Below are 55,814 nucleotides of genomic sequence, written 5' to 3' on the forward strand. Positions count from 1 at the left end.
CCTCGTGACGAGATCGTCGATCACCTTCCGGCGCTACGCGCCTTCGCTTTTTCGCTGACCCGCAATTCTGCGCTGGCCGACGACATGGTGCAGGACACGCTGGTCAAGGCGTGGACCAAGATCAACACATTCGAGCAAGGCACCAACATGCGCGCCTGGCTCTTCACCATCCTTCGCAACACCTATTACTCGAACCGCCGCAAGGCCGGGCGCGAGGTGTCGGATGCCGAAGGGGTCTTTACCGAAAGCCTGTCGGAAAAGCCGGCGCATGACGGTCGTCTGCAGATGAACGACTTCCGCCGCGCCTTCGCCAAGCTGACCGACGAACAGCGCGAAGCGCTGATCCTCGTTGGCGCGCAGGGCTTTGCCTATGAAGAAGCCGCCGAGACCTGCGGCGTTGCGGTGGGCACGATCAAGAGCCGGGTGAACCGCGCACGGGCGCGTCTGGCAGAACTGCTGGAGCTTGACGAGCACGACCGGCTCGAACTGACCGACCAAGCCACGATGGCCGTGGTCTCGGGCGCGCGTCCCAGCGGAGCACTGGGCTAAAGCGCCCTTCAAGGAAAACCACCGGCGCCCGATGATGGCGCCGGTTCAACGACCCGGGATACGGCGTGGCATGGATCGCACCGGACCGGCAGGCGGGCAGAGCGGATAGAGGTGTCATGAAATCACTTGCAGGCGGCGTGTGGCAACGCAGGCCGACAGGTCTTGCCGCTCGGATCATTCTGTTCCTGTCGCTGGCCCTCGTACCCATCGGCGTCGTCGCTTATTTCCAAACCAGCAAGCTGGCCGAAGAGACGCGTCTGCGCTCTCAGCTCAGCCTCGTTGCGCTGACCGAAGCCGCCGCGCTTGGCGAGCGCGAGACGATCCTGCGCGCGCAGGGCGGGGCGCAGGCGCTCGGCGCCACCTTGGGCCAGCGGCTCGAAGATACAGAGCAGTGCTCGGACCGGCTGGCGGCCTATCTCGGTGCCTCGCCGGGTTATTCCTTTGCCGGGATCATGACGCTCGATGGCGACGTCTCGTGCAATTCGCGCGGCGTTCCCATGACCGCGGCGGAATATCCGCGCCTGCAGCGCATCGTCGACGAGCCGGGTGCCACCGCATGGCTCAACACCTACGGTCCGATCTCGCAGCGGTCGGTGATCGTTGTCGCGCAGCCCTATTTCGTCGGCGGAGAGCTGGCCGGTCACGTGCTTTTGTCGGTACCTTCAGTGCTGCTTCCACGCGGCCACGGCGAAGGCGGGCCGTCCGATTTCGACGATCTCATCACCATCAACGAGCATGGCGAAATCCTCACCTCCCGCGAAGAGGTGGAGGACGTCGAGGGGCTGCTTCCCGCGGATCTGGATTTGCAAAGCCTGATTGGCGCCAAATCCCAGAGCTTTGCCGCACGCAGCGCCGACGGCGAGACGCGCGTCTACGCCGCCGCGCCGCTGGTGCCGGGGATGATCCACGCCGTCGGCGTTTGGAGCCGCAAGAACGCCGAGGCGCAGGCGATCAGTGTCGATGGGCTGGCGGTTATGGCCGCCGCTCTGCCGTTCCTGATGTGGGCGGCCTCGGTGATCGTCGCCTTCCTTGCCGTCAACCGGTTGGTGATCCGCCATATCAAGCGCCTGTCGCGGCGGATGCGCGCCTTCGCGCTGTCGCGCCGGGTGCCTGCGATCCGTGACGAGGCGATGCCCGCCGAGCTTGCGGATATGGAAGACGATTTCCTCGACATGGCCGATGCGATCCTGCGCGACGAGGCGCAGCAGGAAAACGCGCTGCGCGAAAAGACCATTCTTCTCAAGGAAGTCCACCACCGGGTGAAGAACAACCTGCAGCTCATCTCCTCGATCATGAACATGCAGATCCGCCAGTCGCGCAGCGACGAGACCCGCGCCATCCTGCATCGCCTGCAGGACCGGGTGCGCAGCCTCGCCACCATTCACCGCAATCTCTATCAGACCGAAGACCTTGGTCATGTGAACGCCGGTGCGCTGCTCAAGGATCTGGTCCAGCAGATGGAGCAGATGTCCGAGGTCAGCGGGCGGCGGGTCAATCTGACGGTCTCTGCCGACGATATCGAGGCGGTGCCCGATCAGGCGGTGCCGCTGTCGCTGCTCACCGCCGAGGCGATGACCAATGCGATGAAATACGCCACCCCTGGGGCCGATGGCATCACCCGCGTATCGATCCGTCTGGCCCGCTTGGCCGCCGGCCGGGCCGAGCTTGAGGTACTGAACTCCTCGACCCAAAACAGCAGGGCCGAAGCCGAAGAGGCGGTCCCGCAGGGCATGCGCGGCGAGCCCGCCGGGCTGGGCTCGAAACTGATGATGGCCTTCGCGACGCAGCTGGGCGGCACGCTCGAGCAGCATCACACAGAGACCGGCGAATACCGTGTCTACATCAACTTCGCGCTGGTAGATTTCACCCCTGATCCAACCACTCCAACGGGGATGCCCAATGTCCCGGACTACTGATCTGACCGAGCCTTTGCCGCTGCCGCGGCCCAAAACCGCCGAAGGCAAACCGCGCCGCATCGGCGTCGAGATCGAGTTCTCTGGCCTCACCGAGGCGCAGGTGGCGCGCATCCTCGTCAAACAATTGGGCGGCAGCGCCCGCGAGGAAAAGCGCGGCCATTGGGTGGTCGAAGGCGGCGGCATGGGGGATTTCGAGGTCTATCTCGACAGCCAGCCGCTGGAACGGCTCGACCATGACGGTGTCGGCGGGCAGATCCGCGATCTGGCGCGCGCAGTTGTGCCGGTCGAGATCGTCTCGGACCCGCTGGAAGTTCCGCAGATCGCCGAGTTCGACCGCGCCATTCAGGCGCTGCGCGAGGCCGGGGCCGAGGGCACTGGCACCGGCGTGCTGTCGGCCTTCGGGGTGCATTTCAACCCCGAGGTCGTGTCGACCGACTATGCCGACGTGATGCCGGTGATCACCGCCCACGCGCTGCTCGAAGATTACATCAAGCGCGTCGCGGGCACCGATTTCTCGCGCCGCGTGATGACATGGGTCGCGCCCTATCCGCGCGCGCTCGTCGACCGTCTGGCCGCCGAAAAGCCGCCCGCGACGATGGACGCGCTTATCGACACCTACCTCGAGCTTGCGCCGTCGCGAAACCACTCGCTCGACATGCTGTGCCTCTTTGCCCATCTCGACGAGGAGAAAGTGGCCAAAGCGGTCGACATGGAACTGGTCTCGCCGCGCCCGACCTACCATTGGCGTCTGCCCGACTGCCGCATCGACGAGAAGGGCTGGACCCTCGCGACCGAATGGAACCGCTGGGTGCTGGTGGAAACCGTTGCGGGCGATGCCGATTTGCTGGAGCGGCTCTGCGCGGCATGGCGCGACCACCGCGACGCGCTGACCTCGATCCGCCTCGACTGGTCCTATCGGGTCGAGCGGATGCTGCAAGGGGCAGGGCTGTGCGACCTCTGATCGGGGTCACCGTCTCGCGCAGGTCGGGCTGGCGGGTCTTTCCCTTCATGGCCTTCGCCGTCTGGCTGGCGGGTGGCCGCGCGCTGCGCTGGCAGACCGGGCGGCGCGAGGTCGATCTCGACGGCGTGCATGGTGTGGTCATCGGCGGCGGCGACGACATCGAACCCACGCTTTATGGCGGCGAGCTGCAGCTTGACGTGCGGCTTGATCCGGAACGCGACGCGCTGGAACAGGGCGTCCTGCGCGGCGCGTTCGAGCGCAACATGCCGATCTTGGGAATTTGCCGCGGGGCGCAGATGCTCAACGTGGTGCTCGGCGGCACGCTGCACGCGGATGCCTATGCGGTGCACCCGTCGCGGCGCTATCGCACGGTGCTGCCGCGCAAGAAGGTGGATGTGCTTTCGGAAACGCTGCTGGCCCATACCGCGCGCACCGACTGTCTGCGGGTCAATGCGCTGCACTCGCAGGCGGTGGACCGGCTCGGCGACGGGCTGCGCGTCGCGGGGCGCGACGATGGCGGCATGGTGCAGGCGGTCGAGCGGCTGAGCGATCCTTTTGCGCTGGGGGTGCAATGGCACCCTGAATACCTCGTCTACCGCCGCGCGCACCGGCGCCTTTTCCGCGCGCTGGTGGCCGCCGCCCGTGCCCGCCGCGACGCCCAATGCCAGTTGGACGCCGCCGAGGCCGATGCGGCGCTGCCGCAGTTCTTCGACCGCTGAAGCGCGGCGCTCAGCCGCTGATCATATCGGCCACCGGTGGCGCCGTCTCGATCTGCGCCAGCGGCAGGTCCAGCACGATATGGCCGCCGTGATCGGCATCCGCATGGGTGACCATTTCGAAGATCGGCACGACCCGGCGCTCGTGACCAAAGAATTTGCCGTTGTCCACGACGATATGGCTAAGCCGCCCGGTCTGCGCCTCATACAGAAGGTCGCTGACGCTGCCCGCCTCGCCGTCGCGTCCGAACACCGGCTTGCCGATCCAATCCGCAAGGCTCTCATAGCGCTCCAGCGCCGCCTCCCAGCGCGGGTCGGTCTCAGCCTCGGGAAGGGCGCCGGCGGGCAGCGGCGCATGCGGCGAGCCGAAGGGCCCCACCACCAGCGGCGGCATGGTCGCCATCAGTGCCAGCATATCCTCGCGCCCGCCCGCCATGCGCGGCGCGCGCTGCAGCTCGCCATCGGTGACATGCAGTGGCAGGCTGCGGTCATGTGCCTCGGGCAGCCCCAGCGAAGACGCGGTCACCAGCAGCCGCTCGGCGGCACCGAAACCGGCGGGCGAGACGATGGCCCAGGCCAGCTTGCGCCCGTCGGGATCGAACAGCAGGTCCTGCAACACAAAATCGCGCTCGCCCCCCGTGAGGCGCCATGTGAGCAGGTCCGAGAGCGAGATGAGCATGTTTTCGCCTTTCCTTGGGTTCCGAAATCTTAACACGGATATGCGACATTCTGTTCCGGAACCGGCGCTGCGCTGCCGCGTTCTCATGACAAGCGCAAAAGGAGACAGCCATGACCATCGATATCTTTATCGTCGGGTTGGCCGCTCTTATCATAATCGCGGTCCTGATCTTTGCCCTGACGAGTGAAAGCGAACAGGAGCATGACAGGAAGTCGCGCTAGACCCGAGCGACCCGATCCGGCCACGGGCCCGGAAGGACGCAAGACTTCCGTGCGCAGAAGAAGCACGACGAGGAGGGCGGTTCCCGCAAAGGGGGCCGCCTTCCTGCGTCTGCGGCCCTTTGCGAAGCATAGTCAGGTCCCTTAGTCGCGGCCTGCACAGCGCCCGCGCACCCGACGTCAGCCCGCTGCCCCCACGGGCGAACAGCTTCCGCAGAGGCCGATTGCGGGTTGCCGCGCTTGACGTCCCTCCGTCCGATGCTGGTATACCATTTCCGAATCCAAGCGCGGCCCGGGAGGGGCTGCGCAAACACAGAGGATATTTCGATGCTCGACAAATCCGTGTTCACCCCCCATGGCAAACACCTGATCGCCGGCGCGTGGGTGGCAGGCGAGACCACCTTCGCCTCCGAACCCGCGCATGGCCCCAGCCATGAGTATTCGGTCGGCACGCCCGAGCTGGTCGATCAGGCCTGCAAGGCGGCCGAGGAAGCCTTCTGGACCTATGGCTACACCACCCGCGCGGCCCGCGCCGAGTTTCTGAACGCCATCGCCGATGAGATCGAAGCGCGCGGTGATGCGATCACCGAGATCGGCACGCAGGAAACCGGCCTGCCCGAAGGCCGCCTGCAGGGCGAGCGCGGTCGCACCACCGGCCAGCTGCGCCTGTTCGCAGAGCACATCCTGAAGGGCGATTATCTCGACATCCGCCACGACGAGGCTCTGCCCGATCGCCAGCCGCTGCCGCGCCCCGACATCAAACTGGTGCAGCGCCCGATCGGCCCGGTTGCCGTCTTTGGTGCCTCGAACTTCCCGCTGGCGTTCTCCACCGCGGGCGGTGACACCGCGGCTGCGCTGGCCGCGGGCTGCCCGGTGGTCGTCAAAGGCCACGGCGCGCACCCCGGCACCGGCGAGATCGTCGCCGAGGCGATCCTCGCCGCGATCGAAAAGACCGGCATGCCCAAGGGCGTCTTCTCGCTGGTGCAGGGTGGTAAGCGCGACGTCGGTCAGGCGCTGGTGCAGCACCCGCTGATCAACGCCGTGGGCTTCACCGGCTCGCTTGGCGGCGGCCGCGCGCTGTTTGATCTCTGCGCGCAGCGCGATGTGCCGATCCCCTTCTTCGGCGAGCTGGGCTCGGTGAACCCGATGTTCCTGCTGCCCGAGGCGATGAAAGCGCGCGGCGCTGACATCGGCACCGGCTGGGCGGGCTCGCTCACCATGGGCGCCGGCCAGTTCTGCACCAACCCCGGCATCGCGGTGGTCGAGACCGGCCCCGAGGGCGACGCTTTCGTGGCCGCGGCTGCCGAGGCGCTGAAGGGCGTGACCACCCAGTGCATGCTCACCGATGGCATCGCGCAGGCCTATAAGGACGGCAAGTCGCGCTTCGATGGCCGCAACGCCGTGAAGCCGGTGCTGGTCACCGACAGCGAAGGCCGCAACGCGCTGCCCAACCTCTTCGAGACCGACGCCGCCAACTACCTGCAGGACCACGCGCTTGGCGAAGAGGTCTTCGGCCCGCTCGGCCTGGTGGTGCGTGTTTCGGGTCCGGACGAAATGGACGAACTGGCGCGCGGCTTCGAAGGCCAACTCACCGCGACGCTCCATATGGACGAGGGGGACACCGCGCTGGCGCAGCGGCTGATGCCGGTGCTCGAGCGCAAGGCGGGCCGGGTGCTGGTCAACGGCTTCCCGACCGGCGTCGAGGTCTGCGATGCGATGGTCCACGGCGGGCCTTACCCGGCCTCGACCAACTTCGGCGCGACCTCGGTGGGCACCATGTCGATCCGCCGCTTCCTGCGCCCGGTCAGCTATCAAAACCTGCCCGATGCGCTGCTGCCGGTCGATCTGACGTAATCCCCGCGCTCATGCGGCCCGCGCCCGCGCTGCCCCCGATGGGTGGCGCGGGCGTCTGCTTTTGGGATTTGCGTATTTTTAAAGAGAAGAAGCAGGGGGGGGGCGCTCCTTCGTCTTCCTCTTGGCAGAAATATCCCGGGGGAGGCCGCGCAGCGGCCGGGGGCAGAGCCCCCCAACTACGGCGGCCGCGTTCGAGATCCCTTTCTCCCGCCCGCGCTTTGCGCTAAAGGCGGGGTTTGAATCCGCAAGAGGTGCGTGCCATGACATTCTCCCTCGCCATCGTCGGCCGCCCCAACGTTGGCAAATCCACCCTGTTCAACCGGCTTGTCGGCAAGCGGCTGGCGCTGGTCGACGACCAGCCCGGTGTCACCCGCGACCTGCGTGAGGGCGAGGGCAAGCTGGGCGATCTGCGCTTTACCGTGATCGACACCGCCGGTCTGGAAGAAGCCACCGACGAGAGCCTTCAGGGCCGCATGCGCCGCCTGACCGAGCGCGCCGTGGACATGGCCGATGTGTGCCTGTTCATGATCGACGCCCGCGTCGGCGTGACGCCCACCGATGAGGTGTTCGCCGAGATCCTGCGCAAGCGTTCGGCGCATGTGATCCTTGCCGCCAACAAGGGCGAGGGCTCTGCCGCCGATGCCGGTGTGCTCGAGGCCTATAGCCTCGGCCTTGGCGAGCCGATCCGGCTTTCCGCCGAGCACGGCGAGGGCCTGCCCGATCTCTACAGCGCGCTGCAGCCGCTCGCCGACGGCTTCGCCGAGCGCGCCGCCGAGGAGGCGCCGGAGGTCGAGCTTGATGTCGAGGATGACGAAATCGACGAGGAGACCGGCGAGGCCACGCTGCCGATGCCGAACGCGACCAAGCCGCTGCAGATCGCGGTGGTGGGCCGCCCCAACGCGGGCAAGTCGACGCTGATCAACAAGATCCTCGGCGAGGACCGGCTGCTCACCGGCCCCGAGGCCGGGATCACCCGCGACGCCATCTCGGTCCGCATGGACTGGGAAGGCGTGCCCATGCGCATCTTTGACACCGCCGGCATGCGCAAGCGCGCAAAGGTGCAGGAAAAGCTCGAGAAACTCTCGGTCTCCGACGGTCTGCGCGCGGTCAAATTCGCCGAGGTGGTGGTGGTTCTGCTCGATGCGGCCATCCCCTTCGAGCAGCAGGATCTGCGCATCGCCGATCTTGCCGAGCGCGAGGGCCGCGCCGTGGTCATCGCGGTCAACAAATGGGACGTCGAGGAGCACAAGCAGGAGAAGCTGCGCGACCTCAAGGAAGCCTTCAACCGGCTGCTGCCGCAGCTGCGCGGCGCGCCGCTGGTCACCGTTTCGGCCAAGACCGGGCGCGGCCTCGATCGTCTGAACGCGGCGATCATGAAGGCCTGGACCACCTGGAACCGCCGCGTCTCGACCGGCCAGCTCAACCGCTGGCTCGAAGGCATGGTCTCCAGCCACCCGCCGCCCGCGCCGCAGGGCCGCCGCATCAAGCTGCGCTATATGACGCAGGCCAAGACCCGCCCGCCGGGGTTCGTGGTGATGTGCTCGCGTCCGCAGGATATGCCCGACAGCTACACCCGCTATCTGGTGAACGGGCTGCGCGAGGCCTTTGACATGCCCGGCACGCCGATCCGCCTGACGCTGCGCGGGCAGGGCGACAAAAACCCCTGGAAGGGCAAGCGCGAAAAGAACGCCGGTGCGCTGAAAAAGCACCTCGGCAAGCTGCCCAAAAAGAAGGGCTAAGGGCCGCGCCCTTGGGACATGGAAAAGCGCCGGAGCGGAGGCTCCGGCGCTTTTTGTTTCGCGTTTTTGTTTTGCGGTGGCGAAGGGGTCAGCCCTTGGTGATGGCCAGCAGGCCGCCGCCGAGCAGCGATTGCACCAGCAGGGCCAGCGCCCAGAACGCCGGATATTCCCAGCCGCCGCCTTCATTGGTGAACCAAAAGCCGTTCGGACCGTGGGCGAGGATGGCGGCGCCAAGCAGTACCGGGATCAGCAGCAGCGCCACGAGGCTGGTCTGGAACCCGACAATGAGCGCAAAACCGCCCAAGACCTCGGCGGCGATCGTGACATAGGCCATGACGCCGGGCACGCCGAGCGAGGCGAAGTATTGTGCCGCGCCGGTGGGGGTGAAGACGAAGACCTTCAGCCAAGCGTGGGCGAGGAAGAGCGCGCCAAGCGCGACGCGCAGCAGCAGGGCGGCGGTGAGGATCGAGTTGGTGGAACCGAAACCAAGCGATTGCAGGATGTTAGTCATTGTATCTCTCCAAGATCGGGGCCGCGTTTGGCGGCGCATCATTTGATGAGGCAGAGATAGCGGCGCGCGACTGCCGCGATAATGTGGTAAGTTGTTGGAATATTATCCCCGTTTCATTCTCAATATAAGGCGATTTCTGGGGGTTTTATGCATGCCAGACCTTGATGCCGGGCGGGATCCGCCGCGCAGTCGCGGCCTGCGTGCGACAACCCATCCGGGCTTTGAACGTGTCGGAAAGGCCCTTTAGCGTGTGCAGTTAGGCGGTTTTGAGCGTCTTCGCACTCGCAGCATAGGTGTGCGCTTGGCGCCCTTACGCAACAGAAGGTTGCAAGATTAAAGGGCTCTGGTTAACCTTCGAGTCACATTGATCTGGAGTATTTGGAATGAAATTGACTCATCTTTCCGCAATCGCGGCTGTTCTTGTGATGGCGTCTGGCGCAGCCATGGCAAATACCAAGCAGGTGAAATGTGACGGTTTCGTCATCGCTATCGCTGATGAAATCGCTATGGCAGCAGAAGAAAACGCAGGGTCCATGACCGAGGCAGAAGCCAAGATCTGCGAAGCTGCCACCCAGATCTCGGTCTCGGGTGACGACCCGGAAGTGCATGAAATCGTAATCCTGCCTTACGAGATCAGAACCACCGTCGTCATTATCCCGGTCGACTGACAGGCCCAAAGTCGGCTCGAATGAGCCGAGCGCGGGCAAGGGAGGGGGCTATTCGGCGGGTCCGCCAGAGCGCAGGACACCCCGACAGCATCCAGATAAAAAACACCCTCACGGGATATCCTGTGAGGGTGATTTCATGTCGGCGAAGGGCAGGCGGCCGGCTTATTCGGTGTCGGTTCCGCGCAGCGCGAGGATGGCCACGATGCCTGCGGCGGCCAGTCCGGCAACGGCGATGTTGAACGGGCTGGTATTGGCGACGATCACCGCCACCAGCGCCCAGATCACCGTGATGCCGTAGAGCGGCGCGCGGTGCAGCCGGTATTGGATGGTCACCGAGAGCGCCAGCGCCAGTGCCAGTGCCAGCAGCGCCGCCGGGGTCTGCGGCAGCAGCCCGTAACCCGACAGCAGCAGCCCGACCGAGACACAGGAGGCCGCAGAGAGCCAGCCTGCATAGATCGCGATGGGCGCGATTTGCCACCAGCGATCCATGTCACCGGCGCGGAACAGGGCCAGCAACGCGGTGACCAGCATCACCCAGATCATCGCGGTGGCGGCGATCGGCGAGACCTGCGCCACCGGCAGCCAGAAGATGCCCACCGCGAGGCTGACCAGCAGCGGATCGCGGTGATCCATCCAGTCGAAATCATCCGAGCGGCGGAAGAGGCCAAAGCCGGTGCCCGCGATCAGCCACAGATAGATCAGCCCCCAGATCGCGAAGGCATAGCCCGCCGGTTGCACCGGCGGGTCGATCTGCGGCACGGGAAAGGCGTCCGGCGCGAACCCGTTGAACCCGGGAAACACCAGCGGCGAGGCCGCGAAGGCGACCGCCGCGAGGAACAGCAGAAGCGGCCGGACCCAGATCATCTTAGACCAACGTGCCGTCGGCGGCGATGCGGGTCTTGCCGCGCAGCCACGGGTGCAGCGCCTCGGGCAGGTCCACCGAGCCGTCCTCTTGCTGGCCGTTCTCCAGCACCGCGATCAGGCAGCGCCCGACGGCGAGGCCCGAGCCGTTCAGCGTGTGCAGGAACTCGGGCTTGCCGCCATCGGCGGGCTTGAAGCGCGCGTTCATCCGGCGGGCTTGGAAATCGCCGCAGGTCGAGACCGAGCTGATCTCACGGTATTGGTTCTGACCGGGCAGCCAGACCTCAATGTCATGCGTGCGGCGCGCGCCAAAGCCGATGTCGCCGGTGCACAGAACCACGGTGCGATAGGGCAGGCCGAGCTTTTCAAGGATGCCCTCGGCGCATTTGGTCATGCGATCGTGCTCTTCGCGGCTGTTGTCCGGGTGCGTCACCGAGACCATCTCGACCTTCTCGAACTGGTGCTGGCGCAGCATGCCCGCAGTGTCGCGGCCCGCCGAGCCCGCCTCGGAGCGGAAGCATTGGGTGTGCGCCACATAGCGGCGCGGCAGATAGCCTTCGTCCACCGTCAGCCCGTTGACGATATTGGTCAGCGTCACCTCGGCGGTGGGCACCAGCCACCAGCCCTCGCGGGTCTGATAGCTGTCCTCGCCGAACTTCGGCAGCTGGCCGGTGCCATACATCATCTCATCGCGCACCAGCACTGGGGTCCAGGTCTCAGAGAGCCCGTTCTCCTCGATGTGGGTGTCGAGCATAAACTGCGCCAGCGCCCGGTGCACACGCGCCACGGCGCCCGAAAGCACCACAAAGCGCGAGCCGCTGAGTTTGGCGGCGGTCTCGAAGTCCATGCCGGGGATCACGGCGGGCAGGTCGAAATGCTCCTTGGCTTCGAAGCCAAGCGCCCTCGGCTCACCCCAGCGGCGGATCTCGACGTTGTCGTCTTCGTCGGCACCATCGGGCGTGTCGTCATAGGGCAGGTTGGGGATGCCCATCAGCATGTCGGTCAACTGCGCGTCGAGATCCTTGGCCTTGGCCTGCATCTCGGCGACCTCGGCCTTCTTCTCGGCGACCAGCGCGCGCAGCCGCTCGAACTCGGCTTCATCGCCGCTGGCCTTGGCCTTGCCCACGTCCTTGGAGGCGGCCTTCTGCGCCGCCTGCGCGGTTTCGGCGGCGTGGATCGCGGCGCGGCGCTCTTCGTCCAGCGCCAGCACGGGGGCCGAGGCATTCTCCACACCCCGGCGCGAGAGCGCCGCATCAAAGGCGGCGGGGTTTTCGCGAATGGCGCGGATGTCATGCATCGGTCTAATCCTCTTTGTCTGCGACTCGCGCGGGTTATGCCCTGAATCGCTCAGGGAGTGTAGAGGGCGCCGTGCGGAAGGCGATCCCTCAGCCAGCGATCCACCGGCACCGCGAGGCTGGTTTGCGCATTGGTGGCGCTCACGACGCCGATGATGCGCCAGATGCCGTCGGTTTGCGTCAGTACCGGGCCGCCGGAATTGCCGTGCCGCACCGGGCACGACAGGCGCAGCAGCGCATGGTCCAGCGCGCCGCCGCAGTCAAAGCGCGCCGAAAGCCGGTTGGGCCGCAGATCGTGATAGCCGATCACCGCAAAGGGCGGCGCGGGCGCATCCCCCAGCGTCAGCGGCGTCACCTCCAGCGGATGCGCGAGGGTGAGGAGGGCAAGGTCATGCTCGATGTCGATGCGGTGGCCCGCATAGGCCTGCGGGTGCACCTCATAGGAGGCGACGGCGGCGTGATCGGCAAAGTCCCCGCCCAGCCAGCCTGCGACGAAATGCAGCCGCTCCGGCCGCAGCGGGTCGCCCTCGGCCCCGGCGACGCAATGGGCGGCGGTCAGCACCAGATCGGGCGCGACGAGCGTTCCCGAACACATGCCGCGCCGGTTATATCCCTTGGTATTGACCCGCCCGATCGCCTGCCACTGGGCATGGTCCTCGGGCGGCAAGGGCGGAAGGTCCGCCGCAGCGGCGGGCAGGGCGAGGAGCAGGAGGGCAAGGAGGAGGCGCATTGGGCTACTCGGGGTTCTCGGGGTCCTGGCCGATGGAGCGTTGCCAGTCGCGCCAGCGGGTCTCGAAGCCGTCGTAGTCGAGTCTTTCCGGATCGTCTGCGTTGCAGGGATGCCAGTGCTCGGGGCGCGACACGCCCTCGGGCAGTTGCACGGTGGAGTCTGCGAAGATGTCGTAACGGAAGGGGAGGAGTTGTGATATCGTGATATCATCGACAGAGCTCACCGATGCACCTCGAAGAGCAGCATCGGTGAGCTCTGACACTTCCGAGAGCTCCGCCCTAAAAAGGTTAGCGCCCTGCATCTTCGCCATGCTGAGGTCCGCGCCCTGCATCTTTGCAAAACGGAGGTCCGCGCCCTTTATCTTCGCCATGCTGAGGTCCGCTCCCTGCATCTTTGCAAGAATGAGTGCCGCGCCTTGCATGTCCGCCTCGCTAAGTTCCGTGCCTTGCATCTTCGCAATGCGGAGGTCCGCCCCCTGCATATTCGCCGAGCGGAGGTCCGCCCCCTGCATCTCCGCCCGCCGAGGTGCGCCCCCTGCAGGTCTTGCCCGGACAATCTGGCCCGCTGCAGATTGCTCTCTTGCAAGTCGAATGGCAGGTCCCTTGCTGGCAGTCCGACAATCGCCGCCAGCCTGCTCAGCGTCACAACCGCGGCTTCCATGTCGGAACGCAGCGGCGGCAGGCCCCTTGCCCACTGACGTAGCTCTTTGGGATCATCTGTTTTCGGGGGTGTCTCCGCGGGCCAGGTCTCGCGCGACAGTTCACGCACATACATGCTGAGGATGCGCGCGACACGTTCGGCGATCTCGCGTTCCGGACGTTCCCGCACCAGCCCCTCCAACCGGTCGATCGCGGCAGTGCGCCGGACCACATCGTCCTCCCAGCCGTTGAACCGCTTTCGCGCCGTATCCCCCTTCAGCTTCTTGTAGGTCTCGGGCAGTGTCACCTGCCGCTGCGCGTGCAGGTCGGCGGCGGCCTCGGTAATCTTCTGGTTGAAGAGCGCTTCCTTCGCCGTCTCAGTTTGCGCGCGCGTCAGCCGCAGGCGGTTGAGCGTGATCGGCAGGGTGACGACCGCACCCAGCACGGCGGTCAGGGCGGCCAGTTGCGCCAGCTTGAACCGCCAGTTCCAGACCGCTTCCTTGGCTTCGTCCGTGATCGGATTGAGAGGCGGGATGTCGGACCAGCCGGTGTCTAGGATCAGCCCGACCAGCCCGACGACAAGAAGCAGTAATAGAGCCAGCCAAACGACCGCAGCACCTACCGCCAAAAGCACAAGCACTAGGAAGAGGCCGCTGTCGAGGCGCTCGTAGCCCAGTCGCTTCTGAAACGCTTCAACAGGTGACAGCGCTTGTCGAACTTGCTTTGGCAAATACGCGGCCACTAAGAGTATTGCCACGGTGGCCATCAGAGCCGCGAAAACCTGCGGCGAAATCGGAATTGTCGTCACGTTGCGCGTCCTATCCCCTCATCGTCCCGCGGCGACCCTAACCACCCCATTCCCCACCGTCCATCACGCACACGTGTGCGCATGGCCCGTGCATCCTTTGTGCATGCGGTGTGACCGCTGCCATCGCGCCTTGCATCGGCGGAGGATCGCACATAGGTTCCGGCCAAATTTTGCGGGGGGTGTCCCCCAACATACACCAAGAGGAGCCCGCCCATGGATGGCAGCGCAATTGCCCAGTTCGTTCCCCTGATCCTGATCTTCGGTATCATGTACTTCCTGCTGATCCGTCCCCAGCAGAAGAAGGTCAAAGAGCACCAGAAGATGGTGAACGCGCTGCGCCGCGGCGACCAGATCGTCACTCAGGGTGGCCTGATCGGCAAGGTGTCCAAGGTCAAGGAAGGCGGCGAAGTCGAGGTCGAGATCGCCGAGGGTGTGAAGGTCCGCGTGGTGCAGAGCACCGTCGCTCAGGTCCTGTCGAAGACCGAGCCCGCAGAATCCTGATCCCAACGCGAAAGCGCCCACGACAATGCTTCAGATCGATCTTTGGAAACGCCTGACAATCTGGGCGCTTGTGATCGTAGGGCTGGCCTTGGCCAGCCCTAACCTGTTCTATAACAGGGTAGAATCCCACAACGACGCGGTTGCCGCGATCGAGAAATCCGGTGCAACGCCCGAGCGTGAAGAGGCCGCGGCCAGCTGGCCGAACTGGCTGCCCTCGGGGCTGGTGAACCTCGGTCTCGACCTGCGCGGCGGCGCTCACCTGCTGGCCGAGGTCAAGCTGGATGAGGTCTATGCCTCGCGGCTCGAAACCCTCTGGCCGGACGTGCGCGACATCCTGCGCCCCGAGCGCAGCACCGTCGGCACCATCCGCCTGCAGCCCTCTCAGCCCGGCGAGCTGCGCGTGCGCATCTCCAACCCCGACGGCATGGCCCGCGCGCTGGAGCTGGTGCGCGGCCTTGCACGCCCCGTGACCTCGCTCACCGGCGCGGGCGCCAACGACCTGCAGGTCGCCGGCGATGGCGATGAGATCGTGGTGACGCTTTCGGAGGCCGAGAAACAGGCCACCGACGAGCGCACCATGCAGCAGTCGCTGGAGATCATCCGCCGCCGTATCGACGAGGTTGGCACGCGTGAGCCGACAATCCAGCGTCAGGGCAACGACCGCATCTTGATCCAGGTGCCGGGCGTCGGCTCGGCTGCAGAGCTCAAGGACATCATCGGCACCACCGCGCAGCTGACCTTCCAGCCGGTCGTCAGCCGCACCACCAATGCCGACACCACCCCCGGCGTCGGCAACGAGCTGCTGCCGTCGATGGATGAAGAGGGCGTCTATTATGTGCTCGAGCAGGCCCCCGTCGTCACCGGCGAGGAACTGACCGACAGCCAGCCCAGCTTTGACCAGAACGGCCGTCCGGCGGTGACCTTCCGCTTTAACCCCGGCGGCGCGCGTAAGTTCGGCGATTACACCGCCGAGAACATCGGCTCGCCCTTCGCCATCGTGCTCGACGACGAGGTGATCTCGGCCCCGGTGATCCAGAGCCACATTCCCGGCGGCTCGGGCATCATCACCGGCAACTTCAGCGTCGAGGAATCCACCAATCTCGCCGTGCTGCTGCGCGCCGGTGCGCTGCCTGCGGGGCTCGACTTCCTCGAAGAGCGGACCATCGGGCCGGAACTGGGACAGGACAGCATCGACGCGGGCAAGCTCGCCACCGGTGTCGCCTTTGTCGCGGTGCTTGGCTTCATGTGGGCCAGCTACGGTCTGTTTGGTCTCTTCGCCAACGTCGCGCTGATCATCAACATCGGCCTGATCTTCGGCCTGCTGTCGACCATCGGCGCCACGCTGACGCTGCCCGGCATCGCCGGCATCGTGCTGACCGTGGGTATGGCGGTGGACGCCAACGTGCTGATCTTCGAGCGTATCCGCGAGGAACTGAAGACCGCGCGTGGCCCGGCCCGTGCCATCGAGCTTGGCTATGAAAAGGCGCTTTCGGCCATCGTCGACGCCAATATCACCACCATCATCACGGCGATCATCCTCTATGTCATGGGCTCGGGTCCGGTGCGCGGTTTCGCCATCACCCTTGGCCTCGGCATCGTCACCTCGGTCTTCACCGCGATCTATGTCACCCGGCTGCTGATCGCGATGTGGTTCGAACGTCGCCGTCCCAAAACCATCGAGGTCTGAGCCATGCGTCTTCGCGTCATTCCCGACAATACGAGCTTTGACTTCTTCAAGCACTGGAAGCTGTGGCTGGGCATTTCGGGCGTTCTGCTCGTGCTCGCGCTGGCCAGCTTCGGCATCCGCGGCCTGAACTACGGCATCGACTTCCGCGGCGGCACCACCATCCGGACCCAAAGCACGGAGGCCGTCGACGTCGGCGCTTACCGTGACGCGCTCGGCGCGCTGGGGCTGGGGGATGTGGTGATCTCCGAGGTGTTCGATCCCTCCTTCGGGCCGGATCAGAACGTCGCCATGGTGCGCATTCAGGCGCAGAACGATGTGGAGTCGGTGACCCCGGAAACCATCGCCACCGTCGAGGCGGCGCTGCAGGAGGTCGCGCCGGACATCAAGTTCGTCTCGGTGGAATCCGTTGGCCCGAAGGTTTCGGGCGAGCTGATCTGGACCGCGGTCGAGGCCGTGGCTCTGGCGATCGGCGCGGTGCTGATCTACATCTGGCTGCGGTTCGAATGGCAGTTCGCCGCCGGGGCCGTGCTGGCGCTGGTGCACGATGTGATCCTGACGATCGGCGTCTTCTCGGAACTGCAGATCAAGTTCGACCTCACCACCATCGCGGCGCTGTTGACCATCGTCGGCTACTCGCTCAACGATACGGTGGTGGTCTTTGACCGGGTCCGCGAGAACCTGATCAAATACAAGAAGACCGAGCTCAAGGACGTGCTGAACCTGTCGATCAACGAGACGCTCAGCCGGACCTTCATGACCTCCTTCACCACGCTGCTGGCGCTCTTCGCGCTGTTTGCTCTGGGCGGTGACGTGATCCGCGGATTCGTCTTCGCGATGATCTGGGGCGTCTTCGTCGGCACCTATTCGTCGGTGTTCATCGCTTCGGCGCTGCTGCTGTGGTTTGGCGTCAAGCGCGACTGGTCAAAGCCCGAGGCCGAGGTCGAAGCCAAGAAATCCGGGACCAGCGTCTGAGGCGCAAAGTTCCATTCTGGTATGGAAGGGGCCGCATCGTCGGCCCCTTTTTTCGTTTGGTCGCCGGGGGATGCCCCGGAGATGATCACTCATTGTGCAACGCTCAGGGAAACGCAGTGTTGCGGGCCTAGACTTTAGGTTAGCGCATTGGGTCCTTGGCATAGGCGCGCTAGTGTCAAACTCCATACACAAGGGCGCCCGCCTCTCCGGCGAGGGCGCCGATGCTGCTGTGCGGCAAAATTCATTTGATTCTTCACCGATGTGTCATAAAGTGCGGCCACGCGGCTAGGCCAGGCGTCGTATGTTGACGTGGGAGGGGTGTACCGCGTCTTGGCCTGCGCGTTCATGGAAGTGCGGTCCGCGTCGGATCGCCTGTGTGGGACTAGGGGAAGAACCATGCGGATGAACGAAATCAACTTTAGCGATGCCATGCCTGTCGAGGGTTATGGCCCGGGCTTCTTTCGTATCGGCGGTCGGCCGGTCGATGGGGGCGTCTGCATCTCGCCGCAGGGCATGAAATCCTGGGCGGGGCTGTCGGACGAAGAAACGTTGGTCGCGCTCGCGGGCGAGGTCGACGTGATCTTTGTCGGCACCGGCGGCGATATCGCCCTGCTGCCCAAGGCGCTTTCGGCCCGGCTCGAAGAGGCCGGTGTCGGCGTCGAAGTGATGAACTCTCCCTCTGCCTGCCGCACCTACAACGTGCTGCTGGGTGAGGGGCGCCGGGTTGCGCTGGCCGCGCTGCCCGTCTGACGACGACCCATCCCAGCCAGTCCGTGGCGTCATCCCCTAAGGATGATCAGACCGGACCAGCCATTTTCCTGCAACAGCTTGTCGCGGCGCGGCTTTCGCGCTTTCCCGAACCTCATCACTGAGGTAAGCGAAAGCATGGACCTATCTGTTCGCGATCTGGCCGTGGCCCGGGGAGGAGTGCCGGTGCTGGAGGGGCTGAGCTTCACGCTCGCCCCCGGACGTGCCTTGGTTTTGCGCGGGCCAAATGGTTCGGGCAAGACAACGCTTCTGCGCAGCATCGCGGGGCTGCAGCCCGCGTTCAGCGGCACGATCGAAGGCGCGGGCGAGCGCATCGCCTATGCCGCCCATTCCGACGGTCTCAAATCCATGCTGACGGCGGCTGAGAACCTGCGCTTCTGGGCGCAGGTCTTTGCGCAATCCGACATTGAAGCAGCGCTCGACGCCTTTGACCTGCGCGGGCTGGAAGACCGGCCCGCGGGCACGCTCTCGGCAGGGCAGAAGCGCCGCTTGGGCCTCGCGCGGCTGATGGTCACCGGCCGTCCGGTCTGGGTGCTGGACGAGCCCACCGTGTCGCTTGATGCCGTCTCGGTGGCGCGCTTCGCCGAGGCGGTGCGCGGCCATCTGGCGGGCGGCGGCTCGGCGCTGATGGCCACGCATATCGATCTGGGGCTGGACGAGGCAGAGATCCTCGACGTCACCCCGTTCAAGGCGGCGCCGCGCGTCTCCATAGAGGACGAGGCCTTCCTGTGATCGCGCTACTTCTACGGGACCTGCGGCTGGCGGTGCGGGCAGGGGGCGGCTTTGGCCTCGGCCTTGCGTTTTTCCTGATCGTCACCGTGCTCATTCCCTTCGGCGTCGGTCCGGAGACCGGGCTGTTGTCGCGCATCGCGCCCGGCGTGCTGTGGATCGGCGCGCTGCTGGCCTGCCTGCTGTCGCTCGACCGGATCTTCGCGCTCGACTGGGAGGATGGCTCGCTTGACCTGCTGGCCACCGCGCCGCTGCCGATGGAGGGGATCGTCACCATCAAGGCACTGGCGCATTGGATCACCACCGGCCTGCCGCTGGTGCTTGCCGCGCCCGCGCTTGGCGTGCTGCTGAGCCTGCCGCCCTCGGGCTACCTGTGGGTGCTGGTCTCGCTGGCGCTCGGCACACCGGCGCTGTCGGTCATCGGCACCTTCGGGGCGGCGCTGACCGTGGGGCTGAAGCGTGGCGGGCTGCTGCTGTCGATCCTCGTGTTGCCGCTCTATGTGCCGACGCTGATCTTTGGCGCCGAAGTGGCGCGGCGCGGGGCCGAGGGACTGGCGGTGCAGACGCCACTGCTGATGCTCGCGGGGATCAGCTTTGGCACGCTGGCCTTGCTGCCCTTCGCCAGCGCGGCGGTGCTGCGGATCAATCTGCGCTGACGCGCCACAGCCGGGGCGGGTGCCAGAGATTGCGCTTGCCGAATATTTGAAGTGTAACGGGGCGTGAGCTGCGCTAGGGGAGGCCCATGTCGATCTGGGAATACGCCAATCCGGTAAAATTCATCCGCACCACGGACCGCATCCTGCCATGGGTGTCGGCCGGGGCGGTGCTCTGCCTCGCGGGGGGGCTGGTCTGGGGCTATTTCTTCACGCCCGACGATTACCGGCAGGGCTCGACGGTGAAGATCATCTACCTGCATGTGCCCTCGGCGCTGATGGCGATCAACGCGTGGATCATGATGCTGGTCGCCTCGCTGATCTGGATCATCCGGCGCCACCACGTCTCGGCGCTAGCGGCCCGCGCCGCCGCCCCTGTGGGCGCGGTGTTCACGGTGATCGCGCTGGCCACCGGCGCGCTCTGGGGGCAGCCGATGTGGGGCACATGGTGGGCGTGGGATCCGCGTCTGACCTCCTTCCTGATCCTGTTCCTCTTCTACCTCGGCTATATGGCGCTGTGGTCGGCGATCGAGAATGACGACACCGCCGCCGATCTCACGTCGATCCTCTGCCTCGTGGGCTCGGTCTTCGCGCTGCTGTCGCGCTATGCGGTGCTGTTCTGGAACCAAGGGCTGCATCAGGGCGCCTCGCTGTCCATGGACAAGGAAGAGAACGTGGCCGATGTCTTCTGGTATCCGCTGCTGGTCTGCATCGCGGGCTTCGTGCTGCTCTTCGTGGCATTGGTCTTCCTGCGCACCCAGACGGAAATTCGCGCCCGCCGGTCGCGCGCGCTGCTGGCGCGGGAGGGGCGCACATGATGCCCGATCTGGGAAAATACGCCTTCGCGGTTCTGGCGTCCTATGGTGTCAGCCTCGGGCTGATCATCGTGGTCGTGGCGCTGAGCATCGCCCGCGCGCGCAAGGTGCGCGCCGAGCTGCAGAAAATCGAAGATCGGGTGAAACGGCATGGCTAAGATCTCGCCGCTGATGGTGATCCCGCCGGTGATCTTTGCCGCCTTCGCGGTGATGGCCTATTTCGGCATGCAGCGCGGCGATCCTAACACGCTGCCCTCGACCTTCATCGGCAAGAGCGCCCCGGCGCTGCCCACGCAGACGCTCGAAGGCTTCCCCGAAGTGGCCGATGCGGCGCTGCGCTCGGGCGAGGTGACGGTGGTGAACTTCTGGGCCAGCTGGTGCCCGCCGTGCCGCGCCGAACATCCGGTGCTGCTGCATCTGGCCGAGCAGGGCGTCCGCATCGTCGGGGTGAACTACAAAGACAAGACCGGCGCCGCCTCGGGCTATCTCACCGAGGACGGCTCGCCCTTCATCGGCGTGCCCTTCGACCCGCAGGGCCGCGCCGCCATCGAATGGGGCGTCACCGGCCCGCCCGAAACCTTCATCCTGGGCGGCGACGGCACGGTGCTGCACAAGCACGTCGGCCCGCTCGCCGGCACGCTCTACACCGAAGATTTCCTGCCCGCGCTGGAGCAGGCTTTGGGCCGCGATCTCGAGCCCTGAGCGCGCGCAGGCGGAAACGCCGGGCATTGAGTATTTGGGGAAAGATGAAAGCGCGCCTGCGGCGCTTAGCAGAGCTGGATTTGCAGCTTTGCAAGTCTCGGTCCAACGGGTGCTTTCATTGTTCCGCAAATACGCCCGCCGGAGGCGTCCGGCCCATGCCACGCGCAGGCTGATGCGGGCAGGGCGCGGATTTGCGTATTTGCAGAACGATGACACCCGGGGGCGGCGCCTAACAACCCGGGCGCCGACGGTTCGGATGAAGGCTTGCGAGGCGGCGGCGCATGGGGCACAACGCATGAAAGTCTTTTGACAGGAAGAGGGGACGCACCCGATGAATCTCGCAATGAACCGGTCCGTTCTGGTGGACACTTTCGGCGCCCGTGAAGGCCTTGCGCTGCGCGCCAAGCAGGCCGCGCTGGTCATCGCCGGTATCGCGCTTCTGGCGATCGCCGCGAAGATCAAAGTGCCGGTGCCGGGCTCGCCGGTGGCCATCAGCATGGGCACTTTCGCCGTGCTCACCGTGGGCGCGGCCTATGGCGCACGCCTTGGCCTGGTGACCATGATGGGCTGGATGATCATCGGCATGCTCGGCTTTGACGTGTTCCAGAGCTCCTCGGCCGATCTCAACGGCATCGAGTACATGATGGGCAGCACCGGCGGCTACCTCGTGGGCTACCTGATGGCCACCGTTCTGCTCGGCACGCTGGCGCGCCGCGGCTGGGACCGCACCGCCCCGAAGATGGCCGCGGCCATGCTGCTCGGCAACGTCGTGCTTTACGTGCCCGGCCTGATCTGGCTCGGCATGCTCTACGGCTGGGACAAGCCGATCCTCGAGTGGGGCCTGACGCCCTTCCTCTTCGGCGATGCGGTGAAGCTGGCGCTGGCCGCGCTGCTGCTGCCGGCGCTGTGGAAGCTGGTGGGCCGCGCCCGCGGCTGAGCCTTGCTCCGAGCCAAGTGACAGAACGCGGCGCAGATATCTGCGCCGCGTTTTCTTTTGCCCGATCGGTCGCACGAGGGGCCCGATGACTGACCTGCCTTGGACCATGCCGCTGCGCGACGCGCGGGATCGCGAGAACTTCGGCGCCGTGGCGGCGCTGCTGCGGCGCGTGCCGCAGCCCTATGGGCGCGATCCGGCGCAGGACCATATCACCGGCTCGGGTTTCGTGGTCTCGCCCTGCCGCGGCTTCACGCTGCTCCTCCATCACGCCAAGCTGAACCGCTGGCTGCAGCCGGGTGGCCATTGCGATGGCGACCCTGATGTCGCGGCGGTCGCGGCGCGCGAAATTTTCGAGGAGACCGGACTGACCGCGCGGCAGCTCTCCGGCGCGCTTTTCGACATCGATATTCATCAGATCCCGGCGCGGCGCTCGGAGCCTGCGCATTTCCATTACGATCTGCGCTTCCTGTTCGAGGCTGACCCAGCGATCCCCTTGCAGCGCAACGCGGAATCGCATGACCTTCGCTGGGTGGCGCTGGACGATCTTCCGCGCTACGCGCCGCAGCCTTCGGTCTGTGTGCTGCGTGAGAAACTGCCCCTCTGGAGGGCCGAGAGCGGAGACTGAGCGCGATGATCCTGCAGGCGCAGATTCCCTATGACCTGAGCCAGATGAAGCCGCTGCCGGGCATCGCCCCGCTCGATCCGGCGGACTGGCTGCAGGTCGATGACGCTTTCGCGCCGCAGATGGAAGAGCGCGCGCGCCTGCTGCGCGAAGTGCGCGAGACGGTGCTGGGCATCGAGCCTGAGGCGATGCCCGCGGCGCAGGAATTGCTGGAGGTGGTGCTGGCGCATTTGCCGGGCGGCTATACGCGCGACGGCGAGCAGGTGACGCGTCCCGACGGGGTGGTGGTGACGCTCGACCGGGGCGATCCCATGGGCACGCTCGGCGTTCTGGTGCAGGAGGATCTGTGCCTGCTGCAAAAGCGCGGCGACGAGCACGTGCTGACCGGGGCGGTGCTGTGCTTTCCAGCGGGCTGGCGGCTGGCGGATAAGATCTCGCGTCCGCTCAGCATCATCCATGTGCCGATCCCCGAATATGACGACAATATCGGGCGGCGCGTGCAGCGCTTGTTCGACGGGGTTCAGCAGGGGCGGCCGCTGATGCGGGTCAACCGGCTGTTCCATGACGATCCGCTGCTCCACCAGCCGGTGCCCCGGCGCAGCAACAACGACCGGGCCGCGCCGGAGACGGCGCCTTACCTGCGCTCAGAACGGCAATGCCTCTTGCGCCTGCCCGAAACCCGCGCCGTGGTGTTTTCGATCCACACCTATGTGGTGCGGCGCGGGCCAGAGACGCTCTAGGACGCGGGGCTGTTTACGGAGCGGTCCGCAGATCGCCGGCGCGGACGCCGCCCACCACGGAGAGCACCAGCGCGGCGGGAAAGCTCAGCAGGGCCATCGCGCCTGTGGTCACCCATCCGTTCACCGGCTTGGGCGCGGCGAGGGTCTCCGGCTGCGGAGCGCTGGCCGCCAAGCTGGAGCCTGCGCTGGCGTGGCGGTCCATGGCGGTGCGGATGCTTTCGGTCAATGCGCGCTCTTCGGCGCTATCGAGCGCGGTGAAGCGTTTGCGCAGTTCACGCTGCGATTGCGCGGGCAGCGCTTCGGGGGTGAGCTTTGTGCCGGGCGAGAGCCATTCGATCTCGGTGGCGCCGCTGAGCGCCGAAAGTGTGCGCACGGCTTCGAGCAGCAGGGCAATGGCGCGGGCGCCCTGAGCAATGCCGCCGTCGCGGCTGAGCACCCGTACGACCAGACGTCTGCCCCGACCGCCGCGCGGTTCAAACTGGCTCAGGCACAGGCCCAGACGGTCGCCCATCAGCGCGAGGCGCCGACGCGAGATTCGCAGCGGGCGGCCAGAGCCATTGTCATGCTGGAGAAGTGCTTTGCCTGCTGCCTTGAGCAGTTCGAACAGATCGGGTTTGCCAGCATCGAGCGGCAGGTGAAGAGCTGCGTAGGGGGCTTTGCCCGTCATTGTCGTTTTCCTTCTGGAACGCCTTTGACGGAAAATTTGCGCGGCAAATGGGGAGAAACTTGGGCGGGAAATTGCCCAGGGATGGGCAACTGCTCACAGCCTTGCCCATCCCGCATTTGCAGAAATGTAAATCAGCCGACTCTTTGCGCCACGAGCGAGATCGCCTGCTGGTAGACCGTCGCGGCATTCCACTCGTTCAGGACGCGGAAATTGGCGGTGCCTTCGCTGAACGGCTGACCCGGCTGCCAGCCTTTCTGGCGCAGGAAATTGGCGGTCGAGGCCAGCGCGTCGAATTGGTTGTAGAAATCGACGCGGCCATCGCCATTGCCATCGACGCCGTAGCGCAGCGCGTTGCCGGGCAGGAACTGGGTGTGGCCAAGCTCGCCATGGGCGGCGCCTTGCTGGCTCGGCGAAAGCATTCCGCGATCCACCATCTGCAGCGCCGCGATGGCATGCGGGGTGAAGAAGGACGAGCGGCGGCAGTCATAGGCGACCGTGGTGATCGAGGAAACCACCGGCACATTGCCCATGGTGCGGCCAAAGCCGGTTTCCATCCCGTGGATCGCCAGAAGGATCCCGGCGGGCACGCCGTAGCGCTGCTCGAGCGAGCGGAAGAACTGCGGGTTCTGGTCGCGCCGCTTGCGCACCTGCGCGGCGAAACCGTCAAGCGAGCCGAGGCGGATGCGGATGAACTCGTCGAGCGGGTATTTCACGCCCTTCTGGCTGCGGTCGACCTTGATGGTGTAGCTGGAATAGGGGGCGCTCATCAGCGCGTCGATGCCGCGCTGGCCGACACCGGCGCGTTGCGCCTCGGCGGCGAACTCGCGTTTCCACGCGTCAAACCCGGCGGCGGAATTGCCGCAAGTGGCCGCGATGGCGGATCCGGCGGACAGGGACAGCGTGGCGGCTGCGAGAAACTTCAGAAAGGTGCGGCGCATCTTGGGACTCCGAACAAACGTCTTTGGTTGAAATAGGTAGTTCGCCGTCGGGGGTTCGGAAAGGGAAGAGACGGCCGCAGGTGCTGCGCGGCGGGTCTCCGCTGCTTCACGGTACGGGAGACACGGCGCACGATCGGACCCATGCGGCCCAGTCCGGACCAGTGCGGCGGCGGCGCGGGGCTCAGATCGAGGCGATTTCCATGGCGCGGGTGATGATCATCACCACCAGAACGAGCAGGGCTGCGATAGCAAGGCCAAGCATTGTGTTGCGCTGCAGCCGTCGGCGGCGTTCCCGCGGCGTCTCGGCGTCAGCAAAGCTGCCGGACAGGGTCGAAAGCGGCTGCGCGTCGCCGTGGCTCGCGAAGCTGTCGAAGCGGTCGGTGAAATTTTCGTTCATTCTGAAATTCCTCTGAGGCGTGAGGTCGAAATTCCCTCACGGGCGAGCCTCAAGGAGCAATCTGGATTTTACAGGGCAGGATCACGGCATGAAAAAGGCGCCCCGAAGGGCGCCTTTTCCGAAGTCTCCGCGGTGCGGGATCAGCAGCTGTAGTACAGCGCGAATTCCACGGGGTGCGGGGTCATTTCGTAGGCTTCCAGCTCTTCCATCTTCAGAGCGATGTAGCCTTCGACCTGGCTCTTGGTGAACACGTCGCCTGCCAGCAGGAAGTCCATGTCGGCTTCCAGCTCGGTGAGCGCTTCACGCAGCGAGCCACAGACGGTCGGGATCTCTGCGAGCTCTTCCGGCGGAAGGTCGTAGAGGTTCTTGTCCATGGCTTCGCCCGGATCGATCTTGTTCTTGATGCCGTCGAGGCCGGCCATCAGGAGCGCCGAGAAGCACAGGTAGGGGTTTGCCGCGGGGTCGGGGAAGCGAGCTTCCACACGCTTTGCCTTCGGCGATTCGGTCCACGGAATACGGACGCAGCCCGAGCGGTTGCGGGCCGAGTAGGCGCGCAGAACGGGGGCTTCGAAGCCCGGAACCAGACGCTTGTAGGAGTTGGTCGCCGGGTTGGTGAAGGCGTTCAGGGCCTTCGCGTGCTTCAGGATGCCGCCGATGAAGTACAGCGCTTCCTGCGACAGGTCCGCGTATTTGTCGCCTGCGAAGAGCGGCTTGCCGTCCTTCCAGATCGACATGTTCACGTGCATGCCCGAGCCGTTGTCACCCTTGATCGGCTTCGGCATGAAGGTTGCCGAACGGCCATAGGCCTGTGCCACGTTGTGGATGACGTATTTGTACTTCTGCAGCTCGTCGGCCTGCTTGGTCAGCGTGCCGAAGATCAGGCCCAGCTCGTGCTGCGAGGTCGCAACTTCGTGGTGGTGCTTGTCGACCTTCATGCCGAGGCGCTTCATGGTCGACAGCATCTCGGAGCGGATGTCCTGGCCGTCGTCCGACGGGTTCACCGGGAAGTAGCCGCCTTTGTAGGTCGGACGGTGGCCCAGGTTGCCCATCTCGAAGTCAGCGTCGGTGTTCCATGCGGCGTGGTCCGCATCAACTTCTGCCGAAATCTTGTTCGGGGTGACCGAGTATTTCACGTCGTCGAACAGGAAGAATTCAGCTTCCGGGCCGAAGAACGCCGAGTCGCCGATGCCCGAGGAGATCAGGTAGGCTTCTGCTTTCGCCGCGGTGCCGCGCGGGTCGCGGTCGTAGGCTTCGCCGGTGTCGGGTTCGACGACCGAGCAGTGCAGGCAGAGCGTCTTCTCGGCGTAGAACGGGTCGATGTAGGCGCTTTCGGTGTCGGGCATGAGCTTCATGTCGGAAGCTTCGATCGACTTCCAGCCGGCGATGGACGAGCCGTCGAACATGAAACCTTCATCGAGGAAATCTTCGTCGACGAGATCGGCGACGACGGTCACGTGCTGGAGCTTGCCGCGCGGGTCGGTAAAGCGGATGTCGACGTATGCGACGTCCTCATCCTTAATAAGCTTGAGAACTGCGTCCTTGCTCATTCCCTTCTTCCCTTTCTGTACTTGGGTCCGAATTTTTCGGGTGATTGGCTGCTCCGGCGCCGCAAGGGCGCGCGGAGCGCGGTCGTTCGGGTCCGTGGCTCAGAGAGCGTCGGAGCCGGATTCGCCGGTGCGGATGCGGATTGCCTGTTCGACAGGGCTGACGAAAATCTTGCCGTCGCCGATCTTGTCGGTCTTGGCGGCCGTGATGATCGCCTCGACTGCGGCATCCACCTGATCGTCGTCGAGAACCACTTCGATTTTCACCTTAGGAAGAAAATCAACCACATACTCCGCGCCCCGGTAGAGCTCGGTGTGGCCTTTCTGACGACCGAAGCCTTTGACTTCGAGCACAGAGAGGCCCTGAATGCCCGCGTCTTGCAAGGCTTCCTTTACCTCGTCGAGCTTGAAGGGCTTGATGATCGCCTCGACCTTCTTCATGGCCTGTCTCCTCGTGATCCCGTGTCGGACCCTGCCAGAACACTTCTCATCGGCGTCGACAATCGGATAGGCTGCCGTGGCAGGGAAATATGAGGCGATTTTTGGCATGTGGTTACATTTTGCGCAAGTCGCCGTTTAAGTGAGCAGTTTGAAAACTTGAGGATCCGAGCAATGTCAGCACTCCTGACCAGTGCGCAGATGCGTGCCGCCGAGCAGGCTGCGATCCAAAGCGGGGCAGTGAGCGGCGCCGAATTGATGGAGCACGCGGGCGCCGGTGTGGTGGCTGCGATCGGGCGCCGCTGGCTCGAGATCGAGCTTGAGGCGCAGCGGGCGATTGTGCTCTGCGGCCCGGGCAACAACGGCGGCGACGGTTTGGTCATCGCGCGGATGCTGCATGGCGCGGGCTGGGAGGTAGAGGTTTTCCTGCTGGGCGATGCCGAGCGCCTGCCGCCCGATGCGGCGCTGAATCACCGGCGCTGGTGCGAGCTGGGGCCGGTGGGGCTGTTCACGGAGGCGCCGCAACTGAGCGGCGGGCAAGGCGTGCTGATCGACGCGCTTTTTGGCACCGGTCTGACTCGGGGGCTGGGCCCCGAGATCGCCGAGGCGCTGGCCCGCTTCGAGGCGCCGGAGTTTCAGGACTGGCAGCGCGTGGCGGTGGATGTGCCCTCGGGGCTCTGCGCGGATTCGGGGCGCGTTCTGACCAGCGGCGACGGGCCGGGTGCGATGCTCCGCGCCGATCTGACGGTGACCTTTCATAGCGCGAAACCGGGGCATTTCCTCGCCGAGGGGCCGGGCTATTGCGGGGCGCTCGACGTGGTGGATATTGGTCTGGAGGACACGCCCTGCGCGGGCGCGGCGCAGCTTGTGACCGGGCCGAGCGTGGCCTTGAGCAAGAGCGAGGGGCATAAGTTCGGCTACGGCCATGCGCTGGTGCTGAGCGGCGGTTTCGGCAGGACGGGCGCGGCCCGGCTCGCGGCGCGCGCGGCGCTGCGTGTCGGCGCGGGGCTGGTGACGCTGGGCGCGCCCGGCGGCGCGCAGATGGAGGTGGCCTCGCAGATCACCGCTCTCATGCTGCGCCGCATTGAAGAGGCCGAGGATCTGACGGCGATGCTCGAAGACGGGCGGCTCAATGCGCTTTGTCTCGGGCCGGGGCTCGGCATCGACAGGGCGCGCGCGCTTGTGCCCGCAGCGCTGATGGCCGGGCGGGCGACGGTGCTGGACGCCGATGCGCTCAGCGCCTTTGCCGAGGCGCCGGAGGTGCTCTTTTCCTGCCTACACCAAGGCTGCGTGCTGACGCCGCACGGCGGCGAGTTCGCGCGGCTCTTCCCCGACATCGCCGCGGGGCTGTCCGCGCCCGCGACCAAAGGACCGGCGCTCTCAAAGCTCGATGCGGTGCGTACTGCGGCGGCGCGCGCGGGCTGCACGGTGCTGCTGAAGGGCGCCGATACGGTGATCGCGGCGCCGGATGGGGCGGCGTCGGTCCACGCGGCGGTCTATGGCCGCGCGGCGCCATGGCTCGCCACGGCGGGCGCGGGGGATGTGCTGGCGGGGTTGATTTGCGGGCTGATGGCGCGCGGCGCGGAGCCGATGCAGGCCGCGGAGACAGCGGCCTTCCTACATGTGGAGGCGGCGCGCAGATTCGGCCCCGGCCTCATCGCCGAAGATCTGCCCGAGGTGCTGCCACAGGTGCTCGCCGAGTTTGCTGCATAGGCGCCAGGCGTCGGCGGCAGGCGCTCACGCGGGCAGGGGCACCGGATCGGCCGAGGCCAGTTCCAGCCCGTCACCATAGAGGATATGCGGCTGATCGAAGCTGAGCGCCACAAGGATGGCCGAGCGATGGCCCAAGGCGCGCACGAAATGGCCATCCTCGATCCGGCTCAGCGGCACCAGCGCCTGACTGGCCCCAAACAGCGCCGAGGCGCGCCAGCCGCGCATGAGAATCTCCTGATCGGCGGGCAGCACCGTGTCGCCTTCGGGGCGCGAATTGCCCAGCGACCCGGCCGTGATCGCCACCATGGCGACGGCGCGCCGAAAATGGCGGACCCGACGCAGAATGGCGACGCCGCTGTCGCGGGTGATGACCCGGTCGCCCGGAGAGAGATATTCCGCCGGCAAGGCGCCATCGAGGGTCAGCACCGTAGTGCCAGCCACAAGCGCGTTCAGCCTGCACGAAGAATCGATATGGCGCGCGGGAAGAGCCCCGTCGTCGCGCCGGACCGTTTTCGGTTCCATGGGCGCTGTCCTGCTTTATCACTGCCTCGTTTTGCCAGACCCTACGTCAATGGCAGATTAAAGTCGCGCGTTTTCTGGAAGGTGATTTTTCCTCTCGCCTCGCCTGTGGCTCTTTGCTAGAGATCCGCCCGATCCGGGCGCTTCGCGCGCCCGTGTGCGGGTGTGGCGAAATTGGTAGACGCACCAGATTTAGGTTCTGGCGCCGCAAGGCGTGGGGGTTCAAGTCCCTCCACCCGCACCATCTTGATCTTCTTCGGGAAATTCTGAGCTGGTCTGTGTTGCGCCCTAGGGGCTGTGGCGCTTTGGCCACGGTTGCGCGACGTCAGCTGCCCTGTGTTTCGCGCGCTGCGGCGTCCGCCACGGTTTGCGACGGGATCCCGTTCGGGCGGCGGGCGCGTCGGTGCTGCCAGCCCCAAAGGCCCAGCATGGCAAGGATCGAGACATAGCCGTCGATTGCGTAGTGATAGCCGCTCCAGACCGAGAGCAGCAGGATCGATGCAGCGAAGGCGAGGCCGGGGAGCACCAGCAGAGCCGAGCGCTCCAGACAGTACAGCGTGACGGTGAAGGCCACCGAGACATGCACCGAGGGAAAGGCCGAGATGCCGGTTCCCAGTGCGTGCTTGCCGCTGCGATACATCCGCCAGAGAAACTCCTGCACTTGTCCGAGGAAGATCTGATCGACGCCCTGCGTGTCCAGCATCTGCTGCAACTCGGTGAATCGTGAGGTGCCAAGAAGCCGGTCATAATAGATCGGCCCCACCGACAGCCCCGCCAGCGCCAGAAGGTTGCCGATCAGCACCCACGCTGCGCAATAGAGCGTGAGAAAGCGGCTCACGCGCGCGCTGTCATCATCCGTCGCCACCAGCAGCACCGGGAAGAGAAACGCCAGCAGCAGCCACGGCCCCTGATAGACCGGCAGGATCTGCCGCGCCACATCCGAGCCCAGCGTATCATCCACCAGCCGCCACGCGTCGGTGCCGCCATGCAGCCACGCGTCGAGATCGGCGAGCAGCGGATCGGCGAAATAGGGCAGCAGCGCGGGCATGCCGGTCTTGAACAGGGTGAAGCCGAAGTTGAGCGCCGCCACGCCAAGGTAGGCCAGCGTGATCTGCAGCGCGACCATGGCCACGGTCTCTTGCTTGCGGCGCTTGGCGCGCAGCAAGGCGAAGACCAGCACGATGCAGAACAGGGTGAACATTTGCACCGGCACGCGCGTCCCCACGGCCAGCGAGCTGAGCAGATGGTCGAACACGCCGTCGCGGGTGAGCAGGGCGAACGCCAGCGACGCCGCCGCATAGAAAATGCCGAACACGAAGAAACGGAACGCCGGTGTTGCCTGCATCATGCCTCGCTGCGGTGCTGCCTCAATCCGGCCTCTATCGCCAGATTGCGGCGTCAGGATGCGGATTTTGTGGAAAGTTTTCCTTCACAGACCCACCAGCGCAAGAGCGGCACGCAGCTAGGCCCGCCGCTGTGGCGCAGGCTCAACGGTGCTGTCATCTGGGCAGCTGGGCGAAACGGGCCACAGGCGGACAAACGATTGGAATATGACGCGGCCGCGCCGGAAATCAACGTGCGCGCAAGCACATAGCGTTTCGCTCGCGTTAACAGGTCAACTGTTTGCACCTCGGGGACTGGCTTGTTAGGCACCGCTTCGATGACCAAAAACGACAAAAAGAGGTCTGTTTGCGCCGCGTTCCTGCGCGGCCATCCGAACCCCCGGACGCCTCAGGCGGCTCGGCGTCGTTGTGAAATCCTCCCATTTAAGTTTGTAAGGAGTTTACCCATGCGTAAGCTGACGCTCGTTTCCACCGCTCTTGTCGGCTCTCTGGTGCTGCCCCTCGCGGCGCAGGCACAGGATGACGCGGGCCAGTGCGGCGACGTTTCCATCGCGCAGATGGGCTGGGCCGCCGCCGAGGTGACGACCAATGTCGCGAAATTCATGCTCGAGCAGGGCTATGGCTGCGACGTGAGCCTCGTGCAGTCCGACACCGTGCCCGCGATGACCTCGGTGGCCGAGAACGGCGAGCCGGACGTGATCACCAACCTCTGGATGAACTCGGCAGGCGATGCCTACAAGAAGCTCAAAGAGGGCGGCTCGCTGGTCGAACTGACTTCGGTGCTGGAGCCGGGCGGCGTCGAAGGCTGGTGGATTCCCACCGCGCTGGCCGAAGAGCACCCCGAGCTGACCACCATCGAGGGAGTGATGGAGAACCCCGAACTGGTCGGCGGCCGCTTCAACAACTGCCCCGACGGCTGGGGCTGCCGCGTGGTCTCGGACAACCTCGTACGCGCGCTTGATCTCGAAGGCGCGGGCATCGAAGTGTTCAACCACGGCTCGGGCGAGACGCTGGCCACCTCGATGGGCGCGGCGGTCACCGACGGTGAGCCGTGGTTCGGCTACTACTGGGGTCCGACCGTGCCGATGGGCAAATACGACATGACGCAGGTCAAGCTGGGCGACTACGACGAGTCCGCCTTCAACAACCTGCAGAACCCCGACACGCCCGACCCGCAGGTTTCGGAATTCCCCGCCGCGCCGATCCTCACCGCGGTGACCGCAGAGTTCGCCGAAGAGAACCCGGCAGTGACCGAGTTCTTCCGCAACATGAAGTTCGAAACCTCGACCATGAGCGGCCTGCTGGCATGGCAGGACGAGAACAACGCCTCGGCTGAAGAGACCGCCGTGCATTTCATCACCGCCAACTCGGGCGAGTGGCAGGGCTGGCTGAACGAGGACGCGCAGGAAAAGCTCTCGCAGCTGCTGCAGTAATCGCATGACCCAAGGGCGCATTGCGCCCGCTCGAACGGGGCCGCCGGGCGCGGTCCCGTTCTTTTAGTTTCACAATTCAGGGCGGGCCCGCAGAGGGTCCGGACATCGATACATGGCAACATATGACGGTCTGTTCGACACGTTGGGGCTGCGGGATTGGTGCGATGGCGGGGCCAGTGATGGCCCCATGTCCATGGCCGACCTGCTGGCCAAGACCAAGGGCGGCGATGCCGCCGAGGCAACCTCGCTTTGGGATCTTCCCTTTCCCTCGCTCGATGCGCTGCACGACGCATGCGGCGCGATTCCCGAAACCCGCGATCTGACCGACGGGCTCGAGCAGGGCTTTCTGGGCATCCGCGATGCGCTGCGCGTGGTGGTCGATCCGCTCACCCAGCCGCTCAGCTGGATGCTGCGCGAGTCGCTTTGGGTGATGTCCGACACACCATGGTGGATCATGGTGCCGATCCTGCTGCTGATCTGCTGGGCCGTGACGCGGTCGTGGAAGATCGTGGGCCTCGTGGCCGCTGTGATTGGTCTGCTGGCCTTTGTGGACCATTACACGGTGGCGATGCAGACCCTCGCGATCATCTTCGTCTGCGCCTTTATCTGCGTTCTCTTCGGGGTGCCCATAGGCATCGCCATGTCGCGCAGTGACAGGCTTCAGCGCGTGGCGATCCCGGTGCTCGACATGCTGCAGACGCTGCCGCCCTTCGTTTATCTGATCCCGCTGATCTTCCTCTTCTCGGTGACCGAGCCAAAGCTCTACGGCATCGCGGTGATCCTTTACGCCATCGTGCCGGTGGTGCGGTTGACCGACCTTGGCATCCGCCTCGTCGATCAGAACGTGATCGAGGCCGCCGATGCCTTCGGCATGACCAAGAGTCAGAAGCTTTTTGGCGTGCAGATTCCGCTGGCGCTGCCCAACATCATGGCCGGTGTGAACCAGACGATCATGATGAGCCTTGCCATGGTGGTCATCGCCTCGATGGTCTCGGCACCGGGGCTCGGCATCCTCGTGCTGCGCGGCATCCGCAACCTCGAACTGGGCACCGGCCTGGTGGCGGGTTTTGGCATCGTGGTGCTGGCCATCGCGCTGGACCGTGTGACCAAAGCCTCGCTCGCGCGCATTGACGCCAGCCAGTCCAGCCGCTGAAGGAGGATGACATGACAGACACTGTGAAAGTCTCGATCCGCAATCTCTACAAGATCTTCGGCGAGGACCCGCAAGGCGCGCTGGCCGAGGTGAAGGCGGGCAAGTCGAAGGCCGATCTGCTGGAGACCTCGAACCACGTGCTCGGGCTCGACGACATCAACGTCGACATGCGCGAGGGCGAGATCACCGTGATCATGGGCCTGTCGGGCTCGGGTAAATCGACGCTGATCCGCCACCTCAACCGGCTGATCGAACCCACCGCGGGCGAGGTTATCGTGAACGGCGAGGACATCCTGTCGTTCAATGAGACCCGCCTGCGCAAGTTCCGCCGCGAGAACATGTCGATGGTGTTCCAGAAGTTCGCGCTGCTGCCGCATCGCACCGTGCTGGAAAACGCCGGCATGGCGCTGGCGACGCGCGGCGTGAAGCGGGCCGACTATGAGGCCGAGGCGCAGAAGTGGCTCGACCGGGTCGGCCTTTCGGGCAACGGCGAGCAATATCCGCACCAGCTTTCGGGCGGGATGCAGCAGCGGGTGGGCATCGCCCGCGCGCTGGCGTCGAACTCGGACATCATGCTGATGGACGAGGCCTTCTCGGCGCTCGACCCGCTGATCCGCACCGACATGCAGGATCTGTTGCTGGAGCTGCAGGAAGAGCTGCACAAGACGATCATCTTCATCACCCACGACCTTGATGAGGCGTTGAAGCTGGCCGATCACCTTGTGATCCTGAAGGATGGCGCGGTGGTGCAGCAGGGCGAGCCGCAGCATATCCTGCTCAACCCGTCCGATCCCTATATCGAAGAGTTCGTCGCCGACATCAACCGCGCCCGCGTGCTGCGCGTGCGCTCGGTGATGCACAAGGGCGTGCCTGGCGGCGAGCTGTTCAGCGGCGATGTGCAGCACACCGACAACCTCGAAAGCGTCATCGCCGCCGCGGGCGGCGAGATGGACCGCCGCTTCCGCGTACTGCGCGGCGACAAGCCGGTGGGCGTGATCGAGATGGCGGATGTGATGCGCGCGCTGGTGCCGCGGGTGGCCGAAGAGGCCGCCTGAGCCGCAGCGCTCCGGTGAAAAGGAAAAGCCCCGCGTCCCTGAAAGGTCGCGGGGCTTTTTCATGCGGGCCGTCTGGCGCAACGCTCTGGCGCAACCCGCTGCGGGGGCGTGGCGCGTTCCTTCGGGAACAGCTGCGATCCGAGCGGGGGGAGGGCGTCTCCGGTCACTGGCGGAAAGCTGCGTGGCTGCCTGGCTGTCGTAAAGACGCTGGGGCGCGGCGTGGTTTCGGCTGGCGGGGAGATCGATAGCTGGCTGGCGTCTGGGCTGGCTTGCTGTCTTGAGCCTCAGATAACCGTCCGCCGCGGGGTGCGCAAGGGCTTGCGTGAAAAAAATGAGTAAATTCATATAGTTGAGTGAATTTATCGGATTTCCGAGCGAAGATTTTTCCCCGTCGATTCAGACAGCTACCGGGGCCTCGCGCGCGGCACGGACCGCGCTGGCGATCAGCCCCAAATGCCGGTCCCAGCTGCCGCAGCACCCGCCCCAGATATCGATGCCGGGATAGCGCCGTGCCAGATCGCCCATCATGCGTGCCAGCTCGACCGGGTCGCCTTCCTCGATATGCCCCAGCTTGCACAGCGACACCTTGTCCATCTTCGCCGCATTGGGCCGCAGCGAGCGCAGGCGCTCGGTACATACGCCGGGCTCCAGCGCCGGTTCGAACTCCACCGGGTGCGAGCAGTTGATGCCATAGCTGTCGGGAGCCGACTCGCCTGCCTCGGCATCGGTCGCCTCTATGGCCTCACGCAGGCTTGGACCCGACCGTAGGTGATGGCTGCTGTCGAGGGTGAACGACAGGTTCAGCGGCAGGCCCGCGTCTGCGGCGGCGCGCGAGAGGCCCACCGCTTCGGGCACATTGTTGATCGTCGCCGCCCACACCAGATCGACGCCGCACGCGCGGAGCGTCTGCATCTGCGCCGTGTGGTACTCCTCGGCCTCTGCGGCGGTGATCTCGCGGTTGAGCGCATAGGCATCGCCGCGCGGACCCACACAGCCCGCGATCGCGACGCGGGGCAACTGCCCCTCGTAGGGGCGGGCGACCTCGCGCAGGAAGTCGATGCATTTGTGCTGCATCTCGCGCAGGCCTTCAGCGGAATAGCCCAGCTTCTCTCCCCAGTCCGGACTGGCCCGATAGTCAAAGCCCGAAAGCAGCGCCGCAAACCCATGTTCGGCAGCGGCATCGAGATAGCGGTGGTACATGTCGCGCAGGTCCCTGACCGCCGCTGGCTTGTCCATCAACTCGAACATGGCAAACTCGCGCAGAGGATGGCCGTGCCGATACATGACCTCGGTCTCGGTGCCGCCCTCCGTCAGATAGAGCAGCCCTTGCACGCGCGGGAATGTGGTTGCCTTGGCCATGCGGTCCTCCTCGCCGACGTCGGTACTCTGGTGAGAATAGCACATCTCGGACGAGTTCGCGGTGGCAGGTCAGGCGGCAGGCCAATGCCGGGCTGAGGGTGCTTGCCCTTGCCCGAGGACGGCGGGGATGCCATATCGCCCGGAAAGATTTACGGCAAAACGAGAGGGGCACGGACCTTATGTTCGATCTGACGGGAAAATGCGCGCTGATCACCGGCGCATCGGGCGGCATCGGCGGCGCCATCGCCAAGGCGCTGCATGACGCTGGCGCAACGGTGGGGCTCTCGGGCACCCGCGAGGCACCGCTGCAGGAACTGGCGAACGAGTTGGGCGAGCGCGCCTTCGTGCTGCCCTGCAACCTCTCGGACCCCGAAGCCGTGGCGGCGCTGCCGAAACAGGCGGCCGAGGCGATGGGCGCGGTCGACATTCTGGTCAACAACGCCGGCATCACCCGCGACAACCTCTTCATGCGCATGTCGGACGAGGAATGGCAGTCGGTGCTCGACGTCAACCTCACCGCCAACTTCAAGCTCTGCAAGGGCGTGATGCGCGGCATGATGAAGGCGCGCTGGGGCCGGATCATCAATATCTCGTCGATCGTCGGCGCCACGGGCAACCCCGGTCAGGCGAACTATGCCGCGGCCAAGGCGGGCCTCGTCGGCATGACCAAATCGCTGGCCTATGAGGTTGCGAGTCGCGGCATCACCGCCAACGCGGTGGCCCCGGGCTTCATCGAGACCGCGATGACCGACAAGCTGAACGACGATCAGAAGTCGGGCATCATGAGCCAGATTCCCGCGGGCCGTATGGGCACCGCCGATGAAATTGCCGCAGCGGTGCTCTATCTTTCGAGCGCAGAAGCTGGTTATGTCACAGGCGCGACGCTGCATGTGAACGGCGGTATGGCAATGCTCTGACCGGGTGCCTTCGGGCATCTCGGAAAGCGTTTGCCATCCTGCGCGCGTATGCTATAGGCGCGCAGGAACTTTGACTGGAGAGGGCCTTGCGTGCTTTTCGGTCGCTCCCGGCCAGCCGGGGATACGCTGCCCGGTTCCGGGCGGATTGAGCAGCCACCCCGCTGGGGCGAGGGCAAGAGATGGGTCAAACGGCCCAAGGACATTGTGAGGACATAAGAATGAGCGATATTCCTGATCGCGTGCGCAAGATCGTGGTAGAGCACCTGGGCGTTGAAGAAGACAAGGTGACCGAGAGCGCCTCCTTCATCGACGATCTGGGCGCAGACAGCCTCGACACCGTGGAACTGGTGATGGCCTTCGAAGAAGAGTTCGGCATCGAGATCCCCGATGACGCAGCCGAGACCATCCAGACCTTCGGCGACGCGGTGAAGTTCATCAAGGAAGCCTCCTGAGCTTTTCCGACTCCGTCACCGGAGTTGCAAACGGCGCCCCTCGCGGGCGCCGTTTTGTGTTTCAGAGTATATGTTTGTAGCGACATTCAGTTAGACCTACACGCGCTCCGAAGACACATAGTGGAGGGTTTTCTGCAGAGGGAAGATCTGCAGATCGTCTTAGCCGCCTCTGAACCACATCGGATTAGATGTGCCATACTGGCGCTTCCGTGCTGCGTAGACTGGCGGCTGCTCATGGTCGGTCGTAGGACGCCAATGCGTGATGCCGACCAAGCAACTTGATCGCGGCCATCCTGCGGGTCGGCACGTGTTGCGAAGGCCCACAGATCTGCCAAATGCATAGACAGAATTGGCGGCTTCTTGGGTTCAGAGGTCTCTTCTTCACATGGAAGCTGTGCAAGCGGCGCTCTGTGGGGTATTTTGAACCCCATAAGTTCAGATTTCTGTATTTCCAAAAATTGCAAATTTGAAATGAAAACTATTTCCGTTGTTTCGCCCTGTTACAACGAAGAAGACAATGTCGAGGTCTGCGCCAATACCGTGCGGCAGATTTTTGACGAGCACCTGCCGGACTATCGGCTGGAGCATGTCTTCGCGGATAACGGGTCGACCGATCAGACACCAGAGATCCTGAGGCGGATGGCAGCGGCCAATCCGGCGATCAAGGTCGTGTTCAATGCGCGGAATTTCGGGGTGTTCCGCTCGTCCTTCAATGCGTTGCGCTACGCGACTGGCGATGCGGTGATCGTTCTTTTGCCGGTCGATCTGCAGGACCCGCCGGAACTGATCCCGGAGTTCGTCAAACTTTGGGAAAGCGGCTATGATATCGCCGCCGGGGCCCGCAACGAGCGGGACGAGAGCCGGACGATGCGCGCCGCGCGCGGGATCTTCTATCGCATCGTGAACGCTTTGTCCGACGTCGAACTGGTGCCCTCGGTGGGAGAGTTTCAACTCATCGACCGCAAAGTGCTCGAGGCAGTGCTGCGCCACGACGATCAATATCCCTATATCCGGGGCATCATCGCCTCTTGCGGCTTTCGCCGGGTGATCGTGCCCTACTTCTGGCGCGCCCGCCGCCGCGGCGTTTCAAAGCACAATATCGGCATGCTGACGGATCAGGCGCTGAACGCAATCTTCGCCTTCACCCGGGCGCCGCTCCGGCTTTGCACGCTGCTGGGGCTGGTGATTGCGCTGGCCTCCATCCTTTTCTCGATTGCCTCCGTCGTCATCTATTTCGCCGCCCCCGATGCCGCGCCGCGCGGCATAACGACGGTGATCGTGGCGCTGTTCTTTCTGTCGGGCATCCAGATGCTGATGTTCGGCATGCTTGGCGAGTACATCACGGCGATCCACAGCCAGGTGCGGGGCGGGCCTCTGGTCGTGGAACGGGAACGGCTGAACGTCGCGGATGAGCCGCCGCCAACCGGACGCTCGCGGGGGCGCGGATGAGGCTGGCGGGCCGATGCGCGGCGCTGGCGGTCTTGGGGCTTTGGGCGAGCGCGGCGCCTGCCTTCGCAGCCGAGCTAGGCGCGCGCGAGGCAAGGGTGCTGGGGTGGCTGGCGGCGGTCGCAGTGCTGGCCTTGGTGCTGGGCGGCGGCTTGGCCCTGCGCGGCTATCGCAGCTTTGGTCTGCTTGCGGGGCTGTTTCTGCTGGGCAGCGCGGGGCGGCTGATGCTGCTGCGCGGGGTGTGGTTTCCGTCGCTTGCGCTGAAGCCCCTGAGCATCCCCGTCCTGATCGCGCTGGTGGCCCTTGCCCTGCAAGTGGTGGTGACGCTGCATGTGCTCTGGCGCCAGCGCATCGAGCTCTGCGCCGTGCTTGGCCGTGCCGGGACGCTGGTGCGGCTTTTGGGGCTACTTTGCGGGCTGGCGCTGCTGTCGGTCTCGCCCACCAGTTACGCCGCCAATGGGCAGCCTGCGGAGTATGTCGCGCACATTCTGCGCGGCGGGGTGATGTCGGCGCTTCAGGTGGCGACGCTCGGCGCGCTTCTGCTGGTGCCCGGGCCGAAGCTGCTGCGGCTTCCGCGCGGCGCAGTGCCGCTGGCCGCAAGCGCGGTTGCGCTGATCGCCTCTGCGCTGTTGGCCCGCTATGCATTTCAGAACATCCCGCATGTGGGTGATGATCTGTGCTATCTGTTTCAGGCCAAGACACTCGCTAGCGGACATCTGACGGTGCCCGCGCCCCCCGAGGCGCTGCGCGAGGGGCTGAGCTACTATCTGCTCGATATCCAAGACGGGCGCTGGTTCTGCACCACCGCGCCGGGATACCCGCTACTGCTGGCGCTCGGCACGCTTGCAGGGGCGGCTTGGCTGGTCAATCCCATCCTCACGGCGCTTGCGGTGCTGATCGCCTATGACCTCGTGCGGCGGGCCAGCGGGCAGCGCGCGCTTGCGGCGCTCGTCGCGTGGCTCATGGCCTGCTCGCCATGGCTGTTGGCGACCGGCGCATCGCTGATGACCCAAAGCACCGCGCTTTGCATGGCCTTGCTGGGCTGGTGGTGTCTGGTGCGCGGCGGCGCGCTGCGTGAGGGGTCACGCGGGCAATTGTCACTGCCTTGGGCGGTGGCGGGCGGGCTGGCCATGGGCTGGGTGTTTACCACGCGCCAATACGACGGGCTGGTGGCGGGCGTCGTTACCGGCGCCGCGCTGCTGTCCCTGCGCCCCTTGCCGTGGCGCGCGGTGCTTGGCTATTGCGCGGGCTGCCTGATCACCGGGATGGTCTATTTCGCCTACAACTGGGCGATGACCGGCAATCCGCTGGTCGCGCCGTTGGCGCGGTACCTTCAGGCCGAATGGCCCACGACCCGCAACGCCTTTGGCTTTGGCCCGGACCTCGGGCCGCCCGCAGGCTCGTGGCAGCTGCTTGATTTTCGCGCGGGCCATTCGCTCTATGAAGGCACGATCAACACGCTGCAGAACATGGCGTCGCTCAACCTCGAGGCGCTGGGATGGGCGACGGGATCGGCGCTTGCGGTGCTGTTGCTGCTGTTCCGGCGCTGGTCGCGGCCCGGCGCTGCCGCGTGGTTTCTGTTCGCGCTTTTTGCGGTGACGGTGGGCGGGCTGGTGTTCTACTGGTTCGCGGGCAGTTTCTACATCGGTCCGCGCTACTGGACGATCGCCAGCTTGCCGGTGTTTTACGCCGCCGCCGCCGGGCTGTTGGCGCTGAAGGACCGGCTGCCTGCTGCCGCGCAGGCGCGGCTCTGGGCGGTTGTCGCCTTGCTCTGCATCAGCGGGCTTTGCGTGTTCACCGCGTGGCGCGGGGCGGTGAAATACTACCAGTTCCGCGGCAATTACGCGGGGCTAAGGCTCGAGGATTTCGGCACGGATCTGGTGTTTGTCTCCACCGAGGGCGATGTGCAATCGGCGCTGGTTCTCAACGATCCGTTCCTGCCGCCCGACAAGCCGATCTTTCTGCGCGCGTTGGGACCTGAGGCCGATGCCGCCGCAGCAGCCCTCTATCCAGAGCGTGGCACGTCGCATGTGCGTCTGGGCCCGAAAGGCTGGGTCAGCGAGGGGCAGGGCGGCGCCACGGAAAGCAGCCAGTGAGCACCCGGCCAATGGCGACATAAGACAGCACCGCGGCGACCGGCAGAAACAGCGCCTGCGCAAGCGCCGGGCCCAGCCCCAGATGCATCAGAGCGGCCAGCGCCCCGGCATTCATGCCGTAGATGGCCAGATAGGCGGCCAGATAGCCCGGCAGCCGCTGGAAACCGCGCACGGCAAAGACGAGCCGGGCATGGGTTTGATAGTTCCAAAGCACACCAAGCACGAAGGCCAGCGCCAAGGCCAGTTGCGGCGGGATGCCCAGCATGACCAGCAGGGCGAAGACCACATAGCCAAACAGCGTATTGAGCAGACCCACCGCAAGGAACTTTATGAAGCGAAGGGTATCTGGCGTGTTCAGCGCCGCCGACAAACGCCTCACAGAACCTCCTCGGCCCGCAGAACCGCGGTAACTGCCTCGGGCCAGCTGAGCCTTGGACGAAACCCAAGCGCGGCGCGCAGGCGTGTGACATCGGCGGCAAGAAGATCGGGGTCCCCCGCAGCGCGCGGGCGTGCGCCAAGGAGGACCCGGTTCTCGGCGTGCAATTGTCGCGCCAGCTCTCCGATCAGCTGCCGCACTTCCACCGGATCGCCATGGCCGACGTTGACGGCTCCGGTCAGGTCTTCGGCATCGCACAGCAGCGACAGCGCCCGCCCAAGATCGTCTACATGCAGAAAATCGCGCCTCTGGCGACCGTCGGTGCAGGCCACCGTCTCGCCAGCGGCAAGCCCCTGTATCAGGTCGCCGAACAGCCGCCCCCTTGGCTCGCCGGGTCCGAAGACAAAGAACATCCGCGCCCATGCGAGCGAAAGCCCGAGCGCAGGCGCGGCCCCGCAAAGCGCCAGACCGGTGGCTGCCTTGGCGGCCCCATAGGCGGTTGCCGGGCGCAGGGGGGTCGCCTCGCTGAATGTGCCCGCGCTCCAGTCATATTCAGCGCAGCTGCCCGCCGCGACCACCCGGCGGCCGCCAATGGCGGCGAAGTCCTGAACGAGGCCGAGCGAGTGACGCACCCAGTCCAGATTTTCCGCGCCGTGCCAGCGCGCCGGGCCGGTGAGCCAAGCCAGATGCAGGAGCGTGTCGGCCTCAGCATGCGCCACGGCGTGTTTGCGGGCGGTCGGGTCGGTCAGATCGCAGGCGACGGGGGTTGCGCCGGGCAGGGCGCTGCCGCGCCGCGACATCGCCCACAGCTGATGGCCCTGCGCGGCAAGCGCGGCCACTGCCGCCCGCCCGATGAGCCCGGTGGCGCCGGTGACGAGCACCCGCGCCATCAGCCGAAGGCGATCCGCGGCACTGCGGTGACAAAGCGCGTGCCCTTCTCGGCAAGCGCGGCCTCTTGCCGGGTCACCTCGTCGCGGATGTTCCACGGCAGGATCAGCAGATCGTCGGGACGGCAGCTTTGCAGCATCTCTGGCGGGTGCACCGGAATGCGGCTGCCGGGCAGAAGGGTGCTTTGCTTGGCCGGGTTGCGATCGACGCAATAGGCGATCAGGTCCGGCCCGATGCCAGCATAGTTCAGCAGCGTGTTGCCCTTGGCGGCGGCACCATAGGCGGCGACCCGGCGGCCTTCGGATTTGGCCGCCTGCAGATAGGCGAGGAGCCCGTCGCGCAGGTCTTCGCAGCGCGGCGCAAAGCCCTGATATCCGGCGGCCTCGTCCAGCTTTGCCGCGCTTTCCTGCGCGCGCACTTTTGCAAGACCCGGACCTTCGGGATGGTCCGCCTCGCTCCTGCAGGCAAAGACCCGAAGCGAGCCGCCATGCGTCGGGATCTGCTCGACATCGAAGACACGCAGGCCGTGCCGGGCGAAAAGGATCTCCACCGCGAGCAGCGACAGATAGGAATAATGCTCGTGATAGATCGTGTCGAACTGGACCTTCTCGATGAGGTTCAGCAGATGCGGAAATTCCACCGTGTAGATTGCGTTTGCCTCGAGCAGCACCGCCACGCCTGCCACGAAATCGTTGATGTCGGGCACATGCGCCAGCACATTCGCCGAGCAGATGAGATCCGGGCGCTGCCCTTCGGATTTGAGCCGTCTGGCCAAAGCTTCGCCGAAGAAATCCACCTCGGTCGGCACGCCGCGGGCAATGGCGGCCTCGGCCACCCCGGCAGAAGGCTCGACCCCAAGCACCGGGATGCCGCGCTCGACGAAATATTGCAGCAGATAGCCATCGTTCGAGGCGATCTCGATCACCAGACTGCGCGGCCCGAGGTCAAGCCGGTCGGTCATCGCCTCGGCGTAGCGGCGACAATGGGCCAGCCAGCTCTCCGAGAAAGACGAGAAATAGGCATAATCGGCAGAGAAAATCTGCTCGGCGGGCACGGCGTCTTCGACCTGCGCCAGCCAGCAGCTTTGACACACGCGCGCGTGCAGCGGGTAGCGCGCATCCTGAGTGGTGCTCTGGTCCAGCGGCACATAGGAATTGGCCAGCGGTGACAAGCCAAGGTCCACAAGGGTGAGGGTCAGGGGGGCGCCGCAGGCGCGGCAGGGGGGATGGTCGGTCAACACGGCGTCTCCGTCTGGGCACATCGGCGGGCCTCGTAGCTGGCGATCTGGGCGCGGCACAGCGCCGCGGCAGGGGTGCCGCGGTGCAGCCCGCCATACCAATCGGCGGTCATCGCGACGGTCTCGGTGAAGCCAAGCGCCGGGGTCCACCCCAGCGCGGTCCGCGCCTGTGTGGCATCGATCCGCAGCAGATGGGCCTCGTGCAGATCGGCGGCAGCGGGATCGATCTCGATCCGGCCCTGACCCAAGCCGGCAACCACCGCCCGCGCCACATCTATCACCGGGCGCTCGTCGTCGCGGCTTGGGCCGAAATTCCATCCCTGATCCACTGGCGCGCCGTCAAGCAGCGCCCCCGCGAGGCGCATGTATCCATCCAGCGCCTCGAGCACATGCTGCCATGGCCGGATGGCATTGGGCTGCCGCAGAACCACACACCCGGTGGCCCCAAGACAGCCGCGCACGATGTCGGGCACCAGCCGGTCCTCGGCCCAATCGCCGCCGCCGATCACATTGCCCGCGCGGGCGCAGGCGATGCGCGCAGGATGGGGGGCGCCGGGCCCGTAGAAATACGAGCGGCGCATGGCCGCTGCGGCGATCTCGGTCGCGCCTTTTGAGGCAGAGTAGGGATCATGCCCGCCCATCGGATCGGTTTCCCGATATCCCCAGATCTGACCGCTGTTCTCGTAGACCTTGTCGGAGGTCACCACCACTGCCGCGCGAAAGGAGGGCGCGGCGCGCAGCGCATCCAGCAATTGCACCGTTCCAAGCACGTTCGAGGCAAATGTCGCCACCGGCTCGCGGTAGGACCGCCGCACCAGCGCTTGCGCCGCAAGGTGAAACACCACTTCGGGATCGCAATCGGCGATGGCGGCGTCAAGCGCCGCCCGGTCGTTCAGATCGGCCTCTACCGAGCGGATGCGGCCATCGTCCAGCATTCGCCAGAGGCTTTCGCCCGGCTCGGCGGGCAGCGCATAGCCGGTGACCTTCGCACCGTGCTCGGCCAGCCAAGCGGCGAGCCATGCGCCCTTGAACCCGGTGTGCCCGGTCACCAGCACACGGCGTCCGGCCAGTCGCTGCGCCGCTACCATACTTTCCATGGGGCCCTGCCGCTCGACCAATGCTCCTCGAGTTCCTGACGCTCGCGCACCGTGTCCATTGGCTGCCAGAAGCCCCGATGTTCAAAGGCCTGCAACTGGCCGTCAGAGGCGAGGCTGATCAGGGGCTCGCGCTCCCAGACGGTTGCGTCATCTTCCAGATAACAGCCGACGTCCGGCGACAGCACAAAGAACCCGCCGTTGATCAGCCCGCCTTCGCCCAAGGGCTTTTCCGAAAAAGAGGTGACCTCGTCGCCATTGAGCTCCAGCCGACCAAAGCGGCGCGGGGGCGGCACTGCGGCGACGGTGGCAAGTCGTCCATGGCTGCGGTGGAATTCAAGCTCGGCGGTCAGGTCGATGTCCGCGACGCCATCGCCATAGGTCAGGCAGAAGGCTTCATCGTCCTCGACCAGATGCAGCACCCGCTTCAACCGCCCGCCGGTCATCGCCGTCTGGCCAGTGTCGATCATATGGATCACCCATGGCTCTGACTGGTTGCGGGTGATCCGCAGATTGCCGGTCGAGAGGTCAATGGTGGCATCCGAGGAATGCAGAAAGTAATTGGCGAAATATTCTTTGATCACATAGCCTCGATAGCCAAGGCATACGATAAATTCGTTGATCCCATGGGCGCTGTATATCTTCATGATGTGCCACAGGATCGGGTAGCCGCCGATGTCTACCATGGGCTTTGGGATCCGCACGGTCTCTTCCGCAAGACGGGTGCCAAGGCCGCCCGCAAGGATCACACATTTCACGTCGATCCCTCCGTGGCTTCGGTGGGATTGGCGGCGGCGTGGCAGCGGGCTTGAACTGGCGTCACGCGGTGTGCCGGGCCAGGGTCACGCGGTCCGCGATGTGCTGTCATTCAATGATCCTCCTGTCGGCAGGGCCGTATGGGGCCTTGCGCAACCTCGGTGACGTACAAATTGGGCTGGCACGGGGGCGCGAGTGAAATCAGCGATGACGTGCCGGTCGGAACCGCAGCTATTGGGCGCTGCGGGGGGAAATGTATTTGGCTTCGAAAAGGCAGTAGACGAAGGCGACACTGCTGTAGATGTAGTAAATCTGATGAAACGATACCGCAAAGATGGCAAAGGCAAAGCCACCATTTGCTTTCATGAAACGGTAGAGAGATGCGTTCGCGAGGATGCACAGAATGAAGATCGCGAAGACGGCGGGCCAGGCCGCCGGGTAAAACGGCAGCATCAGAAGGCCGAGGAGGAGCAGCAGCGCAAGGCCCGCCCGGAAACGCTCGGCCACGCTGATGTTCAAATCGTCGCTGAGACCTTCGCGCGTGATCAACAGCCGCGACCATGGAAGCGCGCGCATGAAGATGTCGGTCCGCAGCACGCTGGAAAATGTCCAGACTTTGAGGTGTTTGCCCAGCAGATCCGGCAAGAGCAGGATGCGCCCGCCCTTATGCCGCAGCCGATAGCCCAGATCGATGTCCTCGATGGAGGGCTGGGTAAATGTCTCGACGTCGAAGCCGCCGATTTCCAGAAAGGCCGATTTGCGTACCGCGCCGCAGCCGGCCCAAAAGGTAGATGCCTCGCTGGGCGCGCGCTGATGGTAATAACGGTGCACCAGATTTTTGTACTGGCTGATCCATGATGTCCCCCGAGGCGCATCGTCGTAAGAGCCAAAGACCGCCACTACGTCGGGCGATGTGAAAGCCCTGCGGATCAAGGCTGGCCCGGCGGGATCGGCCACCACGTCGGAATCCACGAACCACAGGATCTCGCCGTCCGCATGTCGGGCGGCAAGATTGCGCGCGGCACCGGGGCCGCCGTTGCGCTCGGCAATGATGACCTCAGCACCAAGTACGCGCGCACGCGCTGCGGTGGTGTCGGTCGATCTGTCGTCGATGACCAGAATCTGGTCGATCTCCCCGGCCTCGTGCATCTGCAGCAGCGGCGTCAGCACATCCGCCATCAGTTCGGCCGCATTATAGGCGGGCATCACCACGGTAATCTTGGCCCTTGCGGAATGTTCATCTTTGCTCATGCAGATTGATCGCACTCTATTCGCTTGGGATTGAGGTCTTTGGCTTCACGAAGCGGGCCGCTGTCGAGGACTGGATCGCTGGTCGGACCGCGACGAGCAGAACCGCCGCCATCGGTAGCAGAAAAAGAACCCGCGCCCCATAGCGCGCGGCGGGCTGCGACACGGCTCCGCAGACGAAGGCGTTGGCGATGATCCCCACAAGGATGAAGAGGGCCCAGCACCGCAGTTGAAGCGGAAGCCCTGATCGCGGCCAGAGAACCAGCGAAAGGATCAGCACGGTCGAGACGGCATAGGCGGCGGCGTGAAGCGTGTTTGTCTGATCCATCCACGGCTGACGCGTGGAAAGCCGCGCGTCGTCGAAATGAGGCGGCAGATCAAAGGCGCTCCTGCGGATTGCGCTAAGTTCGCGGGGCTCGGTGATCGTTGTGCCCGCTGAATACTTGCGAAGCTGGATCAGCGTATTTCTGGTGACCGCGGCAAACACGCTGAGCGGCTTTGAGGTGAAGACGTCTTTGGCGAAATCGACTTGCTCGGCCATGATTTGCCGTTGCGTCTCTTTGGGGAGCAGCGCCAAGGATCCAAGGTCGGGCTGTTTCTCAAAGAGAATGTTGTATGGCGTCACCCGCTGCGGCTCGTTGAGCATCGGCAAGAGCGCACAGCTGGCGACCTCGGGGTTGGGGCAGGTGGCGTGCAAATATTCCAGACCGGGGCCATCGACGATCAGCCGTGCCGTCAGAAAGGGCGTATAAACAACGTCCGAGTGGACCACGGTTTTGACGGCGGTGCGGACCGCCATATGTTCGGCCAGCCCGGCCAGAGGGATCCCCACCACCATCACCGCGGCCAGTAATTTCCGCGGCCTGCGAAAGAGCACGACCCCCAAAAGCGCGGGCGGGACCAGCACCAATGCGATGGCCAGATGCGACGGATGGGTCATCACCGCCACAGCCGCGAGCACAAAAAGCGCCGCGCGCTCCCATGGCAGCATGTCGGCCATGAAGGCCACGAAGCCCGCCACGACAAGCAGCAGGATCGGCGCGAAGATGTCGGGCATCAGAAAGGCCACATAGAAGGGCGCCGATCCGATCGCGGCGCCCGCCACGGCAAGAGCCGTCAGCGCTGGAGGTGACACGCTCAGATCGTAGCAGCGCACGATTGTTCGGACGGAGATCAGTATCGTCAAAATCAGGGCGCAGGCCTGCAGGATGGGCACCATGCGAAGATCGGCGAAGGTGAGCGCGGAGGCCAGAAACGCCGCGTAAAAGAGCGAGCGGCTGCCAGAAGTCGTGCGGTCGTCGTCAGCACCGGTATTGCCCTTCGCCGCGTCCTTTGCAGCGGCTTTCGGGTCTGCTGTTCCGTTTTCATCAGTGGTCCTCTGCTTGGGCGCAAGCCCCAGAGTCTGAAGCGTGTTTTCCCCCCGCGTAAGGTAGAGACCTGTGTCGAAATAGGCCGTGGGCGTGCGATTTATGATCGTCACAGACAAACAGATCGCGAGGGCGATGAGGAGCCAGACCAGTGTCGCCAAAGGCGAGCGGGACCGAAGCGGCCCTGTGTGAGCAAAGCGGTTGGTCATTTTCCGGGTCCTTCTTCCGAAGATACCTCGATGCCCGGCCCTGCGCCTGTCACCAGCGCGGTCGGGAGTTGTGCGGATTTCTGTCCATCCTCTCGGCTGGCGATCAACTTGATCGAGAGCGAAGAGGCCAAGGCGATGATGGCGAGGAAAAGCAAAGACACCCAAGGCCAGCCAAGCAGGCTTCGCGGCAAGCTCATGGGCAAGGCCCGACTGCTCGCCGAGGCGGCGGAAGCGGGGTTTCGGCGCAGGCTTCGGGTGCATAGCAGGGCGCCGGTAAAGGCGAGCATCGTGCCCATCAGGCCGAAGGCGAACCAGATCACCTGCACGGCGCGCCCGCCCCAATGGCCCGAATGCAGCAGGTCGACCGCTTCGGTGATCCGCCGCGCGGCAGAGAGGTCTTCTGCGCGATAGCGTCCGAGCACATCGAGAGTGACCGGATCGACAGTGACCCTATTGGCAACATCGCCCACCATCGGGGCGCTCGCCTGTCCGTCGAATTTGATCCCGTCGCCGCGCCACGTCGGAAGCGAAATCTGATGGATTGCCAACTCGGGAAAGCTGGTCCGGGCGACCGAGACCGCCCGGTCGAGTTGCGTGCCATCGAAACCTTCAGGCAGGGCGGCGGCTCTCTCAGCAGCGGGCTCGGCTGCGGGTAGGCGGCCCCAGAGGTTGAGCGGATCGGCGAGAAGGTAATAGGCCCCGGTCAGCGTGATTGCGATCAGAAAGGGCAGGGACGTGATGGCGAGGATGCGGTGCAGGGCGCGCCAGAAGGCGCGGCGGCTTCTCTTCAACGATAGCTTTGGGAACCAATCGCCCGAAAACCACCTGTTGCTTGCCAGACCGGTGAAAATCGACACGGCCAGCACCACCGACAGACCGGTGACCAGATAGGCCCCGAAGGCGTTGTAGATGAACAGATGGCTGTGCAGATCGTGCAGCAGGCGGCGCGGGCCCATGGTTGGCGTGGTTCCCGTGGCATCCCGAGTTGTTGGATCGATCCAGAGATGCTGGGTCTCGCCGTCTGGGGTTTTTATCACCACCTGATCGGCACGCCCGGCTGTGGTGTCGCGCCGGATCGACACGATCTGGGTATTCGGCGCGCTGGCCTTGGCGGCGTCATAGACCTGTCCAAAGCTGACCAGTTCGGCGGGGGCGCTATTGACCCGCGTCTGCGGGTAGACCGCTTTGTCCGCCTGCTCTCCGAAGACGAGAAGCGTGCCGCTGAGGAAGACAGCCCACAGCAGCAAGGAAAAGACGAGCCCCAACCAAGCGTGCAGCCGGAACGCGCTTATGCTCGCCATTGGGCCCTTCATCATTCCACAGTCTCTCGTTCGGATACGGGTCACTATTTGATCGCGAGGAAGCCTTCGAAGCAGATGTACTTCTGGATCGTCATAAGGTCTTCGAAGCCAGCGCGGCGCATCAGGTCGATATTGCCTTGGGTCGAGAAGGGCTCCAGAACGCCCTTCAGGCTGCGCGATTTCGCGATGATCTCGTCGCAGTTGAACCCGTTGCGCAGTTTGAAATCCGTGTAGAGCGAGGACAGGATGTCCTGAAAACGGGCGTCGGGGCCGCGCGTTTTTTCAAAGCAGATGAAGGCACCGCCCCAGTTGAGCGACTCATAGATCTTGTCGAAAAGCGCCTGCCGGTGGCGCGGCGGGATGAACTGCATCGTGTAGTAGGAGACGATCAGATCGGCCTTCTCGAACTCATAATCCCGCGCGTCCTCACGCAGGATCTGGATGTTCGGCACGTCGTCGCAATGGTTGCGTGCCTTGCGCACCATCGAGTCCTCGACGTCCAGACCCACCCAGTTGATCTTGGGCTTCGCCGAATTGTGCAGTGCAAGTTTGCGCAGCAACTCGCCGGTCGAGACGCCGATCTCATAGCAGGTGCTGGAATTGTGACAGAAGAAGCTCGAAAGCTCGCACACCAGTTGATGCCCGTCTTCATAGAGGGGCACCGATTGACGGATGTGATCGACGAAGGTCTCGGGGGTCTTGTCACCGAAACTCCATGCGCCATTTCTGGCCAAAATCTGATTTCCGACGCCGCTGCTGTCATCCATGGCTAAATCTCCGCTCTGAAATCTGCGTCAAAAAATGCACCTTCAAACGTCAAAATAATTGGAGGTGGCGGAGGCCTAAGTGGCCTGCGCCTCGATCGGCTCTTCGTCGCGCCCGCTCTGGGTCACGACCGGACCAAGCGACTGATGCTCGGCGGGCTTTTCCGCCGCGACCTTGCGGCCAGCGCCATGCGCGTAATCTGCGCCAGTGTCGGTCCTGCCCTCATAGGGTTTGGTCTGGAACTCTTCGTGATAGGCCCGGTCCACGTTAATACCCCAGACGTCGTAAGTCGCCCCGGCGATGTTGCGGGCCGCATAGACCGCCGACAGCATCGAATGGTCCTGATTGTTGTACCTGTGCAGGCCGTTGCGCCCGACGGTCTGGAAATTCTCGAAACAGCTGAGCCAGTCACGAACGACCGCCAGCGCGTCGGAATATTCTGAGTCGTACACCGGATAGGATTTGGGCTGGCGGATCACCACGCCGTCGATCACGCTGGAGGCCGGAGCCAGATGGATTTTTTCGAGTTCTTGAGCCGCGAGTTCGATCAGTTCAGCGTCGGATTTTGCCCAGAAGTCGTCGTCGTCATTGCAAAAGAACTCCATGCCGATCGACGCGCGGTCGGGTTCGGGCACCATCTCGTCGGACCATGCGCGGAAGTTCTGGATGCGGCCGACGCGGACATCGTCGCTGTGGACGTAAATCCAGTTGTCGGGGAAGGGGTCGGCGTGGTCGAGCACGAGGGTGACCACCAGAAAATCGCGGTATTTCAAACGTCTCGCCGCTGCCAGCACGTCCGACGGCGGCGCCGGGTTCATGCAGTTGAGAAGATCGCGAAGCGCCATCGAATTGATGAAGTGATCGGCTTCCATCTCGTAGGCCCTGACCGAGCCGTCCTCGCGCTCGGTGGCGACGTCGATGCTCGTCACGCGGCGGCCGTCATGATTGACCGCGTTCACATAGCTCTTGAGGCGCACCTCGCCGTTCGCAGCACCGATCTTGCTGGCCATCCTCTCCCACAGCATGCCGGGGCCGAGCCGGGGATACTGGAATTCCTCGATCAGGCTGGTGACATTGCTGGCCCCGCCGAGCGCCTGCCAAAGCGCCTTCGACAGCGACAAATCTTTGACCCGCTGCGCGGCCCAATCCGAACGGATTTCGGTACAGGGCACGCCCCAAACCTTCTCGGTGTAGGTCTTGAAGAAGTGGGTATAGAGGCGCTTCCCGAAGCGGTTGATCACCCATTCCTCGAAGGTGTCTTCCCGGCGGTTCGGCAAAATCCGCCACCGCAAGTAGCTGGCGCCGATCCAAGCGGCCTCGAGAACGCCGAGGTTTGACAATGCGTTGGAGAGTTTGAGCGGGTAGTCATAGAACGCATCGCGGTAGTAGATCCGGCTCAACCGCGGCACCGTGATGAAATCATCTCCAAGCACCTCCTGCCAGATCGCCTGCACCTCGGGGATCTTGGTGAAGAAGCGGTGTCCCCCGATGTCAAACCGGAACCCTTTGTGGTTCTCGGTGCGGGCAATGCCACCAACACGTCCCCCGGCCTCGAGCACGAGGGGGCGATATTCAGGTCCGAGTTTTTGAAGTTCATATGCAGCAGTCAGGCCTGCCGGTCCGCCGCCGATAATACCGACGGATGTGTTCGAAATTGATGTCGACACAAATCGATCCTCTTCACAATGCGGAAAGGAAAATATTCTGGATTAGGGTCAACTCTTGAAAATTGGCAACCGCTTCAGATTTTGACTGGTGAAACTGGCCGCCGACGCGACCTAATGCGGTCGCTAAAATAAAATATCTCTATAAACATTGCCAAATGTCTAGTTAACTTAGGCAGAGCGTAAAAAGTTTATTGATGCTTGAGAAGAGCAAAATGAGCTTTAAAGGTGATTCGGCTGATTGAAGCTTGTTAGGAATGTTCCGGATGCCTCATTTCAGGGCGTAGGGTCACGAGATAACTAAGTAATGTCAGAGATGCTACAAATTTTGGCGTTCGTGAGGCGATCTCCCCCGACCGATCACAAAACCTCATTGTGCACGGTCTGCGTCAGAATGGAACCCCTACCATTTTAGGTCTCTTCGGTCCTATAGTGTGGGTGCCTGTACTGCGGTGACACGGCGTATCGAAATGTGCGTACATTCTCGGATGTTTCGAGATTTGCTCGCAGAGCAATGTATTTCTGAGTGTCGCATGGGCGACATTTCTGGAATTGATTGAGTGATTGGTTTTCGCATTATCGCAAAAGTTGTTTTGAAATTTTGAAATGAGTTTGCGTCAGCTGCGGCGATTTTCCGCCAAATGACCGGCTGACCTGATCCACGAAGCATAACCCATGGGGCCCGATCTACGTGGCTTGGAGCGTGGATGAATCGCATCTGGCGCCTATCGAAGCCTTCGCGAGACCGCTGTACGCGCCGAAAGTCCGCCGGTTCGCCGGGTGACACGCAAGCGGATCGTATGGAATTGGCGAGAATTGGCGACCTCGCGGGATTGATTGCCGCAGGAGCAAGGAGTTAGCGAAGGTGAAAGATACTGAGACAAAGGACTACGCAGACCTGCCGCACAGCGACGAAAAGCGGTTTGGTCTGAGTGTCGTGGTTCCGGCCTTCAATGAAGAAGGATCGCTCGGCAAGACAATCGAAGAAATCCGAGCGGTTCTTGAGGCCACGGACATTCCGTCGGAAATCATTGTGGTCGACGATGGATCCGAGGATGGGACACGGCAAGAAGCGCTTGATGCGGGCGTCATTCTGGAGGTGAACCCGGGGAACCTTGGGTACGGGGCATCGCTCAAGCGGGGGATCAACCGCAGCCAATATGATTATGTCGCCATTCTAGATGCCGATTCCACCTATCCGCCGCGCTATTTGCCCGAAATGTTCGCGCTCGCACAGGATGCGGATATGGTCGTCGGAGATCGCGGCGGAGCGATGAACAACGTGCCGCTCATCCGACGCCCCGCCAAACGGGTCCTGAACGGCCTTGCGAACTTTTTGGCCGAGAGAAAGCTCAATGATCTCAATTCGGGTCTGCGGGTGATGCGCAAGTCGAAGGTCCTGCCGTTCTTCCCGCTGCTGCCGTCGGGGTTTTCCTTCACCACAACGATCACCCTGTGCATGGCCTGCACCGACCTGCGCCTGATCTACATCCCGATCGAGTACCGAAAGCGCGTGGGCACCTCCAAGATCAGGCCGGGGCATTTCGTGAATTTCATCATTCTGGTCCTGCGCGCGATCATGCTTTTCAATCCGTTGCGCATCTTCCTGCCTCTGGGGCTGATCTTCTTCGCGGTCGGCTTTGCGAAAGGGGTCTATGACATCACCCAGTCGAACCTGTCGGAGACCGCGATCTTCATGTTTCTTGCGGCAATCATGCTGTGGTCGCTGGGGCTGATCGCCGATATGATCGCTCGCCTGAATTTGCGTCCATAAATGCAAGAAGATGCTGTGATCTCGCCGCCGACGGAGCGATCGAAACGCGGCTTTCCGCTGGGCTGGTGGCTTCGCGTTGCCGGATCGCTCGCGCTGCTTGGGGCGACGCTGGCCATTCTGCCGCTGGAGCAACTGGGCGATGCGTTTGCCCGCCTCGATGTCACCACGCTCTGCACCGTGCTTGCGGCATTCCTTGCTTTGCATGGCGCCGCCTCGCTGAAATGGTGGATGCTGTGCGAGCGGCGGGTTCCAATGCTTGTGGCGGTGCGCGCGCATCTCGCGGGGCTTGCGGGCAATCTTTGCCTGCCGGGGGTGATTGGCGGAGATCTGGTGCGCGCCGGGATCGTCGCGCGCGCGCATGGGGATACGGCGCATCTTGTGTCCGCCTCGGTGCTCGACCGGCTCATCGACATGCTGGCCCTGCTTTTTGTCGCGGCAGCGGGACTGCTCGGCATTGTGGCCTTTAGGGACAGCTCAGTGGCAGGGTTCGACGCGGCGAGCTTGTCGGGATTTTTTGCAATTGCGCTCGCCGTGGTCGCGCTGCTTGTCGCGGTGGTGTTGGTATTCCCGCATACCTTGGACCGGGTGTCGGAACTACCGATGCCGAAGCGGCTCCGTAGCCCTATCGCCAAGGTGGTCCGGGCCTCGCGCGCGGTCGCCGCATCGCCGCAGCGGATTGGTGCCGCCTTCGCCTTTGCGATCTTGATCCAAAGCGGGCTGGCAATTCTGGCCTATGCGCTGGCCGGGCGCGCCGGGGTCGAAATCGGTCTGGCCGCATGGGTCTTTGCCTGGACGCTGGCAAAGATACTGGCGGTGCTGCCGGTCAGCCTTGGTGGGCTTGGCGTGCGCGAGGCGGCGCTGTCGCTGCTGCTTGCGCCCTTCACATCCGATCTGGGGGCGGTGGTGGCGGCAAGCCTCGTCTGGCAGGTGGTGCTGTTTCTCGGCGGTCTGGTCGGCGGCGGCATTTGGCTTGTTTCGGAAGTGACGGGCGGCCGCCGCATGCGTGGAGGTGATCTGACCTTGCCTTCGGGAGGCTCTGGAAATGAATGATCTGTCAAAAGCCGATTTGGATGCAGCCGTGCAGGACGCGATGAAGGCGCGCTGCAGGGTGGCTGTGCTGGGTGCGGGTCCGGCCGGGCTGGCCGCCGCCTATCGCTTTGCCAAGCGCGAGGATGCCTCTGTCGAGGTTTTTGAGCGTGCGCCGGCGCCGGGCGGGAATTCCGGCAGTTTCCTGATGGAGGGGATCTGGTGCGACTACGGCAGCCACCGGTTTCACCCGGTCGCAGGCCCCGAGATCCTCAAGGATTTACACGATCTGCTGGGCGACGATCTGCTGCTTCGCCCGCGCCATGGCCGCATTCGGCTGGGTGGGCGCTGGATCAAGTTTCCGCTGAAACCGGGCAATGCGCTGGTCAAGCTGCCCGCGTGGTTCGGCTTCTCGCTTTTGCGGGATATGGTGTCGAAGCGCTTCAAGACGTCGGCGCGCGCTGAGACCACTTTCGCTGGGGTGATGAAGGCCGGATTGGGCCAGACGATCTGCGAACATTTCTACTTTCCCTATGTGACGAAGCTTTGGGGAATTCCGCCCGAAGATCTGGATGCGGAACTGGCACATCGCCGGGTCTCGGGGAATTCGGTGGGCCGCATTCTGCGCAAGATGCTGAGCCAGTTGCCCGGCGTGCGCTCGCCTACGGCAGGGCGCTTTTTCTATCCCCGGCGCGGCTTTGGGCAGATCATGCACGCCATGGCCGATGCCTGCGAGGCGGAGGGCGTGCGCTTCAGCTATGGTGCCTGCATCTCCCGGATCACCCGCGAGGGGCAGAAGATCACCGGCTTTGACGCGACCATCGACGGGCAGGACCGCCGCGTGAGCGCCGATCAAATCCTCTCTTCGATTCCGCTGACCACGCTTGTGTCGCTGATTGATCCGCCAGCCGAGGACGCGGTGCGCGACGCCGCCTCGCGCATCCGGAACCGCGGCATGATCCTGATCTACCTCGTTCTGGAGACCGACCAATTCACCGAATATGATGCCCATTACTTCCCCGAGCTTTCGATCCCTGTGTCGCGCCTGTCGGAGCCAAAGAACTACTCTGCCGCGAATGAGCCCAAAGGCCGGACGATCCTCTGCGCTGAGCTGCCTTCGGACCCCGGTAGTGAGCATTGGGGGATGGACGATGCCCGGCTTGGCGCAGAGCTGGTGACTTGGCTGGGCAAGGTGGGTCTGCCGGTGAAGGTTCCGGTCCTCAAAACCATCACGCGCCGTCTGCCGAACGCCTATCCGGTTTATGCGCGGGGCTATGCCGATGATTTCCGCACCGTCGACACTTGGCTGTCGAGCCTCGACGGACTGGTGACTTTCGGTCGGCAAGGGCTCTTTGCGCATGACAATACCC

The 55,814-nt window shown here is 64.4% G+C and carries 54 protein-coding genes, 1 tRNA gene and 1 pseudogene (2 of these 56 only partly in view); 31 read left to right on the top strand and 25 right to left on the bottom strand.

All coding sequences use genetic code 11. The features are described 5' to 3' along the window. From AYJ57_RS12935 to AYJ57_RS12950, 4 genes are all read left to right on the top strand, one after another. A protein-coding gene (locus AYJ57_RS12935; protein ID WP_066105943.1) for an RNA polymerase sigma factor crosses the window boundary here: on the top strand, window positions 1-549 show its 3' portion. 12 nt of this gene lie to the left of the window's left edge; the window shows 549 of its 561 coding nt (coding positions 13-561); its start codon lies off the left edge, out of view; it ends in the stop codon at window positions 547-549. 116 nt (window positions 550-665) lie between these two features. After that, entirely contained in the window at window positions 666-2,465 is a 1,800-nt protein-coding gene (locus tag AYJ57_RS12940) for a sensor histidine kinase (protein WP_066105946.1), read from the top strand. Further along, window positions 2,449-3,426, top strand: coding sequence for an amidoligase family protein (locus AYJ57_RS12945; RefSeq protein ID WP_066105949.1), 978 nt, complete (start codon window positions 2,449-2,451; stop codon window positions 3,424-3,426). Before AYJ57_RS12940 ends, AYJ57_RS12945 begins: the two co-directional genes overlap by 17 nt. After that, window positions 3,414-4,145, top strand: coding sequence for a gamma-glutamyl-gamma-aminobutyrate hydrolase family protein (locus AYJ57_RS12950; RefSeq protein ID WP_066105953.1), 732 nt, complete (start codon window positions 3,414-3,416; stop codon window positions 4,143-4,145). Before AYJ57_RS12945 ends, AYJ57_RS12950 begins: the two co-directional genes overlap by 13 nt. Window positions 4,146-4,155: 10 nt before the next feature. Here the strand turns inward: AYJ57_RS12950 and AYJ57_RS12955 are convergent, their stop codons facing one another. Further along, window positions 4,156-4,821: a PRC-barrel domain-containing protein gene (locus AYJ57_RS12955; RefSeq protein WP_066105956.1), complete on the bottom strand. Its 666-nt coding sequence runs from the start codon at window positions 4,819-4,821 to the stop codon at window positions 4,156-4,158. Between the two features lie 545 nt (window positions 4,822-5,366). Between AYJ57_RS12955 and AYJ57_RS12960 the strand changes: the two genes are divergently transcribed. Further along, window positions 5,367-6,893 (top strand): aldehyde dehydrogenase (NADP(+)), encoded by a 1,527-nt coding sequence (locus AYJ57_RS12960; RefSeq protein ID WP_066105959.1) that lies wholly within the window; start codon window positions 5,367-5,369, stop codon window positions 6,891-6,893. Window positions 6,894-7,153: 260 nt separating this feature from the next. Beyond that, complete coding sequence (gene der / locus AYJ57_RS12965) at window positions 7,154-8,632, top strand: ribosome biogenesis GTPase Der (RefSeq protein WP_066105963.1); 1,479 nt, start codon at window positions 7,154-7,156, stop codon at window positions 8,630-8,632. A gap of 88 nt (window positions 8,633-8,720) precedes the next feature. On the opposite strand, the gene AYJ57_RS12970 is transcribed toward der, so the two are convergent. Then, entirely contained in the window at window positions 8,721-9,143 is a 423-nt protein-coding gene (locus tag AYJ57_RS12970) for a DoxX family protein (protein WP_066105966.1), read from the bottom strand. Between the two features lie 383 nt (window positions 9,144-9,526). Between AYJ57_RS12970 and AYJ57_RS12975 the strand changes: the two genes are divergently transcribed. Next, window positions 9,527-9,811: a hypothetical protein gene (locus AYJ57_RS12975; protein WP_066105969.1), complete on the top strand. Its 285-nt coding sequence runs from the start codon at window positions 9,527-9,529 to the stop codon at window positions 9,809-9,811. Between the two features lie 162 nt (window positions 9,812-9,973). Here the strand turns inward: AYJ57_RS12975 and AYJ57_RS12980 are convergent, their stop codons facing one another. The 5 genes and pseudogenes from AYJ57_RS12980 to AYJ57_RS26640 form a co-directional block, all read right to left on the bottom strand. Continuing rightward, on the bottom strand, window positions 9,974-10,675 hold the full coding sequence (locus AYJ57_RS12980; RefSeq protein ID WP_066105972.1) for a hypothetical protein: 702 nt from the start codon (window positions 10,673-10,675) through the stop codon (window positions 9,974-9,976). A 1-nt stretch (window position 10,676) separates the two neighbouring features. After that, the gene (gene serS, locus AYJ57_RS12985; protein WP_066105975.1) at window positions 10,677-11,969 is read right to left on the bottom strand and encodes a serine--tRNA ligase; all 1,293 of its coding nucleotides are present in this window, start codon (window positions 11,967-11,969) and stop codon (window positions 10,677-10,679) included. 50 nt (window positions 11,970-12,019) lie between these two features. Next, window positions 12,020-12,697, bottom strand: a complete 678-nt coding sequence (locus AYJ57_RS12990; RefSeq protein ID WP_066105977.1) for a trypsin-like serine peptidase — start codon at window positions 12,695-12,697, stop codon at window positions 12,020-12,022. A 4-nt stretch (window positions 12,698-12,701) separates the two neighbouring features. After that, the gene (locus AYJ57_RS12995) at window positions 12,702-13,067 is read right to left on the bottom strand and encodes a pentapeptide repeat-containing protein (RefSeq protein WP_237220155.1); all 366 of its coding nucleotides are present in this window, start codon (window positions 13,065-13,067) and stop codon (window positions 12,702-12,704) included. Window positions 13,068-13,091: 24 nt separating this feature from the next. Continuing rightward, window positions 13,092-13,208 (bottom strand): annotated as a pseudogene (locus AYJ57_RS26640) (pentapeptide repeat-containing protein); the annotation flags it as partial. Between the two features lie 1,148 nt (window positions 13,209-14,356). On the opposite strand from AYJ57_RS26640, the gene yajC reads away from it, so the two are divergent. From yajC to AYJ57_RS13060, 12 genes are all read left to right on the top strand, one after another. Beyond that, window positions 14,357-14,644 carry a preprotein translocase subunit YajC gene (gene yajC / locus AYJ57_RS13005; RefSeq protein ID WP_066105986.1) on the top strand — a complete coding sequence of 96 codons (288 nt, stop codon included), beginning with the start codon at window positions 14,357-14,359 and terminating at the stop codon, window positions 14,642-14,644. Window positions 14,645-14,669: 25 nt separating this feature from the next. Next, window positions 14,670-16,331, top strand: a complete 1,662-nt coding sequence (gene secD, locus AYJ57_RS13010; protein ID WP_066105989.1) for a protein translocase subunit SecD — start codon at window positions 14,670-14,672, stop codon at window positions 16,329-16,331. Window positions 16,332-16,334: 3 nt separating this feature from the next. Further along, the gene (gene secF / locus AYJ57_RS13015) at window positions 16,335-17,303 is read left to right on the top strand and encodes a protein translocase subunit SecF (protein WP_066105990.1); all 969 of its coding nucleotides are present in this window, start codon (window positions 16,335-16,337) and stop codon (window positions 17,301-17,303) included. A gap of 396 nt (window positions 17,304-17,699) precedes the next feature. After that, the gene (locus AYJ57_RS13020; RefSeq protein WP_066105995.1) at window positions 17,700-18,053 is read left to right on the top strand and encodes an Mth938-like domain-containing protein; all 354 of its coding nucleotides are present in this window, start codon (window positions 17,700-17,702) and stop codon (window positions 18,051-18,053) included. 135 nt (window positions 18,054-18,188) lie between these two features. Further along, a complete protein-coding gene (gene ccmA, locus AYJ57_RS13025) occupies window positions 18,189-18,803 on the top strand; it encodes a heme ABC exporter ATP-binding protein CcmA (protein ID WP_066107082.1) in 615 nt (204 codons plus the stop codon). Beyond that, window positions 18,800-19,456 (top strand): heme exporter protein CcmB, encoded by a 657-nt coding sequence (gene ccmB, locus AYJ57_RS13030; RefSeq protein WP_066105998.1) that lies wholly within the window; start codon window positions 18,800-18,802, stop codon window positions 19,454-19,456. The genes ccmA and ccmB overlap by 4 nt, the downstream gene beginning before the upstream one ends. A gap of 86 nt (window positions 19,457-19,542) precedes the next feature. Then, window positions 19,543-20,271 carry a heme ABC transporter permease gene (locus AYJ57_RS13035; RefSeq protein ID WP_066106001.1) on the top strand — a complete coding sequence of 243 codons (729 nt, stop codon included), beginning with the start codon at window positions 19,543-19,545 and terminating at the stop codon, window positions 20,269-20,271. Beyond that, complete coding sequence (ccmD, locus tag AYJ57_RS13040) at window positions 20,268-20,426, top strand: heme exporter protein CcmD (protein ID WP_193789490.1); 159 nt, start codon at window positions 20,268-20,270, stop codon at window positions 20,424-20,426. Before AYJ57_RS13035 ends, ccmD begins: the two co-directional genes overlap by 4 nt. Beyond that, window positions 20,419-20,970, top strand: a complete 552-nt coding sequence (locus AYJ57_RS13045; protein ID WP_066106004.1) for a DsbE family thiol:disulfide interchange protein — start codon at window positions 20,419-20,421, stop codon at window positions 20,968-20,970. The genes ccmD and AYJ57_RS13045 overlap by 8 nt, the downstream gene beginning before the upstream one ends. A 331-nt stretch (window positions 20,971-21,301) precedes the next feature. Continuing rightward, window positions 21,302-21,907 (top strand): biotin transporter BioY, encoded by a 606-nt coding sequence (locus AYJ57_RS13050; RefSeq protein ID WP_066106007.1) that lies wholly within the window; start codon window positions 21,302-21,304, stop codon window positions 21,905-21,907. Window positions 21,908-21,992: 85 nt separating this feature from the next. Then, the gene (locus tag AYJ57_RS13055) at window positions 21,993-22,532 is read left to right on the top strand and encodes an NUDIX hydrolase (protein ID WP_066106010.1); all 540 of its coding nucleotides are present in this window, start codon (window positions 21,993-21,995) and stop codon (window positions 22,530-22,532) included. 5 nt (window positions 22,533-22,537) lie between these two features. Then, the gene (locus AYJ57_RS13060; RefSeq protein WP_066106013.1) at window positions 22,538-23,269 is read left to right on the top strand and encodes a heme-dependent oxidative N-demethylase family protein; all 732 of its coding nucleotides are present in this window, start codon (window positions 22,538-22,540) and stop codon (window positions 23,267-23,269) included. A gap of 13 nt (window positions 23,270-23,282) precedes the next feature. Here AYJ57_RS13060 and AYJ57_RS13065 read toward each other — a convergent pair whose 3' ends face one another. The 5 genes from AYJ57_RS13065 to AYJ57_RS13085 all read right to left on the bottom strand — a co-directional run bounded on the left by AYJ57_RS13065 (window position 23,283) and on the right by AYJ57_RS13085 (window position 27,256). After that, window positions 23,283-23,936 (bottom strand): hypothetical protein, encoded by a 654-nt coding sequence (locus AYJ57_RS13065; protein ID WP_066106016.1) that lies wholly within the window; start codon window positions 23,934-23,936, stop codon window positions 23,283-23,285. Between the two features lie 131 nt (window positions 23,937-24,067). After that, window positions 24,068-24,874, bottom strand: coding sequence for a lytic murein transglycosylase (locus AYJ57_RS13070; RefSeq protein ID WP_066106019.1), 807 nt, complete (start codon window positions 24,872-24,874; stop codon window positions 24,068-24,070). Window positions 24,875-25,055: 181 nt separating this feature from the next. After that, window positions 25,056-25,271, bottom strand: coding sequence for a hypothetical protein (locus AYJ57_RS13075; RefSeq protein WP_066106022.1), 216 nt, complete (start codon window positions 25,269-25,271; stop codon window positions 25,056-25,058). A 140-nt stretch (window positions 25,272-25,411) separates the two neighbouring features. Then, window positions 25,412-26,818 (bottom strand): type I glutamate--ammonia ligase, encoded by a 1,407-nt coding sequence (glnA, locus tag AYJ57_RS13080; RefSeq protein WP_066106025.1) that lies wholly within the window; start codon window positions 26,816-26,818, stop codon window positions 25,412-25,414. Window positions 26,819-26,917: 99 nt separating this feature from the next. Beyond that, complete coding sequence (locus AYJ57_RS13085; RefSeq protein ID WP_066106028.1) at window positions 26,918-27,256, bottom strand: P-II family nitrogen regulator; 339 nt, start codon at window positions 27,254-27,256, stop codon at window positions 26,918-26,920. A gap of 171 nt (window positions 27,257-27,427) precedes the next feature. On the opposite strand from AYJ57_RS13085, the gene AYJ57_RS13090 reads away from it, so the two are divergent. After that, window positions 27,428-28,966 (top strand): bifunctional ADP-dependent NAD(P)H-hydrate dehydratase/NAD(P)H-hydrate epimerase, encoded by a 1,539-nt coding sequence (locus AYJ57_RS13090; protein WP_066106031.1) that lies wholly within the window; start codon window positions 27,428-27,430, stop codon window positions 28,964-28,966. Between the two features lie 24 nt (window positions 28,967-28,990). Here the strand turns inward: AYJ57_RS13090 and AYJ57_RS13095 are convergent, their stop codons facing one another. Then, entirely contained in the window at window positions 28,991-29,488 is a 498-nt protein-coding gene (locus tag AYJ57_RS13095) for a Hint domain-containing protein (RefSeq protein ID WP_066106035.1), read from the bottom strand. A gap of 156 nt (window positions 29,489-29,644) precedes the next feature. Between AYJ57_RS13095 and AYJ57_RS13100 the strand changes: the two genes are divergently transcribed. Then, window positions 29,645-29,729: transfer RNA gene (locus AYJ57_RS13100), tRNA-Leu, on the top strand. An 81-nt stretch (window positions 29,730-29,810) separates the two neighbouring features. On the opposite strand, the gene AYJ57_RS13105 is transcribed toward AYJ57_RS13100, so the two are convergent. Continuing rightward, window positions 29,811-30,833: a phosphatase PAP2 family protein gene (locus tag AYJ57_RS13105; protein ID WP_066106038.1), complete on the bottom strand. Its 1,023-nt coding sequence runs from the start codon at window positions 30,831-30,833 to the stop codon at window positions 29,811-29,813. A 441-nt stretch (window positions 30,834-31,274) separates the two neighbouring features. On the opposite strand from AYJ57_RS13105, the gene AYJ57_RS13110 reads away from it, so the two are divergent. The 3 genes from AYJ57_RS13110 to AYJ57_RS13120 all read left to right on the top strand — a co-directional run bounded on the left by AYJ57_RS13110 (window position 31,275) and on the right by AYJ57_RS13120 (window position 34,469). Then, complete coding sequence (locus AYJ57_RS13110) at window positions 31,275-32,261, top strand: ABC transporter substrate-binding protein (RefSeq protein WP_066106041.1); 987 nt, start codon at window positions 31,275-31,277, stop codon at window positions 32,259-32,261. 112 nt (window positions 32,262-32,373) lie between these two features. Beyond that, entirely contained in the window at window positions 32,374-33,414 is a 1,041-nt protein-coding gene (locus AYJ57_RS13115) for an ABC transporter permease (protein ID WP_066106043.1), read from the top strand. An 11-nt stretch (window positions 33,415-33,425) separates the two neighbouring features. Then, complete coding sequence (locus AYJ57_RS13120; protein WP_066106046.1) at window positions 33,426-34,469, top strand: quaternary amine ABC transporter ATP-binding protein; 1,044 nt, start codon at window positions 33,426-33,428, stop codon at window positions 34,467-34,469. Between the two features lie 396 nt (window positions 34,470-34,865). Here AYJ57_RS13120 and AYJ57_RS13125 read toward each other — a convergent pair whose 3' ends face one another. Next, entirely contained in the window at window positions 34,866-35,828 is a 963-nt protein-coding gene (locus AYJ57_RS13125; RefSeq protein WP_066106051.1) for a homocysteine S-methyltransferase family protein, read from the bottom strand. Window positions 35,829-36,007: 179 nt separating this feature from the next. Between AYJ57_RS13125 and fabG the strand changes: the two genes are divergently transcribed. From fabG to AYJ57_RS13145, 4 genes are all read left to right on the top strand, one after another. Then, window positions 36,008-36,745, top strand: coding sequence for a 3-oxoacyl-[acyl-carrier-protein] reductase (gene fabG / locus AYJ57_RS13130; protein WP_066106055.1), 738 nt, complete (start codon window positions 36,008-36,010; stop codon window positions 36,743-36,745). A gap of 218 nt (window positions 36,746-36,963) precedes the next feature. Beyond that, a complete protein-coding gene (locus AYJ57_RS13135; RefSeq protein ID WP_007800270.1) occupies window positions 36,964-37,197 on the top strand; it encodes an acyl carrier protein in 234 nt (77 codons plus the stop codon). Window positions 37,198-37,557: 360 nt separating this feature from the next. Further along, window positions 37,558-38,646 carry a glycosyltransferase family 2 protein gene (locus tag AYJ57_RS13140; protein ID WP_217621105.1) on the top strand — a complete coding sequence of 363 codons (1,089 nt, stop codon included), beginning with the start codon at window positions 37,558-37,560 and terminating at the stop codon, window positions 38,644-38,646. Then, window positions 38,643-40,739: a hypothetical protein gene (locus AYJ57_RS13145; RefSeq protein ID WP_066106061.1), complete on the top strand. Its 2,097-nt coding sequence runs from the start codon at window positions 38,643-38,645 to the stop codon at window positions 40,737-40,739. Before AYJ57_RS13140 ends, AYJ57_RS13145 begins: the two co-directional genes overlap by 4 nt. On the opposite strand, the gene AYJ57_RS26220 is transcribed toward AYJ57_RS13145, so the two are convergent. The 10 genes from AYJ57_RS26220 to AYJ57_RS13195 form a co-directional block, all read right to left on the bottom strand. After that, complete coding sequence (locus tag AYJ57_RS26220) at window positions 40,699-41,118, bottom strand: GtrA family protein (RefSeq protein WP_193789491.1); 420 nt, start codon at window positions 41,116-41,118, stop codon at window positions 40,699-40,701. The two genes, AYJ57_RS13145 and AYJ57_RS26220, sit on opposite strands and share 41 nt — an antisense overlap. Next, window positions 41,115-42,005, bottom strand: a complete 891-nt coding sequence (locus tag AYJ57_RS13155; protein WP_066106063.1) for an NAD-dependent epimerase/dehydratase family protein — start codon at window positions 42,003-42,005, stop codon at window positions 41,115-41,117. The genes AYJ57_RS26220 and AYJ57_RS13155 overlap by 4 nt, the downstream gene beginning before the upstream one ends. Next, window positions 42,005-43,240, bottom strand: a complete 1,236-nt coding sequence (locus AYJ57_RS13160) for a class I SAM-dependent methyltransferase (RefSeq protein WP_237220156.1) — start codon at window positions 43,238-43,240, stop codon at window positions 42,005-42,007. The genes AYJ57_RS13155 and AYJ57_RS13160 overlap by 1 nt, the downstream gene beginning before the upstream one ends. Continuing rightward, window positions 43,237-44,337: a CDP-glucose 4,6-dehydratase gene (gene rfbG, locus AYJ57_RS13165; RefSeq protein WP_066106068.1), complete on the bottom strand. Its 1,101-nt coding sequence runs from the start codon at window positions 44,335-44,337 to the stop codon at window positions 43,237-43,239. The genes AYJ57_RS13160 and rfbG overlap by 4 nt, the downstream gene beginning before the upstream one ends. Continuing rightward, window positions 44,322-45,092, bottom strand: coding sequence for a glucose-1-phosphate cytidylyltransferase (gene rfbF, locus AYJ57_RS13170; RefSeq protein WP_066106071.1), 771 nt, complete (start codon window positions 45,090-45,092; stop codon window positions 44,322-44,324). Before rfbF ends, rfbG begins: the two co-directional genes overlap by 16 nt. Window positions 45,093-45,321: 229 nt before the next feature. After that, complete coding sequence (locus AYJ57_RS13175; RefSeq protein ID WP_066106073.1) at window positions 45,322-46,341, bottom strand: glycosyltransferase; 1,020 nt, start codon at window positions 46,339-46,341, stop codon at window positions 45,322-45,324. A 16-nt stretch (window positions 46,342-46,357) separates the two neighbouring features. Then, window positions 46,358-47,914 (bottom strand): hypothetical protein, encoded by a 1,557-nt coding sequence (locus tag AYJ57_RS13180; RefSeq protein ID WP_066106076.1) that lies wholly within the window; start codon window positions 47,912-47,914, stop codon window positions 46,358-46,360. Next, complete coding sequence (locus tag AYJ57_RS13185; protein ID WP_066106079.1) at window positions 47,911-49,215, bottom strand: PepSY-associated TM helix domain-containing protein; 1,305 nt, start codon at window positions 49,213-49,215, stop codon at window positions 47,911-47,913. The genes AYJ57_RS13180 and AYJ57_RS13185 overlap by 4 nt, the downstream gene beginning before the upstream one ends. Before the next feature lie 44 nt (window positions 49,216-49,259). Beyond that, entirely contained in the window at window positions 49,260-49,982 is a 723-nt protein-coding gene (locus AYJ57_RS13190; protein ID WP_066106081.1) for a methyltransferase domain-containing protein, read from the bottom strand. Between the two features lie 75 nt (window positions 49,983-50,057). Beyond that, the gene (locus AYJ57_RS13195; RefSeq protein WP_237220157.1) at window positions 50,058-51,647 is read right to left on the bottom strand and encodes an NAD(P)/FAD-dependent oxidoreductase; all 1,590 of its coding nucleotides are present in this window, start codon (window positions 51,645-51,647) and stop codon (window positions 50,058-50,060) included. Between the two features lie 862 nt (window positions 51,648-52,509). On the opposite strand from AYJ57_RS13195, the gene AYJ57_RS13200 reads away from it, so the two are divergent. The 3 genes in view from AYJ57_RS13200 to AYJ57_RS13210 are tightly spaced (each overlapping or abutting the next) and all read left to right on the top strand, a layout consistent with a single transcriptional unit that may run on beyond the window. Then, on the top strand, window positions 52,510-53,418 hold the full coding sequence (locus tag AYJ57_RS13200; RefSeq protein ID WP_193789492.1) for a glycosyltransferase family 2 protein: 909 nt from the start codon (window positions 52,510-52,512) through the stop codon (window positions 53,416-53,418). Next, the gene (locus AYJ57_RS13205) at window positions 53,419-54,468 is read left to right on the top strand and encodes a lysylphosphatidylglycerol synthase transmembrane domain-containing protein (RefSeq protein WP_066106087.1); all 1,050 of its coding nucleotides are present in this window, start codon (window positions 53,419-53,421) and stop codon (window positions 54,466-54,468) included. Beyond that, on the top strand, window positions 54,461-55,814 hold the 5' portion of the coding sequence (locus AYJ57_RS13210; protein ID WP_083191248.1) for a protoporphyrinogen/coproporphyrinogen oxidase. The gene runs 119 nt beyond the window's last position; 1,354 of the gene's 1,473 nt are visible here — the first part of the coding sequence; the start codon lies at window positions 54,461-54,463; its stop codon lies off the right edge, out of view. Before AYJ57_RS13205 ends, AYJ57_RS13210 begins: the two co-directional genes overlap by 8 nt.

The sequence above is a fragment of the Salipiger sp. CCB-MM3 genome (assembly GCF_001687105.1).
GTDB lineage: Bacteria > Pseudomonadota > Alphaproteobacteria > Rhodobacterales > Rhodobacteraceae > Salipiger.

Bases quoted from the DNA above. Each gene is read 5' to 3' on its own strand.
- AYJ57_RS12975 (WP_066105969.1), top strand. From the start codon at position 9,527: ATGAAATTGACTCATCTTTCCGCAATCGCGGCTGTTCTTGTGATGGCG.
- AYJ57_RS13135 (WP_007800270.1), top strand. From the start codon at position 36,964: ATGAGCGATATTCCTGATCGCGTGCGCAAGATCGTGGTAGAGCACCTG.
- AYJ57_RS12945 (WP_066105949.1), top strand. From the start codon at position 2,449: ATGTCCCGGACTACTGATCTGACCGAGCCTTTGCCGCTGCCGCGGCCC.
- AYJ57_RS13075 (WP_066106022.1), bottom strand. From the start codon at position 25,271: ATGAACGAAAATTTCACCGACCGCTTCGACAGCTTCGCGAGCCACGGC.
- AYJ57_RS13045 (WP_066106004.1), top strand. From the start codon at position 20,419: ATGGCTAAGATCTCGCCGCTGATGGTGATCCCGCCGGTGATCTTTGCC.
- AYJ57_RS13185 (WP_066106079.1), bottom strand. From the start codon at position 49,215: ATGGCGAGCATAAGCGCGTTCCGGCTGCACGCTTGGTTGGGGCTCGTC.
- AYJ57_RS13095 (WP_066106035.1), bottom strand. From the start codon at position 29,488: ATGGAACCGAAAACGGTCCGGCGCGACGACGGGGCTCTTCCCGCGCGC.
- AYJ57_RS13050 (WP_066106007.1), top strand. From the start codon at position 21,302: ATGAATCTCGCAATGAACCGGTCCGTTCTGGTGGACACTTTCGGCGCC.
- AYJ57_RS13155 (WP_066106063.1), bottom strand. From the start codon at position 42,005: ATGGCGCGGGTGCTCGTCACCGGCGCCACCGGGCTCATCGGGCGGGCG.
- AYJ57_RS13120 (WP_066106046.1), top strand. From the start codon at position 33,426: ATGACAGACACTGTGAAAGTCTCGATCCGCAATCTCTACAAGATCTTC.
- glnA (WP_066106025.1), bottom strand. From the start codon at position 26,818: ATGAGCAAGGACGCAGTTCTCAAGCTTATTAAGGATGAGGACGTCGCA.
- AYJ57_RS13205 (WP_066106087.1), top strand. From the start codon at position 53,419: ATGCAAGAAGATGCTGTGATCTCGCCGCCGACGGAGCGATCGAAACGC.
- yajC (WP_066105986.1), top strand. From the start codon at position 14,357: ATGGATGGCAGCGCAATTGCCCAGTTCGTTCCCCTGATCCTGATCTTC.
- ccmD (WP_193789490.1), top strand. From the start codon at position 20,268: ATGATGCCCGATCTGGGAAAATACGCCTTCGCGGTTCTGGCGTCCTAT.
- AYJ57_RS12970 (WP_066105966.1), bottom strand. From the start codon at position 9,143: ATGACTAACATCCTGCAATCGCTTGGTTTCGGTTCCACCAACTCGATC.
- AYJ57_RS12995 (WP_237220155.1), bottom strand. From the start codon at position 13,067: ATGGCGAAGATAAAGGGCGCGGACCTCCGTTTTGCAAAGATGCAGGGC.
- AYJ57_RS13060 (WP_066106013.1), top strand. From the start codon at position 22,538: ATGATCCTGCAGGCGCAGATTCCCTATGACCTGAGCCAGATGAAGCCG.
- AYJ57_RS12940 (WP_066105946.1), top strand. From the start codon at position 666: ATGAAATCACTTGCAGGCGGCGTGTGGCAACGCAGGCCGACAGGTCTT.
- secD (WP_066105989.1), top strand. From the start codon at position 14,670: ATGCTTCAGATCGATCTTTGGAAACGCCTGACAATCTGGGCGCTTGTG.
- AYJ57_RS13035 (WP_066106001.1), top strand. From the start codon at position 19,543: ATGTCGATCTGGGAATACGCCAATCCGGTAAAATTCATCCGCACCACG.
- secF (WP_066105990.1), top strand. From the start codon at position 16,335: ATGCGTCTTCGCGTCATTCCCGACAATACGAGCTTTGACTTCTTCAAG.
- AYJ57_RS13085 (WP_066106028.1), bottom strand. From the start codon at position 27,256: ATGAAGAAGGTCGAGGCGATCATCAAGCCCTTCAAGCTCGACGAGGTA.
- AYJ57_RS13105 (WP_066106038.1), bottom strand. From the start codon at position 30,833: ATGATGCAGGCAACACCGGCGTTCCGTTTCTTCGTGTTCGGCATTTTC.
- AYJ57_RS13090 (WP_066106031.1), top strand. From the start codon at position 27,428: ATGTCAGCACTCCTGACCAGTGCGCAGATGCGTGCCGCCGAGCAGGCT.
- AYJ57_RS12960 (WP_066105959.1), top strand. From the start codon at position 5,367: ATGCTCGACAAATCCGTGTTCACCCCCCATGGCAAACACCTGATCGCC.
- AYJ57_RS13065 (WP_066106016.1), bottom strand. From the start codon at position 23,936: ATGACGGGCAAAGCCCCCTACGCAGCTCTTCACCTGCCGCTCGATGCT.
- ccmA (WP_066107082.1), top strand. From the start codon at position 18,189: ATGGACCTATCTGTTCGCGATCTGGCCGTGGCCCGGGGAGGAGTGCCG.
- AYJ57_RS13190 (WP_066106081.1), bottom strand. From the start codon at position 49,982: ATGGATGACAGCAGCGGCGTCGGAAATCAGATTTTGGCCAGAAATGGC.
- AYJ57_RS12990 (WP_066105977.1), bottom strand. From the start codon at position 12,697: ATGCGCCTCCTCCTTGCCCTCCTGCTCCTCGCCCTGCCCGCCGCTGCG.
- rfbG (WP_066106068.1), bottom strand. From the start codon at position 44,337: ATGGAAAGTATGGTAGCGGCGCAGCGACTGGCCGGACGCCGTGTGCTG.
- AYJ57_RS12955 (WP_066105956.1), bottom strand. From the start codon at position 4,821: ATGCTCATCTCGCTCTCGGACCTGCTCACATGGCGCCTCACGGGGGGC.
- AYJ57_RS13145 (WP_066106061.1), top strand. From the start codon at position 38,643: ATGAGGCTGGCGGGCCGATGCGCGGCGCTGGCGGTCTTGGGGCTTTGG.
- AYJ57_RS13115 (WP_066106043.1), top strand. From the start codon at position 32,374: ATGGCAACATATGACGGTCTGTTCGACACGTTGGGGCTGCGGGATTGG.
- der (WP_066105963.1), top strand. From the start codon at position 7,154: ATGACATTCTCCCTCGCCATCGTCGGCCGCCCCAACGTTGGCAAATCC.
- AYJ57_RS13175 (WP_066106073.1), bottom strand. From the start codon at position 46,341: ATGAGCAAAGATGAACATTCCGCAAGGGCCAAGATTACCGTGGTGATG.
- serS (WP_066105975.1), bottom strand. From the start codon at position 11,969: ATGCATGACATCCGCGCCATTCGCGAAAACCCCGCCGCCTTTGATGCG.
- AYJ57_RS13020 (WP_066105995.1), top strand. From the start codon at position 17,700: ATGCGGATGAACGAAATCAACTTTAGCGATGCCATGCCTGTCGAGGGT.
- AYJ57_RS13070 (WP_066106019.1), bottom strand. From the start codon at position 24,874: ATGCGCCGCACCTTTCTGAAGTTTCTCGCAGCCGCCACGCTGTCCCTG.
- AYJ57_RS13180 (WP_066106076.1), bottom strand. From the start codon at position 47,914: ATGACCAACCGCTTTGCTCACACAGGGCCGCTTCGGTCCCGCTCGCCT.
- AYJ57_RS13055 (WP_066106010.1), top strand. From the start codon at position 21,993: ATGACTGACCTGCCTTGGACCATGCCGCTGCGCGACGCGCGGGATCGC.
- AYJ57_RS12980 (WP_066105972.1), bottom strand. From the start codon at position 10,675: ATGATCTGGGTCCGGCCGCTTCTGCTGTTCCTCGCGGCGGTCGCCTTC.
- AYJ57_RS13125 (WP_066106051.1), bottom strand. From the start codon at position 35,828: ATGGCCAAGGCAACCACATTCCCGCGCGTGCAAGGGCTGCTCTATCTG.
- fabG (WP_066106055.1), top strand. From the start codon at position 36,008: ATGTTCGATCTGACGGGAAAATGCGCGCTGATCACCGGCGCATCGGGC.
- AYJ57_RS13110 (WP_066106041.1), top strand. From the start codon at position 31,275: ATGCGTAAGCTGACGCTCGTTTCCACCGCTCTTGTCGGCTCTCTGGTG.